This window comes from Nostoc sp. DedQUE09, from assembly GCF_034530915.1.
GTDB lineage: Bacteria > Cyanobacteriota > Cyanobacteriia > Cyanobacteriales > Nostocaceae > Nostoc.
Genome location: NZ_JAVRCE010000038.1, coordinates 1 through 57,671, shown reverse-complemented (window position 1 = coordinate 57,671; position 57,671 = coordinate 1). Strand labels below are relative to the sequence as shown.

Sequence of the window (57,671 nt, the reverse complement as noted above, 5' to 3'; positions counted from 1 at the left end):
TTGGCCCTAACTGAACCGTATTAAATTGCAAATTGCAAATTGCGTTAGCCCATTGCGTTAGCGCAGCGAAAAGCATTTTCTAGGAGAGGCTTGTCCTGCCGCTGCGCGAACGCCAACGGCATGGCTTGTCTACGATAGGCTGCGCCAACGCTTAGAGCGACGAAGGAGCGTCATTGCAAATTATAACTTTACTTTTACTGCTAAATGTAACCCTAAAACATCTAACAAAGAATTTAGACTGTAAAACTCAATCTCTCCTTTTTCGGATAGCATCTGGTCAAGTTTATTGTAGAGTTCCTTGACTTGTGCAGAAAGCTGATCAATTCCACCATGCGCTTCTATGACATTTTTTAGCGCCTTACTCAACATTTTTGGATCGCCTTCTTCTAAAACAACTTCAATATAAGCTGCTGCTTCTAGTGGATTTTTTAAGTCTTGAATCAGTTTTTCATGATAGCTTGTACTTTTAGGCATCATCTATCTCTACTTCTGTAGTCTTCCCAATATTCCTTGGCTTTAGCAATATCTTTATCTTGAGTACTTTTATCGCCACCACACAAAAGAATAATAATTGTTGACCCTTCCTGTCCAAAGTATATGCGGTAGCCAGAACCATAGTCTATTCTAAGTTCAAAAACACCATCACCAACTGATTTACAATCACCTAAATTACCCTCCTCTACTCGGTCAAGCCTTGCTCTGATTTTAGCCTTTGCTTTTCTATCTCGCAGAGAGTCAAACCACTCAGAAAAAATATCTATACCGTCAAATCTTAAATAATTCCTGATTTCTTTTGGCTGAACTTCCATGTTGAAATTTTTCCAAATGCCCGATCGCATTATCATTGGTTTGTTAGGGAGATTTGCCCAACAGCCTGCAATTATAGAACCATACCGCAATCCAGCCTCTACCGATGAAATCTGCGACTGTATTCTCAAATTATTAGAAATCAAGGCTCTCTTACGACGAGAAGCTAAAGCCAATAAAACCAAACTTCAGGACCCGAAATTACAAAATTGTGGATTCTTACACCTACTATATCTGAAACTAGATTATCTAGCTTTGGAACTATGCAAAAAGCAGGTTGGTTATCGGGAGTACATTTTCTTCCAGATGCGTTGCGAACAGCAATTGTAGCAATACACCAACTACCGCAAACACCAGAGAGATTATGGTTAAGGCTTTTAGGTAGGGGAAGTGTGCAGTCACAAGCGATTATCGAGTTGCAAGCGTTACCATTAGATCATCCATACCAGAAAGCAACTCTTGAATTAGTTTACAACTTGCGCGAAAACTTGAGAGTAAACCAAGAATTAGAAGCAGATGATAGGGAGTTAATTATGCGATTAGAACCACTTTATCAACGAGACAGAGAACAAGCCAAAGAAGAAGGAAGGCAAGAAGGAAAGCAAGATTTAATACTGCGTTTACTCAATCGCCGTATTGGTGAGATTGATACATCATTAATCGAGCGAATTCAATATTTATCGATTGAACAATTAGAGAATTTAGGAGAAGCATTGCTAGACTTTTCTAACGTCGCTGATTTAGAAACTTGGTTAAACCAACAATCAATCTAATTTATTAATACACCTGGCGACTAGAAGTCGCGGCTATACAGACTTGTGTTGAGCGGAGTCGAAATACGAAACCCACCTCCGTGGGTTAAAAATTCTTGATTTACTCTTAGTCCACGGAGGTGGACTTTCTTTGTGTAGTAGCGAATTCTATTCACCTCATACTTTTCTTTCAGTATAAAAAAACCTGCTAATAACCGATTACCAGTAAGGCTTTCATCATAAAAGTAAGCTAAACTTTTATAGCCAAGTATTGCCTAAAAATTTCATAATTGAAGATAGAACATCCCAATGGAGAACATAAAAATGCTAGAACAATATCGGAAACACGTTGCCGAAAGAGCAGCACTCGGTATTCCCCCTTTACCATTGGATGCGAAGCAAACCTCAGAATTATGTGAATTACTGAAAAATCCGCCAAAGGGTCAAGAGGATATATTATTACATTTATTGCGCGATCGCGTTTCTCCTGGTGTCGATCCAGCAGCTTATGTCAAAGCTGGATTTCTCACTGCGATCGCCAAAAAGGAAATCACCAGTCCCTTGGTTTCGCGCATAGAAGCGGTGCAATTGCTGGGCACAATGGTAGGTGGTTATAATGTGCAATCTTTAATCGATTTGCTGCAATGGCCCACTGTATCTGTCTCAGGCTCATCTGAAACACCTTTAGTAATGGGTGGACAAGGAAAGGAACCCATCGCCGCTTATGCCGCCAACGCTTTAAGCAAAATCCTCTTGGTATATGATGCCTTCCACGATGTTTTAGAGTTGTCTAAAACCAATCCTTTCGCCAAACGGGTGATTGACTCTTGGGCGGAAGCTGAATGGTTTACCCTTCGCCCCACAGTTCCAGAAGCGATTACTGTCACCGTTTTTAAAGTTCCTGGCGAAACCAATACCGACGATTTATCCCCTGCCCAAAGCGCCACAACTCGCCCAGATATTCCCTTACACGCCTTAGTGATGTTAGAGTCACGGCAACCGGGAAGCTTGGCAACCATTGCCGAACTGAAGAAAAAAGGGCATCCTGTAGCTTACGTGGGAGATGTAGTTGGTACAGGTTCCTCGCGTAAATCTGCCATCAACTCAGTATTGTGGCATATGGGAAATGACATACCTTTTGTGCCAAACAAACGCGCAGGGGGTTATGTTTTAGGTGGTGCGATCGCGCCAATTTTCTTTAACACAGCTGAAGATGCCGGTGCTTTGCCTATTCAGTGCGATGTCACCAAACTCGAAACCGGCATGGTAATTACCATCCATCCCTACAAAGGCGAAATCACCAACGAAGCAGGCGAAGTCATTTCCACCTTTACCCTCAAACCTGACACCATCCTCGATGAAGTCCGCGCAGGTGGACGCATCCCCCTACTTATTGGACGTACCCTTACCGACAAAACTCGTCTTGCACTTGGTTTAGAACACAGCACCGTTTTCACCCGTCCCCAGCAAGCCTTTGATACAGGCAAAGGCTACAGCTTGGCACAGAAAATGGTAGGTAAAGCTTGCGGATTACCTGGTGTGCGTCCCGGCACATCTTGCGAACCCATCATCACCACCGTTGGTTCTCAAGATACCACAGGCCCCATGACGCGCGACGAATTGAAAGAACTCGCTTGTCTTGGTTTCAGTGCAGACTTAGTAATACAAAGTTTCTGTCACACAGCAGCTTATCCCAAACCAGTAGACATCCAAACCCATCACGAACTCCCCGATTTCTTTGCTTCTCGTGGCGGCGTTGCCCTCCGTCCCGGTGATGGTATCATCCACTCCTGGTTAAACCGGATGCTGCTACCCGACACCGTGGGAACTGGCGGCGACTCTCACACCCGCTTCCCCTTGGGTATTTCCTTCCCCGCCGGTTCTGGATTAGTGGCCTTTGCAGCCGCCTTGGGTGTGATGCCTTTAGATATGCCAGAGTCAGTATTGGTAAGATTTAAAGGTGAATTGCAACCAGGTATTACCCTCCGCGATGTCGTGAATGCCATTCCCTACGTGGCAATTCAAAAAGGTTTGCTGACAGCAGAGAAGCAGAACAAGAAAAACGTCTTCTCCGGGCGAATTCTGGAAATAGAAGGTTTGCCAGATTTAAAAGTTGAACAAGCCTTTGAACTCACCGATGCTAGTGCCGAACGTTCTTGTGCCGGATGCACAATTAAGCTGAGTGTAGAGACAGTTTCTGAATATCTGCGTTCTAACGTAGCATTGCTGAAAAATATGATAGCACGGGGCTATCAAGATGCGCGTACCATGCTGCGCCGTGTGGCAAAGATGGAAGAATGGTTAGCAAATCCCGTATTATTAGAAGGCGATGCAGATGCCGAGTATGCCGAAATAATTGAAATTGATTTGAACGAAATTAAAGAACCAATTGTTGCTGCTCCCAATGACCCCGATAATGTTAAGTTATTATCGGAAGTTGCTAACGATCCAGTGCAAGAAGTATTCGTCGGTTCTTGTATGACTAACATTGGTCATTATCGGGCAACAGCGAAAGTTTTGGAAGGCGCAGGTGAAGTGAAAACTCGCCTGTGGATAGCACCACCAACGCGCATGGATGAACACCAATTAAAAGAAGAAGGTGTATACAGCGTTTTTGGGGCTGCGGGTGCTAGAACAGAAATGCCAGGGTGCAGTTTGTGCATGGGTAATCAGGCGCGAGTTGCTGATGGCACAACAGTATTTTCTACCTCTACCCGCAACTTCAATAATCGCATGGGTAAAGATGCGCGAGTGTATCTTGGTTCAGCAGAATTAGCCGCAGTTTGTGCCCTGCTGGGACGGCTTCCGACAGTGCAGGAATACTTGGATATTGTGGCGAGTCGAATTCATCCTTTTGCAGATGATTTGTATCGGTATTTGAACTTCGATCAAATCGTCGGTTTTGAGGATGAAGGGCGCGTGATTTCTAAAGAAGAGCAGGCGTTGTTAGTATAGTTTAATTAGGTGGGTGTTATGCCCACCTAATATTTAGCATTTCTAAGAGGAATATTAATGAATAATCTATCTTTTATCAACGAAAAAAATCTCTATGAACAAGACTTTTACTTGTGGACACAAACAATGGCCCAGCAGTTAAAAGAAAATAATTTTAATGAAATAGATATACCTAATTTAATTGAAGAAATTGAAAGCATGGGGAGAAGTGAAAAACGCGAGTTAAAAAATCGATTAATTGTGTTATTAATGCACTTGTTAAAATGGCAATATCAACCAGAGAAACGTAGTGAAAGTTGGCGCAGTACTATTTCTGAACAGCGTATTTGTATTGAAACATTATTAGAAGATAGCCCCAGTTTGCAACCTCTACTTGCAGAAGTATTTGAAGCTTGTTATCACAAGGCTCGTTTCAAAGCATCTGATGAAACAGGGATTAAATTAAATTTCTTTCCTCAAGAATCTCCTTTTACATTAGAAGAAACTTTAAAAAATAGTTATTAAGTTGAAAGAAGGAATGAATTTTTTATACCATAGTTTCAACAAAGCTTGATCTCAGCTTTTAGAGTATGCTAATATTATGTATAAACTTGAATATACTATCATGCAAAAACATTTGCATATGAAATTGCTGCAAGACTATACTAGTGTTGTTGCCCCTGATGACAACGGTACGTTCATAGCATATGTTCCTGCTATTCCCAGCTGCCATGCTTGGGGAAAAACCCCAGATGAAGCTTGGAGAGAACTTGCTTGTGTGTTTGAAATGATTCAGGAAGAATACGAAGAAGAAGGACGCTCACTTCCTTCTAATGTAGAACTTATCGTAGCTTAAGGTTAAATATCTATACTAAAAAATTGTTTACCTATAAACGTTACTGAAGCTGAAATAGTTAACAATAAGGTGTCAGCATGAGTATATGTTGACACTTAAATTAGTTGCTCTTAGAATTGACTCATAGCCTAGCTGAACCTTGACAATTGAATAGTGTGCTTGAAGAATGCGATGACTTCTAACCGTCCAGCAAAGTTAAACCCAAGGTAAAACTATGCCGCATAAGGTAAAAGTCATTGAGAAAGTTCTTAGCAATCTAGGCTTTGAAAAAGCTAAGAAGAAGTGTTCCCATGCTCGCTGGAGACATCCAGATGGACGAGCAACTACAGTTCCAAACCACGGTTGTAACGAGGTTGGGACTGGGCTATTTAAGAAAATCCTTAAGGATATTTTCATCACTGAAGATCAATTTAATGATTTAATTTAAATAAAAATATTATTTATTATACCCATTTATTAAAAACTTAAATAAATAATATATGAGGAGCAACAAAATGATGCAGTATTTGTAAATTTATCCTAGATTGTCTGGGTGAGTCTAGGAAGATTTGATAGAAGCATCATCTATCAAGCACACAAATAATCTACAAACCCCTTTCTTACCTTTAAGAGGGGTTTTTTTGTGTCTGCGCGATCGCACCTTCGTACTTCGCACACAGACCTAACCCCCCAACCCCCTTCCCTACAAGGGAAGGGGGAGAAATCCGGCTCCCCTCTCCGCTTCGGAGAGGGGCTGGGGGAGAGGTCATTCACATATAAACACCTATTTTCGTACTTTATAAATGGATAATCCAACACCCGAAGAACCCTATCCACTGACAAAAAAGGGAACTCGCAATATTGTAATCGGATACAAAGCAGACTTAGTTAAAGTGCAACGTGCCAAAGAACTTCGTCAGCAAATGACACCAGAAGAAAAAATTCTTTGGCAACATCTTCGTGCTAATCGCTTGAATGGTTTGCACTTTCGCCGTCAGCAGATTATCAATGGCTTTATTGCAGATTTCTATTGTCACGCAACTGCATTAGTGATAGAAGTAGATGGCAAAATTCATGAACAACAAGCCGAATATGATGCAGAACGGGACAAAGTTTTGTCAGCTAGGGGACTGCGTTTGTTGCGAATTAAAAATCAAGAAGTGAGACACGAACTTGATAAAGTTCTGATGCGTATTTCCACAGCTTGTTCTCAACAGACCTAACCCCCTAACCCCCTTCCCTACAAGGGAAGGGGGAAAAACCTGGCTCCCCTCTCCGCTTCGGAGAGGGGTTGGGGGAGAGGTCAATCTATGCGATCGCGATAAACTATTAAAATCTAATTATCTGACACCAAAATTTTCACAGGTGAATAGCAATTGATTTTTACACATAGGAATTACTAAAATGCTTGAAATTCACAAAAATTATCTTCTTGACGAAAATCAACAACCTATTGCCGTACAAATTCCTATCGCTGAATTTGAAAAAATTGAAGAAATTCTTGAGAATTACGGTTTAGCAAAACTCATGGAGGAAGTAGAGGAAGAAAAACCACTATCAAAAGATGAAGTCCTAAAATATTATCAATCACTAAAATAATAAAATGTGGTAAGTTGAAAACATTTATGGACTTCTACACAACAGTTTTGCGAAAGAGTGGGGGTTATTGGGTTGCTTTATGCTTAGAGAATGGACTGGTAGGACAAGGGATAAATCAAGAAGCAGCAATCAAGCAACTTAATGAAGCGATCGCCTCTTTTTTTGAAATCTATAAAGTCGAACCTAATATTTACCATGCTTCACTCACTATAGAAGAATTACATGAGTTTTTGTGAGTGGATAACACTGAATTAGGATGATACATCTTCGAGTTCAAGTAAGTTTACATAAAAGTGCATTAGGTAGCGCATCGTATACTTCGGATATTAATGGCTGTACGATCGCTATCTTACTAATTTTTTATACCAACCATAATTCATGTCTTCATCCCCGGATATACCATATAGTCTGGGACTTGCTGCAATTGATTAGACGAGATTCATACTTGTTAGTTATCCATTTTTCTCCACCCTGCCCAACGCTAGTTGGGAAGTGTTGGGGGTTAAGTCTATGAATCAACTTACTGGAGTTTAGACTAGATAGCCCTGACAATAGGGCTGAAGCAGGAAATGTAACTGTATTGTAACGGTGGCTTTAGCTGCTGTCCTTTGTTGACGTTGCAAAAGTTTACATTTAGAATGGAATCGTCAAAAACTGATAAGTATTTATTCTTATCTATCCTGATAATTCGACATTCAATGAGTATAAATTCTTATCTATACCAAAAATCTAATATTCTATAGTTAAAGAATGTTTACAAAAGTATTGATTCCTTAATATAATGAAATCAAAAGCGATAAGCCAAATTGATTGTCAGAAGTGATGAATGCTATAGAATTTCCCTGGCTAACAACCATAATCCTCTTACCCTTGGTGGCTACCCTAGCCATCCCCCTAATCCCAGACAAAGAAGGTAGAACTGTTCGCTGGTATGGTCTGGGAGTTGCGATCGCCGACTTTGCACTGATGATTTATGCCTTTTGGTATAAGTACGACTTCCAAAGCTCAACACTCCAACTTGTAGAAAACTATCCTTGGATACCGCAGTTAGGTTTGCATTGGGCGGTGGGGGTTGATGGTTTATCGATGCCCTTACTGCTTCTGACAGGCTTAATAAATACCCTCGCAATATTCGCGGCTTGGAAAGTTACCACCAAGCCGCGATTATTTTATGGTTTGATGTTAGCGATGTACAGCGCTCAACTTGGCGTATTTGTTGCCCAAGATTTGCTGTTGTTCTTCCTAATGTGGGAAATCGAGTTAGTGCCGGTTTACCTGCTGATTTCCATCTGGGGAGGACAAAACCGTCGTTATGCCGCTACTAAGTTCATTCTTTACACCGCTGCTGCATCAATATTTATCTTGATTGCTGGTTTTGCAATGGCATTCTCTGGAGATACCGTCACTTTCGATATGGCGACTCTAGGAATGAAAGAATACCCCAAAACCTTGGAATTATTGGTTTATGCAGGTTTCTTGATTGCCTTCGGTGTGAAGTTACCGATTTTCCCTTTACACACTTGGCTGCCTGATGCCCACGGTGAAGCATCAGCACCCGGTTCAATGATTTTGGCTGGTGTGTTGTTAAAAATGGGTGGTTATGCCCTCATCCGCTTCAATGTGGAAATGTTGCCTAATGCCCATGTGACTTTTGCCCCAGTGTTAGCAGTTTTGGGTGTGGTTAACATTGTCTACGGTGCTTGCTGTGCTTTTGCCCAAACCAATCTCAAACGCCGCTTGGCTTACTCTTCAATTGCCCACATGGGGTTTGTGCTGATTGGGATTGCCTCTTACACAGAGCTTGGTATCAGTGGTGCAGTGTTACAGATGGTTTCCCACGGCTTGATTGCTGCTAGCTTGTTCTTCCTCTCTGGCGTGACTTACGATCGCACCCACACCTTGATGATGGATAAAATGGGCGGTATGGCTAAGGTAATGCCCAAAACCTTTGCTCTGTTTACCATTGGTTCAATGGCTTCTCTCGCTTTACCCGGAATGAGTGGTTTTGTGGGTGAGTTGATGGTGTTTCTGGGTATCGCCAGCAGTGATGTTTACAGTTCCAGTTTCAAAGTTGTAGTCGTGCTGCTGTCGGCGGTTGGCGTGATTTTGACACCGATTTATTTACTGTCGATGCTGCGTCAAGTGTTCTACGGTGAGCAAAATCAGGAGTTGCACTTGGATGCTCTAATATCTGATGTCAAACCCCGCGAAATATTTATTACCGCTTGTTTGTTACTGCCAATCATCGGAATCGGATTTTATCCTAAGTTAGCAACGCAGACTTATGATGTGAAAGCAGTAGAATTAGCCGCCCATGCTCGTCAAGTTCTACCAGTTGTTGCTCATCAACAACCATCAAGTCTGTACTCGCGTATTTTCTCTGCACCAACATTGGCTACTTCTCAAGTTGAAAGTTCCATTAACATTTCTGAGTAAATTAACTTCCTGTTAAGGGGTCTGTAAGTAAATTCTAAATATTAGGAGAATAAAGGGGTGGTTTCATAACTACCCCTAAAATTTTGGAGCTATTGAGTTGAAACAGATTTTTAGGTAGGGCAATTCATGTAGACGCATTAGCAAAGCGTCTCATATAGAAGCGGCTTCCCGCACGGTATTGCCCTTACCTAAAAATTATTCAAATTTGAGAGTTCCGTCAATACTTAAGTTTTAATAAGCACCGTATTTCCTCACAAGTTCTTCACATTCTTTTTAATCAGATATCTTATATAATGACCAACTCTGTAGTTTTAATATTACTTTTGTTGATATTTCAGCAAACTACAGCCTGAATCCTGACAAAATTTAAGTTTTAATAAGCACCATGTTTCTTCACAAGTTCCTCACATTCTTTTTATAACTTCAAGATAGAGATACTCAACTATTGCAATTAATTAGCTTGAGAGTTTACAGCCTTCTTGCATTGGGGTATTTCGGCAAAAGCGAGACAAACTCTTTTGTTAGCAAAGGTATTGAAGCTTAATTCTACTTTTGCATCTATAGGAGAGTTCTCTCATGGATTTTACAGAGAAAATGCCATTATTTAATCTCAAGACTTTAGGCTATTACAGGTGAATCCTACGTCGTAGGTGATGCCATACCTACATTAAGTTAATTCCTGCCACAGTTAAAAACGATTTAGTTTCTAAATAAAGTAAACCTTCTAAAGATTTATCCTGCACTAGTTAAATAGTTGGGGGAGATGCATTTTGGCTGCATTTTCCATGAAAAAACAACTTTAACAACATAGGTACAATCAATATGAACTTTAAACAATTTGGTGTATTACTATCTCTATCTACAATTCTTGGCCTGAATGTGATTGCTACCAAGGTTTTGGCTGAAGAGCCTAGTATTACTTTTGGAGATGCACTCGGTTCTGGCGGATGTAGTGTTGCTGGTCAGCTTCCTGGAGATGATGGTAGAAGCTTATCGATCATCTTGGATAACATGAGTGCATTCAATGGTCAGCGTCAAAAGTGTATTTTACGTGTTCAAACTTTCATTCCAAGTGGTTTCATCGTCCAAGATGTACAAGTACTGTACCAAGGAAATACTGATATTGATAGAGGGAGTAAAGGTACCAGCTTAAGCAGAACTTATAGCTTTAGTGGTGGTGCTCTTGGTCAAGCCGTAGCTTCCCCTCAAACTACCAAGTTTACATCTAGTAAGGCATTTGCGGAGCAAGATGAGATTACTGTTCTAGCTGCTACAGGTTTATGTAGTGGTGGTGGGCAAGGACTATTAGGTATTAATATGATTGCACAATCCTCGCGAGGAAGTTCTATTTTCGTTGATACAGCCGATATCAATGCTGGGGATGTAAGGCTTTATTTTGACCTAAGACGTTGCTAGTCCTCGCTTTTAGCGATTCTGCGGATAGATGGTGATACACCGCACAAATTCCAAATTTAGTGGTCTTCAATGAGTGATGGGTCTAAATCCCCCACTCATTGAATCTACCGAATGTATTCTTCTTTAAGATTACAAATTTCTGTTGACGGAGAGTAAGTTATGTTGAAATTAAGTGATGCACGTAATTTTTTCATGTTAATATGCTTGTTTTTTTTCTATTGTTATGATGCCAATTCATCTAGCACTGCTACTGCAATAGACAACCAGCCAAAATTTTTGGTTAATAGGCGATGTAATATAAGTTTCGATCCGCAAATAAATCAGTTTACACTTAACTCTCCTATAACTGTAAATGCACAATCGCCAAGGGCTAGATGTATCGTTAGAATTAATACCTCTAATACTCAAAAGCAATTTAGGCTTGTGCCTTTAGCTTTAAAAGGTGTAGTCAAGAAAGCACCAGCACAAATAACCATCTCATCATTTTTAGTTGGCGATCAACCAACTCCATATCAAATGAACTATGGAAGTGCTATGAATTTTGATTTGACTAATCAAATACCTGCAACTAACTATACAACTACAGGAAAAAGTGTTTTAGGCGTTAATTTAGTATTAACAACAACCGGAGGAGAATTAGAGTTGACAGATATGAAGTTTGCACTTCAATAACAATAAAATGTGGTTTGAGTGCTTTTTTAATTTCCGAACTGATAAGCGATCGCTTCTTGAGGAAATGTGATGCTCCCATTATTCCTCATAAGCATTAGTTATAAAACAAGCAGTTTATGGTACTTTAGCCGACGGATTATTAGCGTAGGCACAGCTTACCGCAGGCATCGCCCTTTAGAAAAAACTTTTTGCTTTACTCTTTAACTCCAGTTGGTAGAAATGTTACTTGTTTAGCTAAGGCTTGAGTTATTTTGCCCTCTGCTTTATGTCAAATTTGACCTCTCTCAAACCTCTCCACAAAACGAGGAGAGGTTTAATCAAGGAACTGAAGTTAAACTGTCGTCGCAGCAGCACTTGGTAAACTCACTTTCAAGCGCTTAAACATCGCTTCTCGTGCTTGTACAGCGAGACTATCGTCAAAAGGTTCTAAGGTAATTTCCTGCTGATACTTTAGCCGCAGTGCTGTTTGAATTAACCAATCGGCGACGAAGGGATTTTTTGGTAACAAAGGGCCGTGGGAATAAGTAGCGATCGCATTCTGATAAAATGCTCCTTCTGTCCCATCTTCACCATTATTTCCCAAACCGTATACCACACGTCCCAAAGCTTCCACTTTTCCCAACTTGGTACGTCCGCCGTGATTTTCAAAGCCTACCAAATAAGGTGTGCTACCCGTCATCTCTTTTAAATCTCGCGCCAAACGTGAAGCTGTCACTTCAATTACCAAGTTACCAATACAGCGCTTAGTATTTTCGCCAGGATGCACGGAAACTAAATCGAGTATTCCCAAACCTTCAATCCGTTGCCCCAAACCTGGTTCATAATAATGTCCAAGTAATTGAGGGGAACCACAAGTAAATACTCCTGGTGTGCCATTTTCGATTTTATCGCGCATCGCGTCAGCTTTTGCACCTTGCAAATCACGCATGACAATTTCTTGCTGGCGGTCTTGTGCGCCACCACCAACTATAACATCTACAGTTTTAATATCTGCGGCTGTAGAATTTTGATCCAGGGGTAACACTTTAACATCGTATCCCCGCCACTCGGCGCGACGTTCTATAGTAATTACATTACCGCGATCGCCATAAGTACTCATCAGCGTCGGGTACAACCAACCAATTGTTAATTCCAAATTTTGAGAACTCATAAATTTAGGGAATGGGAAATGGGACGATTACAAATGACAAATAACCAATGACAAATGACAAATTTACAGAATTTTCCGACCAGTCAGAACTTCTCGCACTTCTAGCATGGCTGAGTAGGTAGGTAAAATATGCAGAGTTTCATTCTCTGGTGTATGCTCTAATGCAGTAGCGATCGCTTGTCGCAAATCTTCTTCGACAATTAAATTTAAGTTACTCTCAGGGTGCTTTTGGCTGTAACGTAAACGTAGTGCCATATCGTAGACGCGATCGCCACTCACTACTAAAGTCCCGCCGCGTTCGACTAATTTCTCGGTATCCACGTCCCAAATCCAGGATACATCAGTGCCATCGGGCGTGCGATCGTTCAATACCAGCAATGTGGTTTTATCTGTGCTTTGAGTAACTACGCGAATGGTTTCATTCGTTCCCACAGGATTTTTTGATAACAATATTCGCACTCGTTTCCCGTTAATTACTAAATCTTCCGCACGACCAAATGCAGCTTGGAAGGTATTAATAGTATCTCTGATTGTTACTTCATCAACTCCTAACTCAATAGCCGCAGTAGCAGCAGCTAAAGTATTGTATTTGTTGTACAAACCAACAAGAATTTGCGACCATTCACTACTTTCAAGAGTTGGTTTACTTTTACTAAAACCACACTTGGGACAAGTAAAATCTCCCAAATGAGACAAATAAACACCCTTGTAATCTAGGGAATGTCCACATTTGGGACAATAAATAGAATCAACAGCGTGAGGAATTGCTTCTAGATAATGTTCTGGTTCATTCAAGCCAAAGAATAACACCCGTTGAGGTAACTGTTGACCGAGGTTAGATAAAGTTGGATCATCAGCATTGGGAATTACCACTGTTTCTGGTGGTAGGGTAGAAATAACTTTTGTCCAACGCTTACTAATCGTGTCTACTTCACCGTACCTATCGAGTTGGTCGCGGAACAAGTTTAAACAGAGAATGATTCTCGGCTGGAGTGGTGCTAATACCCTTGGTACAATATTTTCATCAACTTCCAAAATGGCGTAATCAGTATTTAGCGTACCTAGTAAGTTGGTGCTTTCCAACAGCGCCGTCATCAAGCCATTTTCCAGATTTGCACCTGTAGAATTATGAGTGACACGAAAACCCTTGCGTTCTAATATCGTGCATAAAAGCAGCGCTGTAGTAGTTTTGCCGTTAGTACCAGCAATTAAAATCACTCCATTTTTAACTTGCTGACTCAATAATTGTAAGAGTCTGGGTTCAATGCGACGAGCAATCGAGCCTGGTAATACACTAGCAGCACCCAGACGGAGCGATCGCACTATAAAGGTCACACTCTTTGCCACTGACACCGCGAAACCCAATCGCAGTCTATCTATGAATTGTATTTTGTTTCCCACATCTGTACCCTAGTCTTCTGGCGGTTGCTAATTAAAAGTGCAAATTTAATCTTGTGAGTTTAGCGAATCCTGGCTTAAAAAGCCAGTATTGGCAATTTTAGATTTTGGATTGTTGCGCTACTTTAGCTCTGTTTTGACTTGCGCGTAGCGATACCAGCCACTTGCGAGAGATAATCTCAGTAGGCGTTATCTTAAAAAATAGTGCGTGGGCGTAATTACATATCAAGCCCAGTTGGCCGAATTAAGCACAAACTCACGACAAGTAGTACCTTGCAAGGTTCCTTTTGATGAATAGCACAAAGTTTCTTTTTTTACATAAACAAATTACTGGCTGGCGAAGGTGGTTGTCCAAATGCCTGTTGTTGCTTGTAAGTCTTTTCATTATAAGTATGCAACCTGCATCTGCTGGTCTTAATAATGATTTATATGATGGCAACATCTTTGTCGTTTATGCTGGTAATGGTTCATTGGTTCCTCCCAGGCAGACACTCGCACAAACTTTAGCAGAACATAAACCCGTATTTTTGGCTTTTTATCTGGATGATAGTAGCGATTCCAAAAGATATGCCATTTCCATTTCACGGGTACAGGAATTTTATGGCAGGGTAGCAGAGATTATGCCGATTAATGTAGATACTATCCGGCCTAAAGAGAGCTACGATCCAACAGAACCAGGATATTACTATGCTGGGAGTGTTCCTCAAGTCGTGGTGTTAAATAAATCAGGTGAAGTAGTTTTGAATAAAAAGGGTCAAGTACCTTTTGAAGAAATAGACGATCAATTTCGTAAAATCTTTGATTTATTACCACGCACTGAAACAGCACAGCTAAAGCGGCGAGCCTTTAACGAGTTTAGTAGTGAGTTAGCTAAGTAACTTATGGGGTAGACCAATTTGGTCTACCCTAATTTTTAGTTATATCTGTTACTACATTGCCGCCAATGCCAAAGCATAATGTTGAAATATCGGTCTTAACAATTGAGGAAATTACTTCATAGTCTATATTCCGTAATCAATGCCCATTGCCCAATAATTAACAGAGTGTATTCTGATGTCAAAGGTTTACACCACCCAGGAACTAATTCAAATTTTGGCAGCCGAACGCCAAGCTTGCCTCAAAGGAAAACGCTTGAAATTAGAAATAAAAGTCTCTGGCAATCCTGTAATTGACCAGTTTATCAGCACTGATGGGTTGCAACAGTTCACTGCCTATCAAGATTTCAAAACTGCAATTCACGAGTATCAGAAAGAAAATCGAGTTTCCGGTATTATTTGGCGAGAAGTGACAGTTAAAGGAAAAAACTTGCACTATCCCGAAATAGATACTGAGTTAATTGCCCTCAATGGGGACTTAGAGATATTAAAAGCCGCTAAAAATTCCATCGTAGAATTTTGGTATGAAGTCACTGAAGGGATGGATTTATACTTGAGTTTTAATAATAGTAAACAACACCAACAAATTGTCACATCAGATGTAGAAAGAATTGTTCAAAGAACAGAGTGGGCAAGTTTGTGCAAGTGGGAAAATTCTAGCTTTTTGGAAATGATTTTGCAGCTAGGATGGGGTAAACCAGAAGAAGCTTATTATAAACGAGGAAGACCGCGATCGGGTAGTGAATATATTCATGCAGTCAATCCCGGAAATCGCCCCATTGGTTGATTGATATGTAGGCTAGCAATGCTGAAACCTACGGCAAAAGGATGAAGAAAATTGCTACATAATTGTCTTTACTTTCCTTTCTCAAAGAGTATTTACTTGCATACTTAAAATCAAAACTAAAAAATTATTATCAAGGAGCGAAAAAATAGTCTATAAAGCAATACGCTTGGGTTAGCCCCAAAAATCTGAAACTGTGTAGGTTGGCTTGAGAAACGAAACCCAACATTGACTGGGCTTTGTTGGGTTGCGCTTTGCTTAACCCAACCTACAATTTTTATTAACTGAACTGTATTGGTCTATAAAGCTGTTTTTTCGCCTTATCAGATCCTCTACATGCTCACGTTTCTGATTTAATTAAACATCACCGTTATTACTCCAGCCACCAAGGAACCCTGCAATACCAAACACCGCCAAGGCGATCGCTCCCCACTTCAGCGCTGGATTCATATCCAACGAATCCAAGAAACTGGGTATTGTCAAGTTTCCAAAGTCTCCCTCAACTCGGTCATAGCTGTTTATCGGCTCAAAAACATTGTTTGGTGCATCCTCTGATTTTGGCTCATTGGTACGCTGTCCTTGAAAAGCGATCGCTAGCAACAGTGAATCTACCAAGCTAGGCGAAATACGTTGCGCCAAATCTAACACTTTACCTGCATCTCCGACGATAAAATCTCGCGTGGGGTGTTCAGCAACATAAAGAATGGCATCAGCAACTAAACTGGGATCGTAATATGGCGGTATCCCCGAAGGTTTCACCCCTAGCTTGGTGCCAACTTTATTGTAAAAAGGTGTGTTGATTGTCGAAGGCAATATTGAGGTGACGCTGATGGGCCATTTTTCGTGTTGCAACTCGACGCGCAACGCTTCTATAAACCCTTCTAAACCATGTTTGGCAGCAGAGTAGGGACTTTGTAGCGGCAGACTGCGCCTACCCTCCATTGAGGAAATATGAATTAATGCCCCGCGTCCCTCTTGTTTGAGATAGGGTAGTGCTGCCATTGCACCATACACCTGTCCCATCAAATTGACATCAATTACTCGTTGAAATTCTTCCGGTGTGATTTTCTCGAAGGGAGCAATTATCCCTGTAGCCGCAGCATTAACCCAAGTATCCAATCGTCCATATTGTGCTACGGTTTTGTCTGCGATCACTTTTACCTGTTCAAAATCGCTCACATCTGCCACAACTGCGATCGCGTCGCCACCAAAACCTTGGATTTCCTCGACTAAAGTCTTTAGCCCTAGTTCACTGCGTGCTGCAACTACCACCTTTGCACCACGCCTAGCAAACTTCATCGCTGTTTCCCGCCCAATTCCGCTGGAAGCCCCAACGATCGCTACCACTTGCTGATTAATTGACTTCAATTGCATGTTTAATCATTTATATCTTCACCTTTTAATGAATAGCTAGATCATTAATCGCTGCATCTTTCGCTGGACTTACGCACTGGGTAGAGATGCAGATTAGACCTCTTGCAAAAGTTCTTTTTGCAACAGGTGGGAAAAGGAAAAAGGTTAAAGGGGAAAGGTAAAATAACAAACCTTTCCCCCTTTCCCCTTACCCTTTTCCCGGCAAATGCCAAGAAGTCTATTGAAGAAGGCAGTCTCGATGAAACAAGTTTCAAAAGCCTTGGATAAAAGAATGACTGCGGACTAGTATTTTTACTCAGCACGGGCTAAACGCGCCGCTACCACTAACAGAATTCAGCACTTTCAAGTCAGAAGCCAGGAGGCAGAAGTTGTATTCTAACTCCTAGCTCCTGAGTTAAACTTATCGACTTTGAACTATGGACTCTTGACTAGAGTTTTCAAGTTCTGGAAGTTCTACTCTGGCGGGTTTCCAGCCTCCCGCCCAAGCAAGGCATAGATGACGGAAGCGATCGCCCCGCACCTCAAAATTCGGGTACTGGTCGAAACTCGCACAAGCCGGAGATAGCAACACCACAGGCGCTTGATACTGCTTGGCTAATTCTGCCGACTTGGGAACTGCCCTTTCCATAGTTTCCACAATATGGTAGTTATGATACCCCACCTCTCGCAGACGTTTGGCAAATGCGGGTGCAGCAGAGCCAATCAATAACACAGCAGCAGCTTTGGTTTGAATTTGTGCTAGCCAGGCAGTATCATCCCCTGCTTTGGCTTCTCCACCAGCAATTAAAATCGCTGGACTATTAACGGATGCTAAACCAACTTCAGCCGCATCATAATTAGTAGCCTTGCTGTCGTTAATGAAATCAATACCTTCCCATGTGCAAATATGCTCCAAACGATGGGCAACACCAGGAAATTCCCGAACTGCACGCGCGATCGCATCACGATTAATTCCCGCTAATCTTGCTGTTGCTACTGCCATCAGCAGATTTTGCTGGTTATGTTCTCCCACCATTCGCAAACTAGATACTTTCACAATTGGTTCTGGTGCCGAGGTTGCAGTCAATTTTTCCACAACCCAGCCGTCTTCAATGTAAAAGCCTTTTTCGCTAATCAGAAAATCTTTTCCTCTGACACTTGTCCAATAGGCATCAGGCCAAGCACTTAAACCTAGCTGGCTCAAGTAGGCATCATCGCCATTGAACACTTGCAACTCAGACTGATGTAATAACTTGGCTTTGATGTTGTAATAGTTCTCCAAAGTCTTATGGCGACTCAGGTGATCCGGTGTGAAAGTCGTCCAAACACCGATCCGGGGAGCAAGAGAACTCGAAGATTCTATTTGATAGCTGCTAACTTCCGCAATCACCCAATCAATATAATTTTGGATCGCAGTTCCTTCACCTCTGCTCCCCTGCCCCTCGGTCACTGAGCGACTTGCCCTGAGCGTAGTCGAAGGGAGCCGAAGTGCTGCCCCCCTGCCCCTCTGGGATAGGGCAACTTCACAAGCAGCGTAGCCAATATTACCGCAGGCGGGTGCATTTAATTCTGCTGCTTGGAAAATGGCAGCAATTAAAGCTGTGGTAGTAGTTTTGCCGTTAGTGCCAGTAATCCCTACCCAAGGTAGCGATTGTAAATTTCGCCAAGCGAGTTCCATTTCGCCAATGGTTTCAATACCTAACTGGCGTGCCTCAACTAATACGGGAATATCCCAAGGCACGCCAGGACTAACGACTATTAATTGGGGTAAATTAGCACCATTCAATTCTAGGGATTGTCCTAGTTTAACGGTTATTTGCTCGGCAGCGAGTTCTTGTTGTTGTTCCAGGAGGGTTTCGGAGGTGTTGCCATCACTCAGCTCTACCTCCCAACCTTCCCGTTTCAACAATCTCGCCGCAGCAACACCGGACTTTCCCAATCCAATAACAGTAGCTTTGGACATAGATTGCAGCAGAGTGTCCCTGGTTAAGCACTCCCTATAGTAGCCTTTCTTGGCAAAAATTACACAAGTTTTTGTTGATCTACGCTACAGATTTTTGACGATCGCACCGAAGTCAGCTAAAACACGGGCATGATTGCGAACTAATCCCAGTAGATGTAACCGATTACGCTTAATTTCTGGATCGGAGTCCATAACTAAAACACTATCTGGGCCATCAAAGAAGTTACTAACTGCCGGAGCAATTTTTGTTAATGCTGCTACTAACAGTTGATAATTTCGGGTCTGCTGTGCTGCTTGAGTTTGCGGCACTGATTCGATTAGTGCTTTATACAAAGCGTCTTCAGAGGGCTTTTGGAATAATTCTTGACGAACTACGCTTGTTGGTTCTAGCTGTTTTGTATCCAAATCACCTTGGGCGGCTAATCGTGTGGAACGGTTAACGGTTTCGTAGATGTTATCTAAGGTACTGTCGTTGCGGATTTGTTGTAAGTATAAGGCGCGATCGCGGACATCCAATAAATCTTTTAACGTCCGTTCTGTGTATTCTGGGTCATTTTCTCCCAAAACTGCATTTACCAAATCGTAATCAATCTGCTTTTCTTCTTGTAATAAGGTGCGGATGCGTTGCAAGAAAAACTCTTGTAATGCTGTGATTAATGATGCCCGATCTTTGTGATATTTTGCTGCAAAGTCTGTTGCTATTTGCGCCAATAAATCATCTAAATTTATCGGCAAATTATCAAACCAAGTAATTTTAACTACAGCATTAGCCGCACGGCGCAAGGCAAAGGGATCGGATGAACCGGACGGAATTAAACCTAAACCAAAGATACTCACTAAAGTATCTAATCTATCTGCCAAACCTACGATTTTACCCGTGAGTGTTTCAGGTAAAATATCACCGGCTCCCTTTGGCAAATAATGTTGATAAATTGCCTTTGCTACTTCCGCATCTTCACCACTAGCTAAGGCATATTTTTCTCCCATAATGCCTTGCAGTTCCGGGAACTCATACACCATTTGTGTCACCAAATCTGCTTTACATAATAAAGCAGCACGTTGGATTCTTTGGCTTTGATTTTCCGCTAGTTCTAATTGACTGCTAATTTGCTCGGCGATTTTAACTATTCTATCTACCTTGGCACGTACCGAACCCAATTCTTCTTGAAAAGTGACTTTTTCTAACTGGGGTAAAAAGCTTTCTATTGGCTTAGTTAAATCAGCTTCGTAGAAAAATCTACCATCAGCTAATCTGGCACGAATTACCCTTTCATTTCCAACAGCAACAATATCTGATTTCTTGGGATCGCCGTTAGAAATGGTGATGAAGTTGGGCAATAATTCTTGCTCAAAGCTCCCTGGTTTGAATACAGGAAAATAACGTTGATGAGTAACCATCACTTCAGTAATTACCTCAGTTGGTAATTCCAAAAATTCTGGTTCAAATTTACCAACAACTGCGGAAGGATATTCTACAAGGTTGGTTACTTCCGCTAACAAATCGGGGTAAATTACTGTGTATCCGCCTAAATTCTCTGCGACTGCATTTACTTGTTCTTTAATCAGATTTACCCGTTCTTCTGGATCAACGGTGACATAAGCAGACTTGAGGGCGTTAACATAATCAGTAGCTTGGGCAATTGTCACAGGTTCAGGATGTAAGACCCGATGACCTTGGGAAATGCGATCGCTCTGAATCGTTTTAGAACCATTCACTAATTCTAAAGGCAATACCCTCTCATCTAACAAAGCTATCAGCCAACGAATTGGTCGGGAAAACCTCGCATCCCCATTCCCCCAACGCATCAACCGCTTACCTTCTAAACCCCAAATCCACTGGGGAACAAGTTCTGTCAAAATTTCCGCTACAGGACGACCGGAAATTCTTTTTTGCACAAATACAAATTCCCCTTTGTCAGTAGGGCGAACAGACAGCGCATCCAGTTCCACACCTTGCTTTTTGGCAAAGCCTGCTGCTGCTGCTGTTGGCTGACCATCTTTAAAAGCGGCTTGGGCGGGGGGTCCTTTAATTTCTTCTTCTCGATCTGGTTGCTGCGATGGTAGCCCTTTAATCAATACCGCCAGCCGCCGGGGAGTACCGTATATCTGGACACTTTCGCCCTTGAGGCTGTTTGCTTCCAGGCTTTGGGGAATGCGTTCCTGCCATTGCACTAAAGCATCACTGAGAAAACTTGCAGGTAGTTCTTCTGTACCAACTTCTAATAGAAACCCAGGCATATAACACTGTTTTCAACTTTGCGTAGCTCAACTTTATCAGTTATTCTTAGGCGATCGCTCGTGATTTTTAGCTGAATTGGTCATCGAAGAGAATAAGGGGAAAACCCCATAGTTAACAATTCAAAATTCCACATTAAAGACATTTTGCCTGCGACACGCTATGCAAACAGAGAAGAATTTAAACTCCTACTGTTGTAAGATCGCTTAGAGTAACTGGGCTACGTGTATACGCAGGGATCTTAAACCCTTTAATTTACGATAAATGAGGAATGGAAGTTAAGCCAGGATAGATTGCATCTAAAGGAGCGTAGAGGCAAAGTGGCTTGTCGTAAGATATCACTATAGATTTGACATTTTATGCAAAACTTTATAAAACAAGTGCTTCTCTTCATAGATTCATTACATTACATCCTGTATTTTATGCGGTATTTACGGATATATATTTCTATCGTAAGCTTAGTCTTGATTGATGCATTGATATATGCATCATGACAATCAATTTTGGAGTTATGACCATGAAAAATATTTTCGCCAAAATTACCGCGATCGCAGCAACCAGTGTTGCGATCGCTACTAGTGCTAACAACCCAGCCCAAGCTATTGAATTAAACTTTAATTGGCAAGGTAATGCTGGTTACTCAGCAACAGGTTCATTCAGCTACGACGAAACTACAGCACCAACAATCATTTCAGAAGCTGGTAGTGGAGCCACCAACTTTTTACAATCCTTGAATGTCTCCTTCTTAGACCCATCTAAAAATCTTCTGGGAACCTATAACACCGTTAGTGGTGGAGTATCAGAATCTAGCTTTTTTGCTTTCAATTTTAATACTTCCACTCAGACATTATTTGGTCCCTTTAATGTCGCCGGAGGAACGGGTGTAATTGGAGAATATTTCTTCCAGGGAACAGTTGGCGACTCTTTGCAATTACGTCAGGATGTCGATCAACAAGGAACGTCAACAACACTAGATCAAAATTCTGGCTCTATTCAGGTATCCAAAGTGCCTGAACCTGCTTCTCTCTTGGGTTTGCTAGCATTTGCTGGTTTGGGTATAGCTTCAACTTTAAAGAAAAAGCAAGCCTCTTTCTAGAAAGTTTTACTTTCTAGTCAGAGCTTGCCAAATTTACTGAATCTCTATTCTAACCCTACTAGTTCAGTTAACTAGTGGGGTTATCATATAACCTCATTAGAAATATGCGTGAAATTAATTTTACTTTTACCTCAGCATTTATTACTCAGCACTCAACACTGTTTTGGTCAGTGCCTTTGAACTACTCAAAAAGTGGGATTTTGCTTAATGAATACTATACTGATGACTTGGTTAAAAATACTTCATGTGCCAGTTGAAAAGGCGGAATGAGGGTTATATGCATAATAGTGAATATAATGTTACAATTCACCAAGTGTAAATTTAGGCATTAGTTCGTAAATAAAAAGACCAAGTTTTGTCATAATCACCAAAAAATCAAGTTTATATTTATTAATAATCTTCTCCGTTTATACAAAGTCATATATTGATTTTTAAGTGTTTTATGCCGGACAAAAATTGCCTTTTGACAACCACAAAGAAAATTTATAAGCAATGTTTAACACATTTTTTTTAATTAAACAATTTAACCAGTCAAAATACAGCATTTATAAATAAATGAGGTAATAAAATGCAGAGATACAAATCAGATATAAACCGTTTCTACCTCTGCTTACTGCCTCTAAACCTATAGCTTTTGCTTTATGCAAAATAAAACGCTGTAAGCAATAAAAATAGCAGCCCCTACTGGCTATTAATAAGTAATTCGCTCGTCTCATGCTATCTTCACAAAATTCACAAATAATTCATGCATATTCTGATTTATTCCTACAACTATCATCCAGAGCCAATTGGAATTGCTCCGTTAATGACTGAATTGGCAGAAGGACTAGTCAAGCGAGATCATAAAGTGCGAGTGATTACGGGAATGCCCAACTATCCTCAGCGCGAAATTTATGATGGGTATCAGAATAAATGGTATCTTACTGAACAAAAAAATGGTGTGACTATTCAGCGAAGTTACGTCCGTATCAAGTCTAAACCTAAGCTCGTGGATCGGCTGTTGCTAGAGTTGAGCTTTGTTTTTACGAGCTTACCCCAAGCCTTTAAAGGTGGGCGACCAGATGTGATTATCTTAACAGTCCCGCCGCTACTAGGTACGTTGCCAGCAACAATATTGGGCTGGTTATACAATTGCCCAGTAGTTCTAAATGTGCAAGATATTTTACCAGAAGCGGCTGTGCGTATCGGGCTATTAAAAAACAAATGGATGATCCGAACTCTTGCAGCTTTAGAGAAATTTGCGTATCGGACTGCACACACTATTAGTGTGATCGCTGATGGGTTTCGTGAGAATTTAGTAAATAAGGGAGTACCTGTTAATAAAATCGTTTGTATTCCCAATTGGGTAAATGTAAATTTCATTCGCCCGTTACCGAAACAGAGTAACTCCTGGATATCTAACCATCAACTAGATGGGAAATTTGTAGTACTTTATTCAGGCAACATTGCTCTAACGCAAGGTTTAGAGACAGTAATAGAAGCAGCCGTTTGTTTACGTCATATCAAAGATATTGTTTTTGTTATTGTTGGCGAATCAAGAGCATTGCAAAGGTTGCAGGAATATTGTCTATCAAATGGAGCAGATAATGTTTTGCTACTACCGTTACAGCCGCGAGAAAAACTACCTGAAATGCTAGCAGCTTCTGATGTTGGGCTAATTGTGCAAAAGCACAATGTGATTTCGTTCAATATGCCTTCAAAAATACCACTTTTGTTGGCGAGTGGTCGCCCAATTGTGGGTTCAGTTCCCGCCACTGGTACTGCTGCTAAAGCGATCGAACTCAGCGGTGGTGGGATAGTTGTTGAACCAGAATCGCCCCAGGCAATGGCCGCTGCGGTGCATGATTTATATGCTAATCCGGCTCTAGTAAGGAAACTAGGTAACACAGGAAGACAATTTGCCGAAGAAAACTATTCTTTAGAGCAAGCGCTCGATCGCTATGAGTGGCTTTTTTCTCATATTGTTACCAACCGAAAATCAACTGTGGGAATTTTACCGAAATTCGATTCTAAGAAATCAGTTGTGGATGGTTGAAAGGGATTGAGGATTTCTCACTCGTTAGCTACCCAGACAAAACCCCGATTGGGATAAATTAACTCACCCGAATGGGTGATTTAAAGATCAACCGATCGGGTGAACTAACTGTAGGAAGTTGAGACTACTTAAAAATAGGAATCTAGAGAACACTAGCTGATTGCACGTCGTTCTTGGTGAGGATAACTTGATGAAACTTGCAACTTTGATTAAAACACCTGAATTAATCAGTGTAGGCGTACTCCTGCAAAGAATCAAAGCTACTCCTAGCGTGTCGCAGACAAGCCTCTCGTAAAGGCATTGCTCTAGACTTTTTTCTTCCTTAAGATCAGTATTCACTAATACTCAAGGGCGATAAACTCATCTGTAACTTATACCAATCTCGTTTACTATGTGGTTATAATGCAAGCAAGTGCTTGCAAACACTCATAAAAAACTTAGCATCAAGTACGGCACAAACTTATGCACCCTTGATCTAGTCAGCAACTAAGGTATTTGCAACGGCAAGTTTAACCACGGCGACAACGCGAAAAATTGCTCGTGTTGCTGCGGTCAATGAGGTAAATTTATTTTTACCGAAGCGATCGCTTTACAGGTAGAAGCTTTAGCTACAACAATACGAACCGTGCTTTAGCTCGGAAAGAAAGCACTGGGTTTATACTGACTAACAAAAAACTATAAATTACACTTTAAGAAATTGAACGGAGTTAAGTAATGTACAAATCAACCATAATGTGCTGAACAAAATTGCTTCATTTTAGGTGCTAGACATCGTGAGCGATCGCCCAAATACCAAAACATATTTTTCACCAACCTAGAGAAAAAAGGGCTAAAAAACTATTCAAAATAATGCTTTTTTAGCGAAAAGTAGATTGCCCAAGTCTAAATCCACAAGACGAGAAAACGAAGATGTCCCATTCTGAGTTCCCTGACTCTCCCTTACCCATTGAAATAGAACAGCCTGCTGTTACTGATTCTAGTCAAGAGTCGCAACAATTACCACAGCGATCGCCTCAGCCACCTCAAAAACGTCGTTGGCCCCTACTATTAGGAATCATCTTATTAATTGGAGGTGTAGGTTTTGGTTGGCGCTGGTGGCAAACTAGTAATGCTAGGAATGCACCAGGTGGTGCTGGGGCAAATGCCGGTCAACCTAGAGCAGTTCCAGTCAAGCTAGCAACAGTGAAAACTGAAACCGTTCAAGAAAGTTCGGAGTTTATTGGCTCCTTAGAGGCTCCACGTTCAGTAATCATTAAGCCACAGGTTGAAGGGCGAATTACCGAGATTTTCATCCAAGAGGGCAACCGCGTTCAACAAGGACAAGTCATTATTAGTCTGCAAAGTGATAATGTCCAAGCTCAATTATTACAAGCTAGAGGCTCACTGCAACAAGCCCAAGCACGTCTTGCTGAACTCCAAGCAGGTACACGACAAGAAGAAGTTGCCCAAGCTAGAGCGCAGTTAACCCAAGCCCAAGCTCGTTTTAGAGATGCTCAATCGGGATCGCAACCAGAAGAAATTGCTCAGGCTGAGGCGCAAATTCAGTCAGCTAAATCTGATGTGGAACTAGCACAGTCACGCGCCAAACGATACGCACAATTGAGAAAAGAGGGCGCAGTTTCCCAAGATACCTTAGAAGGATATGTCAAAGAACAGCAAAGTGCTGAAGCTGCTCTAGTCGTAGCCCAGAAACGCCTAGACCAACTCCGCCAAAGCAGAAGATCGAGTATCAATGAGTTAGCTGGTGCTTTGGAACAACAGAAACAAAACTTAAGGCAACTAGAAAATGGTTCGCGCCCAGAAGAAATTGCCCAAGCGCGATCGCAAGTAACTCAAGCAGCTGGACAACTCCAAGCTGCTCAAGTCCAATTGCAATACACAAAAGTTCTGGCACCTTTCACTGGTACTGTTGGCGATATTCCCACAAAAGTGGGAGATTTTGTTGAAAGAGCAGACCAGCTTACTACACTTACTAGAAACGACTCTTTAGAACTGAATATTTCCGTTCCCCTAGAAGAAGCCAGAAAGTTACGCTTAGGATTACCAGTGCAAATGCTGAACGCCCAAGGGCAACCCGCAGCAAGGGGTAAGATAAGTTTCATTTCCCCAGATGCCAGTTCAGATTCGCAGACAATTTTGGTGAAAGCTAACTTTGGTAATTCTAGAAGTCAACTGGTAAATCGCCAATCAGTGCAAACCAAAGTGATCTGGAACGAACGTCCAGGAATTTTAATTCCAGTTACAGCAGTATCTCGCCTGGGTGGAGAAACTTTTGTATTTGTGGCTCAAGCACCAGCAGAAAAGAAAGCTGAAGCGCCAACAGAAAAAAAAGCTGAAGCGCCAGCAGAAAAGAAAGCTGGAGCGCCATCTTTAGTTGCTCAACAAAAACCAGTGAAATTGGGAGCTATTGAGGAAAATAATTATCAAGTTATCGAAGGACTAAAAGCTGGAGACAAAATTGTTGTTTCTGGTATTCTCAACCTAACTAATGGCGCTCCCATCACTCCAGCACCGGAACAAGTGGGTAGTATTCAGAAGCCTTAGCTGAAGGGGAAGGGAGCAGGGGGCAGCACTCGGCTACGCTCAGTGACCGAGGAGCAGGGGGAGAATTCGTAACTCCTAACTCTTCACTCAGCACTCCTAACTCAGCACTCGGAACTGTTTTGCCCAATGCCCCATTTCCCATTTCCCATTCCCCAATACCTAATGCCAAATACCCGAAGCCCAATTTTTAAACTATGTTTGTTGACTTCTTTATTAAGCGACCAATTTTTGCATCGGTCTGCGCGATCATCATCCTTTTAACAGGATTAATCAGTATTCCCTCACTACCGATCGCCAGATTCCCAGAAATTAGTCCCACCCAAATCACTGTAACTTCCAACTATAGCGGAGCTAGTGCCGAAGTCGTAGAAAGCGGAGTAACAAATATCTTAGAAAGGCAAATCAACGGGGTTGAGGGACTAAGATATCTCACTTCCAGTAGCAGTAACGATGGTACTAGTACCATTACAGCCACCTTTGATTCATCGCGTGATAAAGATATTGCAGCTGTGGATGTGCAAAATCGTGTTTCTGTTGCCCAACCACAACTACCAGACTCTGTGCAACGCACGGGCGTGCGAGTATCGAAAGAATCTAGTAACATCCTCTTAGCGATTGGTTTATTTGCCGAAAATAAAGAGTACGACAATACATTTTTAAGTAACTATGCCGACCTTTACTTAGCAGATGCCTTAAAAAGAGTCAAAGGCGTGAGCAACGTTCAAATTTTTGGTGAACGCCGCTATGCAATGCGGCTGTGGTTAGATCCAAGCCGCCTAGCCAATCGGGGGCTAACAACTCAGGATGTAGCCAATGCTTTATCTGAACAAAACTTGCAAGTTGGTGCAGGGAGAATTGGACAAGAACCTGCTCCTGAAGGACAAAGGTATCAACTTGATGTGCGTGCTGCTAGCCGATTAGCAGAACCATCAGAATTTGAAGAAATTGTCCTCAAAACTGGAGATGATGGCACATTAGTCAAGCTCAAAGATGTTGGTAGAGCAGAACTGGGTGCAGAAAACTACAGTTCATTTCTACGATTTCGTGCTAACGATGCTGTCGGTTTAGGGATTTATCAGGTTCCTGGTAGTAATGCCTTGGATGTAGCTAAGGGAGTCAAAGCCGAAATTGCGCGATTGGCTCCAAGTTTTCCCCCAGGTATGAAATATCAGGTAGCTTTTGACACAACCATGTTTGTCGAAGAGTCGATGGCAGAAGTGCTTAAGAGCCTGATTGAATCGGTGGTGCTGGTTGTAATTGTAATTTTTGTGTTTTTGCAGGATTGGCGAACTACGTTAATTCCCGCAATTAGTATTCCGCTTTCCTTCATTGGGATATTTGCCTTTGTCAAAGTTTTTAACTTTTCGATTAATAGTTTGACTTTGTTTGGTCTGACTTTAGCATCAGGGATGGTGGTAGATGATGCGATCATTGTAGTAGAGCAAATCAGCCGTTTTATTCAGGATAAAGGAATTAGTCCTCGGCGAGCGGCTAGTGAATCAATGGCGGAACTGTTTGGTGCGGTTATTGCCACTTCACTGGTATTGATGGCGGTGTTCATACCAGTGGCGTTCTTTCCGGGAACCACAGGCGCACTTTATCGGCAATTTGCGCTGACGATCGCCTTTTCCATTGCGATTTCGACTTTTTTGGCTTTGACTCTGATACCTTCTTTGTGTGGAGTATTGCTGCGTCAAGGACAAAGACCTTCAGGCTGGCTGGGTTGGATTTTTGGCCAGATAAATCGCTTTCTCGACTGGGTACAGCATAGTTATAAGCGATCGCTTACCTTTCTCGCACGCATCAAAGGTATTGTGATTGGGTTGTTTATTGTTTCCTTGGGAATGACTGCTTGGCTGTACATGACAGTACCGACAGCTTTTCTACCCGATGAAGACGAAGGTTACTTCATCACAATTATCCAAGGGCCGCAAGGGGTTTCGCTGCAATATACCAGCGATGTGATTGCACAGGTAGAAAAAGAAATTCTGAAAATTCCTGAAGTCGTGGGGACTTTTGCGATCGGAGGATTTGGTTTTAGTGGTAGCACCGCCAATAGCGGCGTCATATTTACCACTTTAAAATCATGGGATGAGCGCTCAAAACCCGATCAATCAGTACAGGCGATTATTGGCAGCTTGCAAGGGAAGTTGATGGCAATCCCAGAAGCCAGAGTTTTCCCGGTGAACCCGCCCCCAATTCAGGGTTTAGGCAACTTTGGCGGCTTCGTCTTTCAACTGCAAGACCGCAGAGGTAACAGTGGCTTAGAAAATTTGGTGCAATCGATGGGTAAGTTACTAGGTAAAGCTAATCAAACACCAGGATTACAAGCTGTATTTAGTACCTTTGCCGCAGATACACCACAATTGCTTGTGGAAGTAGACCGCAATAAAGCCAAATCATTGCAAGTTTCCATAGATGATGTCTTCAGTACTTTACAAACTGCTTTGGGATCGCAATATGTAAATGATTTCAATCTCCAGCAGCGCAACTATCGTGTGTATCTCCAGGCAGATCAGCAGTTTCGTTCCAACCCAAAAGATATTGGTAAACTATACGTTCGTTCTCAAAAGAATCAAATGATTCCTTTAAGTAACTTAGTCACAGTTACTTCGACGGTGGGAGCGCAAACTATCAATCACTACAATCTCTTCCGCTCAATTGAAATTAATGGTGCCGCCGCCCCTGGCTCTAGTTCTGGAGACGCAATTAAAGCAATGGAACAAGTTGCTAAAGAAGTTTTACCAGCAGGTTATGGCTATCAATGGTCAGGGACTGCATTAGAAGAAATAGATTCTGGTGGTTTAGCACCCCTGATCTTTGGATTAGGATTGGTATTTGTATTTTTGGTACTAGCTGCTCAATACGAAAACTACATTGACCCCTTTATCATTTTGTTATCAGTTCCCTTAGCTATTTTTGGAGCGCTTGTAGCTCAATCGTTACGGGGTTTTTCTAATGATGTTTACTGTCAAATTGGTCTAGTAATGTTGATTGGTTTGGCTAGTAAGAACGCTATTTTGATTGTGGAATTTGCTAACCAATTGCGAGATCAAGGTCTTTCGATGACTAAAGCAGTAATTGAAGCTTCACAAGAACGGTTACGTCCAATTTTGATGACTGCCTTTGCTACTCTTTTAGGAATTTACCCCTTGGCTAATTCCACAGGTGCAGGAGCAGGAAGTCGCCAATCTTTAGGAACAGCAGTTTTTGGTGGAATGTTAATTGCGACTTTTTTAAGTTTGTTTGTAGTGCCAATCTTGTACATCGTCATTAAGACGACAACAGAGCGCTTTATCAAACCAAATCGGCACCAAGAAATATCAGTAGAAGCTGCGTCATTGAATGGTGGTAGCACTGCTGTATATTCAACAAAAGCTGAAGATTGATTATCTTTCGTTATCGATTGAAGCAAATCAATTTAGGGTCTTGCAAAAAAGAAAACTACAGAAGCGATCGCTAAGTAAATATCAGATGTCTGGTTTAGCACACCCTATTCTGAAGATTACTGAAACCTCCTACAAATAAAATGAATTAAACAGCAAGAGAAAAAAGTTTAATTTGTAGACCGATTGCAAAAATTCCACAACGCTCTCAAAATTTCCATGTAGGCACAATACGGTTCGGATAAGCATTTTTCACTTTCCTTATGATCTGGGGAATGGGTTTGCGGGTAAAGGGGAAAGGATGTATTCAAAACCCTTCCCCTTTCCCCTTTACCCTTTAACCGAACCGTATTGCATGTGGGCATAATGACAAACCAGAATGTACAGTACAAATGTACGCTGAAATCAAGAAAATGGTAACAATAGCAGTCAATCCCTATCTCGATGGCAATTTTGCTCCAGTCCATGAAGAAATCACCACCGACAAATTGCCAGTCATCGGTGAATTACCCCTTGATCTATCAGGGATGTTTGTGCGGAATGGCCCTAACCCTCAATGGACGCCTATCGGTCAATACCATTGGTTTGATGGGGATGGGATGTTGCATGGTGTGCAAATTAGCAACGGCATAGCCACTTATCGTAACCGCTACGTCCAGACAGCCGGATGGAAAAAAGAACGAGAAGCGGGTAAAGCTATCTGGACTGGGTTGTTAGAACCACCACAAATGGATAACCCCCACGGTCGCTACAAAAATACTGCCAATACTGCCTTAGTGTGGCACGCTGGTCAGATGTTGGCGCTGAACGAGGGAGGTAAACCTCACGCTATTAAACTGCCTGAATTAGAAACCATTGGCGAGTACACCTACAATGGCAAGCTGGTTTCTTCCTTCACAGCGCATCCCAAGGTAGACCCCGTTACAGGGGAAATGATCTTCTTTGGCTATTCTCTGTTTGCGCCACCGTATCTGAAATATAGTGTGGTCTCAACAGAAGGCGAACTGTTGCGGACAGTGCCAATTGAACTGCCAATAGGCGTGATGATGCACGATTTTGCCATCACTGAAAACTACACAATTTTCATGGATTTGCCACTGACTTTTAACCCAGAGCGATTGCAACGGGGAGAAGCTTTAATGATGTTTGAGCGCGATCGCTCTAGTCGTTTCGGGATTTTACCACGTCACGGTGACAACAGTAATATCCGCTGGTTTGAAAGTCCTGCTTGCTACGTCTTTCATACCCTCAACGCTTACGAAGAGGGAGACGAAGTAGTGCTGATTGCCTGTCGCATGAGTTCTACTACTGTTTTGAGTTCTGATGATTCGCAACCCGATCCAAACGCAAATATTCCCCGTTTGTATCGCTGGCGATTTAACCTCAACACTGGTTCAGTGCGTGAAGAGATGTTGGATGATGTCGCCTCGGAATTTCCCCGCGTCAACGAAAATCGATTGGGGCGACAAAACCGATATGGCTACACTAACAAAGCGGCAAACAGTCCCGTACCTTTATTTGACGGTATCATCAAATACGACTTCAGCAATGGAAAATCCCAAATACATGAATTTGGACAGGGACGCTATGGCGGTGAAACTGTGTTTGCGCCGCGTCCTGGTGCAACGGCTGAGGATGATGGTTGGCTGATGACTTTCGTCCACGATGAGAATTCAAACACTTCAGAATTAGTAGTAGTGAATGCTCAAGATACAACGGCTGAACCTGTAGCGCGGGTGATAATTCCCCAACGAGTGCCTTACGGCTTTCATGGTGCTTGGTTTCCCGAGGAATAGCTAAATAGGCAGTTAGAAACCGCGTTTACACAGACAAAACCCGCCTAAGCGGGTTTCAAATTCTTTAGCAGGTGAACTTGGTTTGTGTAACCGCGATTTCTAATCGCCAGGTAGAATCCTCTCTATTGCCGATCGCAAATTATTTTTCCTTATATCCGCCAGCGTAGTTAATCACGCAGATTGTTCTATATGATTTGTGAGTTCCATAAGCAACACCAGAGACTTTAAAAGCGCTGTTAAAAATGTTTTTTCGATGGCCGCGATCGCGCACACCATCATCAATAATTAATTGCATGACGATATCTTGAGCGGTGTTTGGGCCATAACTGATATTTTCACCTGCGGTTGTTTGCCATGTACCATAGCGGTTGATGCGAGTAAAAGGGTTGCTACCATCGCTACCATCATGACCTATAGCACCTTTTGGGCCTTGGTCTTTTACGTGGTCTTTTGCTCCTAAAGACATACCCTTAGATGCACTCAATACTCCTATAGGACGTGCTGATTTAAGAAATGCGATCGCTTCATCAACTGCTTTGACTCCTTCTTGAGTTCGCAGATAAGTATTATTAGAAATTTTGACTCGGTTCCCCTCAAAGCGCTTTTTATAGTTTTCCAGAATGGGGAGGTATGCTTTAGGATTTTTTCTTACCTTATTGGTTTCAACAATTACCTGTTGTTCCAACGGTGAAAGGTAACTAGCCTTTGCTAATAAAGTTGGACTAGTTTGTACTGCTGGGTTAGAGTTGGCTACAGATGGGTTAGATTGAAGCAGTTGATTTGAGCAGCCCAATACCAAGCTAATTGGCAAAAATACCCAAAAATTCATGCGACGCATCGATTACCTCACAATTTTTCTATGGATTAATTTAGTGAATTAGAAGAAATAAGAATTTTCAACGCACAGATAAGTCTGTATACGCTTCTGCCATTAGAAACGATATCAGAGCTTAAGCAAGTTTGCTAAAGAAAGCGCAGATTAACGCGCCAATAATATTGATAAAGTTGCGATTGCCTTTGTTCCTAGAGTGTTACAATCTATCACTTAACACCTGTTGTAACATTGAAAACACTAAAACGTAAATAATAACAAAAATCTTTTTTACACTTTCAGAAACCAGCGTTGCCGATACATCAGAAAACCAACAGCCCACCACAACAACACGGTGACTAAGGCAAAGAACAGGGAACCATTCAGCACACCCGCCCAAGATGCGAAAAAATTCTGGTAAATCCAATTGTAGGTACTAGGAGCGTCTTTGCCAGTGCCAATAGTAGTTTTGACTAAAATTTTAATTAACAAAACTGATGCAACGAAAAGAGCGATCGCATTTAAGCCCATAATTTCAAAAGGTTTACTCCAGCGACGCATCAGCCGTACTTCGATAAGTTCATAACAAGCTGCTAGTAATAGTAACGCCCAACCTGTTGTAAATACTACATAAGAACTTGTCCACAGCTTTTTGTTAATTGGGAATGTCCACCCCCACGCCCAACCGATAATTAAGCAACCGACTCCAAATAATCCTAAACCGATACTTATACGTGAATATACAGTTTGACTGTGTATCCATTGACCAGTAAAGTAGCCAGCGAGGACGCTTACTATTGCGGGAATAGTACTGAAAAGTCCTTCTGGATCTCCCATAAAGTTGAAACCATCACCTTTGTATAAATGTGCTTTGGGAATAATCAGGCGATCAACATAAGCGCCGAAATTACCTTCTCGCGTCAAAACTCCCGCACCATATTCTGGCACTGCTACATACATCATCGTTAGCCAGTATCCAATGAGTAGAACTGCTGCTAATATCCATTGGCTTTTACGCGGAAGGTTGAGAACAGCTAGGGAAGCTAGCAGATAGGTAAGGCTGATGCGCTGCAACACTCCCATAATGCGGATACTACTCAAATCAAAAGTCCAAATACCTTGATTCCAAAAGCCATTTAGTAGTAATCCCAAGGCAAAAAGAATAGCAGCGCGGCGCAATATCCGCCAGTAAACAGCTGAGGTTGGTTTATTGCCTTCGCTGTATTTTGACAGCGAGAAAGTCATTGCTACACCGACAATGAAGAGAAAGAAGGGAAATACCAAGTCCGTTGGTGTGCAGCCGTGCCAATCGGCGTGAGCTAAGGGAGGATATACATCATCTGCGACACCCGCCATATTAACGAGAATCATTCCAGCGATGGTAATGCCGCGAAAAACATCCAGTGAAGTCAGGCGCATAAGCGGAATTTTATGTTACATGAGTATCTAAAGTACTCCGCTTGACGCAGGTAAGCAAGGAAAATTTATAGGTCTATTTACCAAATATAGTTTTTCATCAAGGTTCCTGCCCATACTATCTTGTATGAAATTAGAAGTACGCGATCGCACCCAGACCACAGTTTTAGCTATCCAAAAAGGATTATCCCTCTTTTGTTACTTTTGGCAAAGAATAATCTGCGATCCTTGCCCAGAATTAATTTTACCCATAGAGCTTCCTTTGAAGGTTTCTGTTGAGTTTGCGATCGTTAATCTCTTGACTAAATCTGAGTTTCATCATTTAGCTGCAATTTTTATCTGCCCAGAGTAACAAAAAAGGGATTAGTAGTACCAGAACTGTTAATAAAGCTAGATATACTCAAATTTCAATCAATCTATCTATCGTTATTTAAGTGAAAATGCAGTTGTATTGTCACTAGACTTAGTATAAATTGCTATAAACAAAAGCTGTGACTAAAAAACAGCTAACTTTATTCAAGGCGTGCTTATACAACAACTAAAAATATTGCGGTTTTGTCTTATTAAATAATAGGTTTAATTACCGATTTCATTTTGGAATGAAAGCGAATGCAGAGCCATTCACTTTCTATTTTGTTATGCACGAAAAATATTACTAAGCCAAAGCTAATAAATTATATTTAAGGAATAATAATTATGATAGAAAAGCCAGACAATTCTCATCCTAAAACCAAAAACAAATCTAATATAAAATTAATAGATGCAAGCAAAAATATTGTTTTTATAGATCCAAAAGTTATAGATTACCAAAGCTTAATCGCTGGTATCATACTCGGCAGTGAAGTTGTTATTCTTGATGCCAATATAGACGGTTTAACACAAATTACCGAGTTTCTAGCAAAACGTGAATCCAATTCAGTTCAATCAATTCACATTGTTTCTCATGGAAGTCTGGGGAGTTTGCAACTAGGGTCAATCAACTTCAACCTTAGCAATCTGGATAGCTACAAAAATCAGTTACAAAAGTGGGTAAGTGCTTTAACTGATAAAGCTGACATCCTACTTTATGGCTGTGATGTAGCCAGTGGTGAAGGCACAAAATTTGTACAGCAGATTAGCCAAATTACTGGAGCAGATGTTGCCGCTTCCACTGACAAAACCGGAAGCGCAGCTTTAGGTGGCGACTGGAATTTAGAAGTGAAGACAGGGAAAATTGAGGCTTCTCTGGCATTTCAACCTGAAGTAATACAGGCTTATCAATCGATTTTGCCAGCTAGTTTTACTGGCACATACTCTCAAAACTTTAACTCATTAGCTCTTTCTGGAACACCACCTTGGGTTAATGATTCAACTATTTCGGGCTGGTATTCTACGAGAACAACTTACAGCCCTGGTACTGGCAGTAATAACACAGGTGGATTGTACAGTTTTGGTAGTGCTAATAACCCAGATCGGGCACTTGGTTCTGTAGCTTCTGGTACTACAGGAACTATTTATTATGGATTGCGCCTCCAAAACAACACAGGTTCAGCAATTACTAAGTTGCAAGTAAGTTACACAGGTGAACAATGGCGTAATAGTGGTAATACATCCCAGCAACAGTTGAAATTCAGTTATCAAACTGGGTCAACTATCACAAGTTTAACAACAGGAACATGGACGCCTGTCACCTCGCTAGATTTCACTGGACCAATTGCAACTACAACTGTGGGCGCTCTGAATGGCAATCAAATTGCCAATCGAGTTGTTATAACGCCTGTAATATTTAATCTAGCGACCCCAATCGCTAACGGTGAAGAGATTATATTGCGTTGGGAAGATATAGATGATGGAGGCAACGATCATGGTTTAGCCATTGACGATGTATCTATCAAAGTAGATAACACCACCTACATAGTAACTAACATCAATGACAGTGGTACTGGCTCGTTAAGGCAAGCTCTTATCAATGCCAATAACGATCCAGGGATTGAGACAATTATCTTTGATCAGACTGGGATATTCGGTGATGCTACCCCCGACACTATTACCCTCACTTCTGGGGAATTGAATATCACTGAAGGAGTGATCATTCAAGGAACTGGGGCGAATAAACTCACCATCAGTGGTAACAATACTTCCCGTATTTTTAATGCTAGTGCCTTCCTCTCAATTGATGGGTTGAAGATAACTGGGGGAAATGCAGGCAGTAGTAATGGTGGCGGCATCTACAGCACTAGTAGTGTCACAGTGAGCAATAGTAATCTTTCTGGCAACATAGCGGCCCTTGGAGGAGGCATCTACAGCACTATTAGTGTCACAGCTACTAATAGCACTATTTCTGGCAACACAGCGAACGCTAGCGGCGGCGGCATCTACAGCACTAGTAGTGTCACAGCTACCAATAGCACTATTTCTAGCAACACAGCGAACACTAATGGCGGTGGCATCTACAGCACCATTACCACACTTATTAATAGCACTGTTTCCAGTAACACCGTAAAAGTCAACGGCGGCGGTATCTATTCTGGCGGTGGCACAGTAAGTAATACCACTATATTTGGCAACACCGCTGATAGCGATAACAATAACGCAGGTAATGGTGGCGGTATTTATAGATCTGCTGGTACTTGGAGCATCAGCAACAGCATCATTGCTGGCAACATTGATTTAGGCAATCAAGGAGCCGATATCTCTGGTGCCAACTTCAATGGTAATGGTTACAACCTGATTGGCAAAATTACTGGTAAAATATCGGGGACTTTGGGTACGGGTACAGATATTATTAACCCCAACCCCGGACTCAAACCGTTAGGAGATTACGGTGGTTCGACGCAAACTCATGCTCTATACTTTAACAGTCCTGCCAGAAATGCTGGCGATCCCGCTTACAATGGTAGCTTAACTACCGACCAACGCGGCACAGATTTTAACCGGATTGAAAGCGGGAGAATTGACATTGGAGCATTTGAATATGTGCTTCCAAAAGTCAGCTTTGGTGCTGCTACGTACAATACAACAGAAGATAGTACCGCCACTACAGTAACTATTTCTGTTACCTTAAATGCCTCTCCTGAAACGGCTGTCACAGTTCCTATTGTTGTTAAAAACAGTAGCACCGCTACTAATGGCAACGATTACACTTTTTCCCCCACTACCATCTCCTTTAGTGCTGGCGCAACAGGTGCAAATTTAACACAGCTAATTACTTTTACTATTAATCCAGACGATTTACCTGAGAATGCAGAAACAGTTGTACTTAACTTCGGCACGCTAACAGGGGCTGATTTGGGGACAATAACTGAAACTACTCTAACTATTGCTGCTAATGATGCGATTCAATATGCAATTTCCACTCCCACCTCAACTTTAACTGAAGGTAATAGTGGTACTCAAGCTGTTAGCTTCACAGTTACTCGCAGTGGTGGTATTGGCGTGGCTAGTACCGTAGATTATGCTTTTAGCGGTGCGGCAACTTTTGGCAGTGATTATAACAATATTCAGGTTACGGGTGGAGGAACTACTGCATCTGGGACTTTAAACTTCGCTGTTGGGGAAACCATAAAGACAATTACAGCCAATGTTTTGGGTGACAACGTATTTGAACTCAATGAAGACATTACTATTATCCTGAGTAACCCCAGCCTCATAACTGGAGCGCCAAATTCCACAATTACTAACAGTTCGGCTACAGTAAATATCATCAATGATGATAGCCAACCAACTATTAGTATCTCGGATATCTCAGTTACTGAAGGCAACACAGGTACAACAACTAACGCTAACTTCACTATCAGTCTTTCTAATCCTAGTTCTCAACAGATTACTGTAAATTACAACACTAGTGATAGTACTGCTAATGCTGCTGACTCTGATTACAATTCTGCTTCTGGGACGATTACTTTCAATCCTGGCGAAACCAGTAAAACCCTTAGCATTGGTGTTGTAGGCGATAACAAATTTGAAACTGACGAGACATTTTCCGTCAATCTTTTGGGTGCGACAAATGCTGCGATTGCAGATAATTTAGCAGTTGCTACCATCATTAACGATGATAATCAACCAACTATCAGCATCTCGGATGTCTCAGTTTCTGAAGGCAATACAGGCACAACAACTAATGCCAACTTTATTGTCACTCTCTCCAATGCCAGTTATCAGCAGATTACTGTAAATTACAACACGAGTGATGGTACTGCTCAAGTTACCGATTCTGATTACAACTCGGCTTTAGGGACGATTACTTTCAATCCTGGTGAAACGAGCAAAGTTATTAGCATTGGTGTCATCGGTGATAACAAAGCTGAAACCAACGAGACATTTTCTGTTAATCTTTCGGCTGCGGCAAATGCGGCGATCGCAGATAGTTTAGGTGTTGGTAACATCATTGATGATGACAACCAACCAACTATCACTATCTCGGATGTCTCAATTATTGAAGGCGACACAGGTACAACAACGAATGCTAACTTTACGATCAGTCTCTCTAATCCTAGTTCTCAGCAGGTTACTGTAAATTACAACACGAGTGATGGCACTGCTCAAGTTGCTGACTCTGATTATAACTCTGCTTCCGGGACAATCACTTTCAATCCTGGCGAAACTAGTAAAACTCTTAGCATTGGTGTCATCGGTGATAACAAAGCTGAAACCAACGAGACATTTTCTGTCAATCTTTTGGGTGCAACAAATGCCGCGATCGCAGATAGTTTAGGAATTGCTACCATCATCAACGATGACAACCAACCAACTATTACTATCTCGGATATTTCGGTTATTGAAGGCAACATAGGTACAACAACTAATGCTAACTTCACTATCAGTCTTTCTAATCCTAGTTCTCAACAGATTACTGTAAATTACAACACGAGTGATGGTACTGCTCAAGTTGGTGACTCTGATTACAATTCGGCTTTAGGGACGATTACTTTCAATCCTGGTGAAACTAGTAAAACTCTTAGCATTGGTGTTTTAGGCGATAACAAATTTGAAACTGACGAGACATTTTCCGTTAATCTTTTGGGTGCGACAAATGCCGCGATCGCAGATAGTTTAGGAGTTGCTACCATCAGCAACGATGATAATCAACCAACTATCAGTATCTCGGATGTCTCAGTTTCTGAAGGTAACATAGGCACAACAACTAATGCTAACTTTACTATCACTCTTTCAAATCCTAGTTATCAGCAGGTTACTGTAAATTACAACACGAGTGATGGCACTGCTCAAGTTTCTGACTCTGATTACAACTCTGATTCAGGAACAATTATTTTCGCTCCTGGCGAAACTAGCAAAACTCTTAGTATTGGCGTCATCGGCGATAACCAAAGTGAAGCCAACGAGACATTTTCTGTGAATCTTTCAGGTGAGACAAATGCGACGATCGCAGATAGTTTAGGAATCGCTACCATCATTGATGATGACAACTTAACAACTGTCAGTATCTCGGATGTCTCAATTGCTGAAGGTAACACAGGCACAACAACTAATGCTAACTTTATCGTTACTCTCTCCGCAGCGAGTTTACAGCAGGTTACTGTAAATTACAACATGAGTGATGGTACTGCTAAAGTTTCTGACTCTGATTACAACCCTGCTTCCGGGACAATCGTTTTCAATCCTGGCGAAACCACCAAAACTCTTGCTATTGGTGTCATAGGTGATAACAAAGCTGAAACCAACGAAACATTTTCTGTCAATCTCTTCGGTGCTACAAACACCACAATTACTGATAGCTTGGGAGTGGCTACTATCATAAATGATGACCAACCCCCAGCCATCAGCATTGCAGATGTATTAGTCAAAGAAGGCACAATAGGAATGATAACTAATGCCAATTTTGTCGTCACTCTCTCGAATGAATTCTATCAACCGATAGCCGTAAATTATAGTACGAGTGATGGTACTGCCCAACAATCTGACTCGGATTACAATTTCGGGTTTGGGACAATTGTTTTCAACCCTGGCGAAACTAGCAAAGTTATTAGTATTGGCGTCAGAGGTGATAATAAAGTTGAACCCAATGAAAGATTTTTTGTCAATATATATGGTGCAGCAAATGCCATATTTAATAATCACCAAGCAGTTGGCACAATCAATAATGACGACTAATCGTTATTGAGCAGAACATTAGCGATCGCTGCAATTATCCCAGCCCAGAGTAGCCGTTGGCAAAATACTTATACTATAAGTTACAGCTTTTTGACTTTTTCGCCTTCCTATTTGCTATTTAAGTATTAATTGTAGCTTGTCACATACTTAGCTTTAGTTCGATTACCATTTTAAAATCCAGGATTAAGCCATTATCAAAAAAATTTATCCTAAAATCAAATATCCAGTAAATTTACGTATGCGGATTGAAGTCTTCTCAATGAATAGTAGAATTAGCCCATACAGGAGAAGACTGTGACGCTCTTAAATGAAGCTCAAGTAGAGCAACTAAAGGAAATAACCACACGCTTGCGACAAGTAAGACAAGAAAAATCTATCCGCATAGAAGAAATAGCCTCTCAGACAATGCTTCGAGTAGGCATTTTGCAAGCTTTAGAAGAAGATCGATTTGAAGAATTGCCTGAGCCGATTTTTCTGCAAGGATTCATTCGTCGTTATGGAGATGCTTTAGGGCTGGATGGAAATGCTTTATCGTACAGCCTTGTAACCAATGTTGTCTGTCAAGATTCTAAAAATGCTCACCACAATTTAGAAAACAAACAAAATACATACATACCTCTTGTTCTGACCTATATTTTATTATTGGTCGGTGCATCTGCTGGTCTTCTTCATATACTTAATCCACAACTTACAGCTGAATCCCTGACTCCAGAAGATAATAATCAACAGTCAATAGTCAGTAATCAGACTAACAAATGACCAAGAAGGCAAAGGAAGTGGAGAGACGTGATTAATCGCGTCTCTACCGAGTAAAGGAAAAGAATTAATAACCAATGACAAATGACAATTTTCAAGATATAGCCGTAGTCACACAGATTAGGACAGTGTTGATTGCTCAAAGTCTTGAAACAACTGGATTTTTACTCAGCACGGGCTAAACGCCCCGCTACCGCTAACAGCACTCAGCACTTAGCTATATTTGCGGTTTACGCAGATGCCAAGTAGTAGATTGCTCATAAGCATAAGCTATCTGAAATAATTGGTCTTCTCGCAGAACATTGCCAATTAGCTGTAATCCTATCGGTAGCCCCTGTTCGTCAAAACCACATGGCAAACTTAAACTGGGTAAACCAGCAAGATTCACAGGAATAGTCATCAAGTCAGTTAAATACATACTCAAGGGGTCAGTAGTTTTTTCCCCTGCTTTGAATGCTGTTGTGGGAGATGTGGGACAAACTAACACATCAACCGCGCCAAAAGCCTTTTCAAAGTCTTGCTTAATCAAAGTACGGACTTTTTGCGCTTTCAGGTAATAAGCGTCATAATAGCCAGCCGAAAGGGCGTAAGTGCCAATCATAATCCGGCGTTTAACTTCTGTACCAAAACCAGCGGCACGGGTACGAGTGTACATTGATAGCAGATTATCTGCATCAGGAGCGCGATATCCATATTTCACGCCATCGTAACGAGCCAGGTTTGCTGATGCTTCGGATGGGGCGATGATGTAGTAAGTGGGTAAGCCATAGCGAAATCGGGGACAGGAAATTATATGAATTTCCGCTCCTAAACTTTGTAGTTGATCTACTGCTTTAGTAACAGCTTGTTCCACTACAGGGTCTAAACCTTCACCAAAAGTTTCTTTAATGATACCAATTCTCAGCTGACCTCTGGGTTTGAAGTTTGGTTTTAAGCTAGCAGCATAGTTGGGAATGGCAACTTTTAGACTAGTAGAATCTTTGGGATCGTAACCTGCGATCGCACTTAATAATATTGCCGCATCTTCTACCGTGTTTCCAAATGGCCCAATTTGATCCAAAGACGAAGCGTAAGCTACTAAGCCATAACGAGAAACCAAACCATAAGTTGGTTTCATCCCCACAACACCGCAGAAAGACGCAGGTTGGCGAATCGAACCGCCAGTATCAGAACCGAGAGCAACTACACATTCTTGAGCCGCCACCGCCGCCGCCGAACCCCCTGAAGAACCACCTGGAACTCGTGACAAATCCCAAGGATTAGCCGTGACTTGATAGGCAGAGTTTTCTGTTGAACTACCCATTGCAAACTCATCCAAGTTGGTTTTGCCTACCATTACCGCCCCAGCATCTGCCAATTTTTGCGTCGCCGTTGATTCATAAGGCGGCACAAAATTTTCTAAAATCCGGGAGGCGCAGGTGGTAGGAATTCCCTTGGTACACATATTGTCCTTGATACCCACAGGAATGCCTGCTAGTAGCCCAATTTCCTCTCCCGCGGCAATTTTGGCATCCACAGCACCCGCCTGCTCTAATGCCCGGTCTGCCGTCACACATAAAAAGCTATGTAATTTCGGCTCTAACGCTTGAATGCGCTCTAAAGCTTCTTGGGTAATTTCGACGGCAGAACGTTCTTTTTTAACCAGCTGTTGGTGCAACTCGCGGATGGATGCCATGATTGCTCTCTTTATGACTCAAGTCATTGATTCTAGTACATATTGGTCAAAATTGGGTATTGGTTATTGGGCTTTGGGCATTGCTTATTCTCGTCTGCTCGCCATTCCCCATTCATCTGACTAAGCGGATTAATATGTATTGAAATGTGTTTAATAAGTTTTGAAAAACAGCAAATACATGGCTATCAACCGTCTATTGAATAGTTTGCCAAAGTTTTCATATATATTTGCTACTTTTGTGTAAGAGTATAGCAGTGTTTTCTAATGATATAATTTTGTATTATAAGCTTATTAATACTACAAACTTCATAATTTTATTCAATTCCACAAAAATTTTCGAGGTAAGGTAGGATGATAAAAATATCCACACGTAAATATTTAGGCAAACAAAATGTTTATGACATTGGGGTTGAGCGTGACCATAATTTTACGATAGAAAATGGCTTTCTAGCTTCCAATTGTTTCAATAAATCTCATTCAACAGCCTATGGTTATGTAACATATCAAACAGCATATTTAAAAGCTAATTACCCATTGGAATATATGGCGGCGCTGTTAACAGCTAACAGTGGTGATACCGATAAGGTACAGAGATACATTACTAACTGTACAAATATGGGGATATCCATAGATCCGCCAGATATAAATCGTTCTGGTGTTGATTTTACGCCAACGGCAGGCAAGATTCTGTTTGGATTTTCGGCAGTGCGTAACGTAGGACAAAATGCGATCGCTTGTATTTTGGAGGCGAGAAATGAGACAGGAGAATTTAAATCACTCGCTGATTTTTGCGATCGCGTGGATTTGCGTGCTGTTAACCGCCGAACTCTGGAGTCGTTGATTTACTGTGGAGCCTTTGACAAAATTGAATCCAACCGCCAACAGTTAATTAACGACTCAGAATTAGTGTATGATTGGGCACAATCTCGTGCTAAAGACAGAGCTAGTGGTCAAGGGAATCTATTTGATTTATTAGGCGACGGCTTTTCTTCGACTCAGAATAAAAGAGCAAATAATGCCTTTGAAACTGCTCCCAAATCTAAACCTGTGACAGATTTACCCCCGCAGAAAAAGTTGCAGATGGAGAAAGAATTACTAGGCTTTTATGTATCAGATCATCCCTTGAAATCCTTACGGCAAATAGCACCACTTTTGACACCAATTAACCTTTCACAACTGGGAGAACAAAGGGAAGATACAAGACTTTGTGCAGTTGTCATGTTAAATAACGTCAAAAAAGTGGTGACTAAAAAAGGCGATCAGATGGCAATCTTGCAAATAGAAGACCTAACTACACAATCAGAAGCTGTAGTTTTTCCGAAAACTTATGAACGCATTAGTTCTTTACTCCAAGTTGATACTAGATTGATTATTTGGGGAAAAGTAGACCGACGTGACGAGCAAACTCAATTTATTCTTGAAGATGCAGAGCCAGTGGAAACAGTACAAATGGTAATGGTGGAATTAAATCCCCAGCAAGCAGGTAATATGGAAGATTTACATCGCTTGAAAACGATTTTACAAGACCATTCAGTAGACAAAGAAAAGGCAAAAATGCCAGTGATTGGAATTATTCAAACTGAAACTTCTCGTAAACTTGTTCGCTTAGGTTGGCAATTTTGTGTACAAGATTCCAGAATTACCGTTCAAGCTTTGCAAAACGCCAGTTTTCCTGCTCATATAAAATCGCTGACTGGTAGCTGAGGCCAGGAGTCAAAAATCCACCAATACTGAAAAGCAACTTAAAAATTCCTTTGATTGAACTGTCAACAGTAAATTGCCTTAAGTATCCAGGATTTTAATCGTTTTTTTAGTTACTTATGCGGATGATAATTTCCTTGAGATAGTGGTATCTTTTGATGCTAAGACCCTTAAGGCTGCGACCGGGGGAAGGAGTTAGAACTTGATGATTGTCAACGAGCTACATAGATTTGTTTCATACTGTAAAAAAATTCAACCCCAAACTCACGAGGACATTCAAAAATTTTTTGAAGGAGTGATATTATTTCCTTATGATAAGGAACTTCTATTGCAAGCTTATTTATTTCTGAATATTAAAGAATTGTTTCCCTCGTGCGCTGAATTGCTGTTATTTGAAAAGTCTCCAATTTCAGATTATACAGATTTAGGAAAGTGTGATTTTGTCTTCCTAACCTTTAAAGGTAGTCTTTTTTTAATTGAAACTAAGTTTATTGATACAGAAGCAACTGGAGCAACAGAACGAAAAAGAAGAAATAAGCATAGAAACAAGGTATTTGAGCAAGTTATTACTTTAAAAGGCCGATTTAGCGAATATTGGAATATGAGGCTAGATCAATTAGAATGCGGAGTTTTCACAACAGATGCAGAAGTTGCTTGGCGAGGAAATGGTGTGAATGTCACATCTAAATCAATATCTATAGATAAGCTCGAACAATGGCGAAGAAATTATCATAGTAGTGAAAAATTTTTATCTCATCAAGATGGGTCAAAGTTTGAGGAGAGGGTTAATTTGAAAAGTTGAACTAAGACCCAAATATAGTTATTACAGTGAATGGTGTATGGGGCATAAAAGTAATTAACAATGCCACATACACCAACCCAGAGAAATTATCTGGGTTTTCCTTCCCATCAATCTTTACTGCCAAACATAGATAAGGACAAACAAAATAATCCAGATAACATCGACGAAGTGCCAAAACAATGAAGTTGCATTGACGCCGAAGTGACCTGTATCGTAATTGCCAGGTAGGAAAGAACGTACCAAAATTATCAACTGCAACAAAATACCAGTGAAAACGTGCAAACCGTGGAAGCCTGTAAGTAGATAGAAGGTTCCACCAAATACCCCGGAGGTGAAACCAAAGGCGAGGCCGTTCCATTCAATCGCTTGGCCAACTAAAAAGTAAGTTCCCATTGCCATTGTTGCCAAGAGAAATAGGCGAAATTTCACTAAGTCGTGGCGTTGAAGGGCACGTTCTGCTAAGTAAATTACAAAGCTACTAGCGACAAGAATTACTGTGTTGATTGCCGGTTCTTTTATTTCTAGTCCAGAAACACCAGCTGGTAGCCAGTTAGGGGTTGTTGTTTTGTAGATGGCATATCCAGCGAAAAAACTTAAGAAGATGACGCTTTCTGACAGGAGGAAAACGATGAAGCCAAACATTTTGTTGCCTTCTTCGTCGTGGCTGTGTTCTGCGCTTGGATGGTGCAATTCTTCGGAATTGATATAGCTGTCCATTTTGCTTTTTGAGGGATGAATTTGAAACGCAAAGTAACGCAAAGGGAAGCGCAGAGGTAAGCGGAGGATTTTTGCGTCTTCCCGATAGTTTGCGTTTATTCTGGCAGGTTGGCTGTTAGGGGTTCTGATTTGCCGTACCCGTAAGGTTCGGAGATGATGATGGGAGTTTCTTCAAAGTTTTCTACTGGGGGTGGTGAAGAAACTAACCACTCTAGTCCGATTGCTCGCCAAGGGTTGGCGGGTGCTTTCTCGCCTTGCATCCAAGAAATCACCATGTTGAATATGAAGGGCAAGGTGGACATTCCTAAGAGAAATCCGCCGAGGCTAGCGATGACATTCCAGAATTGATACTCTGGGGCGTAGGAAGCAACTCGGCGTAACATCCCTTGCAATCCTAAGGGGTGCATGGGTAAAAAGTTGAGGTTGGTGCCGATAAATGCTAACCAGAAGTGGATTTTACCCCAGCTTTCGGAGTACATCCGCCCGGTCATTTTGGGGAACCAGTGATAGATAGCAGCAAATAAGCCCATCGTCACGGTGCCGTAGAGGACGTAGTGGAAGTGCCCGACTACAAAGTAGGTATTGTTAACGTGGACATCAACCGGCACTGAAGAAAGCATGATGCCTGTGATGCCGGCGAAGACAAACATGATTAATCCACCCAAGGCAAACAGCATGGGTGTATTTAGCCGCAGTTTACCGCCCCAAATAGTTGCTACCCAGGCAAATACTTTAATTCCCGTGGGTACAGACACGCACATTGTCGTCAGCATGAAAAGCAACCGCATCCAGCCTGATGTACCACTGACGTACATGTGATGTACCCAAACAATGCCGCTTACTCCTGCAATCAAGATGGATGAAATAGCGACTACTTTGTAACCAAATAGAGGTTTACGTGAATAAACTGGGAAGATTTCTGAGAAAATCGCAAAGACAGGCAGAATGATCACGTAAACGGCGGGGTGGGAGTAGAACCAGAAGTAATGCTGGAACATGACTGGATTCCCGCCCTTGCTGGGGTCAAAAAAGCTCGTGCCAACTGTGAGGTCGAGTAGCAGCATTACCGCACCTGCTGTGAGCGCAGGTAGTCCGAATAGTTGGATAATCTGGGCGCTAAATACTCCCCAGACAAACAAGGGCATCCGAAAGAAGCCCATTCCTGGGGCCCGCATCTTCACGATTGTGGTAACAAAGTTTACTGCCCCCATAATTGAGGATACGCCGGATATTGCCACCGCTAAGAGCCAGAGAACTTGACCATTAATCAAGTTACCTGTGGGATTCTGAAGACTAACTGGCGGGTAAGACCACCAACCGGCTTGGGCTGGGCCACCAGGGACAAAGAAGCTAGCCATCATGATAATTCCGACTACTGGCACCATCCAAAAGGCGACGGCGTTCAGGCGGGGAAATGCCATATCTCGCGCCCCAATCATCAGGGGTACTAAATAGTTGGCAAAACCAACCAGTGAGGGAAATGTCCACAAAAACAGCATTATAGTGCCGTGCATAGTGAACATACCGTTGTAGACGGTGCGATCTACTAAATCTGATTCGGGTGTCATCAGTTCTCCCCGCATCACCATCGCAAAGATACCGCCGACGAGAAAGAAGAAAAATGAGGTAACGAGATACTGGATACCAATTACCTTGTGGTCGGTACTAAAGCTGAAGTATTCTTTCCAGTTACTTGAAGATTCGTGGTTAGGCTTCTCATCAGGGAGAAGAATACCTTCAATAGGAACATTAGTCATGGTTACTTTCCTTTCAACCAGGTGAATTGACTAGAGGAGGTGCAGCAGGTGGAACTGTAACCCAACCTGTTTGGACTGATTGATTAGATGTTTGAGCATACTCAGAAGCTGCCTGATTTTTTGCTACGGTTGGCTTTTGGGTTGCAGCTTGTGCTAGCCATTGCTGATAATCTTCAGGAGATTCGACGACTACATTCGCCTGCATCGTCGCAAAGTATGTACCGCTATATTGAGAATCGGTCAATCGGTATTGTCCGGGGCGGATGGGAGTAAATTCAAAGTCGATCGCATGGTTGGGAATAATATCCTGCTTGAGGCGAAATGCAGGTATATAAAAGCCGTGGAGAACGTCTTGTGATTTCAGTGCTAAACGTATCCGGCGATCGCTCGGTAAATGCAATTCAGTACTGGTAATATCTTTTTCTGGGTAATGAAAAACCCACGCCCATTGTTTAGCTAGTACGTCGATTTTTTCTACAGGTTCTGCTAAAGCGTTAGCTGGTGCATTATTTGGTTCTGCATGAGCCGATTGCATTGCTAACGGATTATGCAAATGAACTAATTCCGATGGCCCTTGAATCCCCATTTGTTCGTAAACTTGGTAGCTGTAACCCGCAATCCAAAACACCAAAAGAATTGGGATTGCTGTCCAGACAACTTCTAAAGTGACATTGCCATGAATCGGGGGGCCGTCAGTGAAGTCATCTTTGATGGCCCGATGGAAGATCACAGAATACATCAGAGTACTTGTTACTCCCAAGAAGATGAAGGCACCCAGGGTTACTAAGAAGCTAATCAAATCATCAATTAGTAGGGATTCGGCTGCTGCTTGGGGGGGAAGCCAGGAGTAAGCCTGTTTGCCGATCCAGAGACTCGTAACAGTCACTGCGATCGCGCCTGTAAGCAGCGTCAAAATATTTAAAATCTTCTGGATTTTCATGGTCAAGAGTCATTGGTCATTGGTCATTGGTCATTGGTCATTGGTCATTGGTCATTAGTCATTGGTTAGTTACTTTAAACAAATGACAAAGGACAATTGACAAATGACTTATTTGAGCGTTGTGTTGAGGTCTTGGTGCGATCGCAGCAAATTATCTGCTGTATTGTGTACGCCAAATTCGGCGGCTAGTTGCGCTCCTAGTGTGCCGTGGATGTACATAACGAACATGATTGCAATGCCTGCGAACAGATAGATCCATTGCACTTCTCTATCTGTCTGTTTATATTCTTGTTTGCCCCAAACGAAGCGCTGCCATGCTCTCCAGATGGTCATGCCAACAATCAGCGCTAATAAGAACACACCACCCACACCATGCCAAAGCATAGTTTCCATTGCCTGCAATCCCCAGGCACTCTTCAGATCCGCTGGTGGTGTTGCCAACAGCATTTCGTAAAAACCTGCTCCCACTGTGAAAAATGTGATGATGCTGGCAGCTAACATGTTGTACCAGCCAACAGCAAATAAGTTGTCACGTTCGACAGTAATTGCCAAAAATTTGAAGACCCATTTTTCAAAGGGGAACAGAACACCAGCAATATCGAAGGTCATCGCAATGATGAACAAACCTATTGTCAGATGGACTAAGTTGGGATGAATGGGAATTGCGTAAGGTAATCCGTTTGCGCCTAGAGAGTCGGTTAATTGGTTAATCAATTCTGAGTTCATCGCAACACACCATCCTTTACTGCTTCCACAACTGGTACGGTATGCAATCCATACACCCAAACAAGTTCATCTCCGAGATATACTTGTAAGCCAACTATTAAGGTTAAAATTAGTCCGGCTCCCAAATAATAAATCGGTACTTTTTTAGGATTGCGGGCACGAATTACATAGCGCCAAGCTGTAATCGCCGTGATAATTCCTGAAAGCGACCAACCAATTAGCGTATGCAAATTCAGCACCGATTTCGCTAAACTGTAAGGCTGTGCTAAACCCGCTTCAAACTGACCAAAAATAATCGCGACGAAGATGGCGATCGTGGCAACTAACATATTCCACCAACTCACCTCAAAAAGACCGGATTTACCAGTAAAATAGCCAATTACATCGCAGAAAAAGGAAAACAACACCATCGCAATTACGAAGTGGACAACGATGGGATGAATCGTATCTGGATAGGGCAAATTGTGGTCGTTCAAAGATGTCAAATACTCAAGCATCGTCTTCTCCTGGACATATCTACCGCACTTTGGTCAATAAATTTTGGATTTTGGATTGGCGATCGCGCAGTCTTAGCGAGCATCTTTTAGATTTATTCCGTCCCAGACGAGATATAAACTAGAAGACTCTAATCAAAAATCTAAAATCGCTAGTCAAGCTTCAATAATTTATGGATACTCACTAACATCACCACAAGTATCCATCCATAATTGATCGGATTCTGTTCAATATCTGCGCGGTTCAATACGCTTAATCATGTCTTAGCTTTTTGTAGCCAAATTTGGTTAAATTGCCTACATGGAATAATTTTTGTTTTGATTCATTTCCTTATGCCAATAGTCTGCAACAGCAATTCTTGATGTAGCTAAATCAAATCGCTGTCGTTTGTTGATTTGCTTAACCTATCCTTTAGCTTAAGTAAATTTTTATGAATTGTCAAAACAATAAATATTAAACTTTTAAAAGTTATTTGTTTAACAAAAAAGTATTTTCATAATGTATTTAGTTTTGCAATTTATCAAATATAAAAAAGTTGAAATATCATATTTGTCTGTAAAGTATTTCACAATAATAAAATATTTGTTTGTGATGTAAATAACAAAAATATTTGATTCACTCAATAAGCCCTTTAAAAAAACAAAAGTAAGGAATCAAGGTTAAATCAAAACTCAGAAATACAGTTTATTGCAATAAGTTCGCTTTTTGGCTCTGATATTATTTTCATAATTATTTCATTTTTATCTTACTTCTGCTAAAGTGAGACAAAAGTGAGAAGATTATGAAATTGCTATAATGAGATTTAATATCAATAACTTTCAGATGCAACTACCGCAGCACGGACAAAAATTGGCTGTAGCGTCTGGGCTGCTATTGTGGCTATGTTTGAGTGGGTGTAGCCCGTCAATCTCCAATTCTCAACCACAGTTAAGTCCAAACCCAGGCACAACTAACACCAACCTAGATAAAAAAGGTAAAAAAGTAGTTCTTACCACCTTTACAGTCATTGCAGATATGGCGCAAAACGTGGCAGGAGATAAGGCGATTGTTGAATCTTTGACCAAACCAGGGGCAGAAATTCATGGTTACGAACCAACTCCTAGTGATTTGGTGAGGGCGCAAAAAGCAGACCTAATTTTGAATAATGGTCTGAATTTAGAGCGTTGGGCACAGAAATTGTATAACAGTGTCCCTAATGTCCCTCACGTTACCTTAAGTGAGGGAATTAAGCCTGTTGAAATTGTGGAGGATACTTACAAAGGGAAACCTAATCCCCATGCTTGGATGTCACCAGAAAATGCCTTAATTTACGTAGAGAATATTCGTAAAGCATTGGTTAATTTGGACTCAGCGAATGCAGAGACTTATAACACCAATGCCAAAGCATACAGCCAAAAGATTAAGGAAGTTGATGAGAAACTGCGAAAAGCCGTGTCGGTAGTTCCAGCAGACAAGCGCTACATGGTAAGCTGTGAAGGCGCTTTCTCATACGTCACCCGCGATTATGGTTTGAAAGAAGCTTATCTTTGGGCAGTCAACTCTGAACAACAAGCTACTCCCAAACAGCTAGAAAAAGTCATTGATATAGTTAAAAAAAATAAAATACCTGTAGTTTTCTGTGAAAGTACAGTAAACGATGGAGCGCAACGTCAGGTAGCTAGAGAATCAGGAGCAAGGTTTGGTGGAGTATTTTATGTTGATTCCCTGTCTCCAGCAAACGGGCCAGCACCAACTTATCTCAAGTTGCTAGAAGGTAATATTAATACTCTAACTCAGGGATTAGAGGAAAAATGAGCAAGTATGCAAGAATAAATCTAACTATTGAAAATAAGCTTGTAGTAACGAATTTAGTCCTATTTTGTTCTCTGGAAAACGTTACGTCTTTGGAAAGATGACTAGAGCCGCTCACTACAAACTATTAATTAATTTTAGAGGTGATTTTTTGTGAAATCCATTAGTATTGATGTCGAAAATTTGACAGTTTCTTATCACGGGAAAGTTGCTTTACATGGTGCTTCTTTGCAAATTCAAACAGGTTCAATCAGTGGCTTGGTGGGGATGAATGGTAGTGGTAAATCAACCCTATTTAAGGCAATTATGGGTTTTTTGAAACCAGTTACAGGACGGGTTTTGATTAATGGATTACCGATAAGAAGTGTACAGAAAAAAAGCTTGGTTGCTTATGTACCACAGTCAGAAGAAGTGGACTGGAATTTTCCAGTAAGTGTCCATGATGTGGTGATGATGGGACGCTACGGATACATGAATATACTGCGAATTCCATCGGCGAACGATCAAAGAGTGGTGAGGGAGAGTTTGGAAAGGGTTCAAATGTGGTCGATGCGCGATCGCCAAATTGGAGAACTCTCTGGAGGACAGAAAAAACGTGCTTTTCTCGCCCGTGCTTTAGCACAACAGGGAACAGTTTTACTATTAGATGAACCTTTCACTGGGGTAGATATCAAAACAGAAAAAGCAATGATTGACTTATTACTAGAATTGCGAGAGGAAGGTCATACAATTTTGATTTCTACCCATGACTTAGCATCTATCACTACTTTCTGCGACCAAGTAGTACTCATTAATCGTACTATTCTAGCTTATGGTGATACATCCGAAGTTTTCACAGAAGAGAATCTCTCACGAACTTTTGGCGGTTCTCTTGGAGATTTGTCTCTCAACAAAAGTCAGCTAATCCGTGGAAATCAAAGTGAATCTGATTGATTGAGAATTTTTAGTTGATATTGCTTGGATTAAAGTTATAAAAATATGAATACTCTCGCATTCTTAGACTGGTTCACTACACCACTACAGCATGAATTCATGGTGAAGGCAATTTGTGTAAGTGCCTTAGTTGGGGTGGTTTGTTCTGTTTTATCTTGTTTTATGACCCTCAAAGGTTGGGCATTAATGGGAGATGCTGTTTCCCATGCGGTAATGCCTGGGGTTGTAATTGCTTATGTTTTAAATATCCCTTTTGCTGTGGGTGCTTTTGTTTTTGGAGTAGGTTCAGTTATTGCGATCGGTTATATCAAAGCGAAGACAAGAATTAAGGAAGATACGGTCATCGGGCTTGTATTTACAGGATTTTTCGCTCTAGGTTTGGTACTAGTTTCCAAAACTCCCAGTAGCGTAGACTTGACGCACATTTTGTTTGGGAATGTCTTGGGTATTTCTAATGAAGACATTATCCAAACGGTGATTATTAGCGTAATTACTTTAGTAACAATAGCTATTTTACGCAAAGACCTACTATTATTTTGTTTTGACCCCACTCATGCACGTTCCATCGGCTTGAACACAGGAGCGCTGCACTATATTTTACTATCATTACTATCGCTAACTGCTGTCGCCGGACTCCAGACAGTGGGAATTATTTTAGTTGTAGCGATGTTAGTTACTCCAGGAGCAACGGCTTATTTATTAACAGACCGTTTCGACCACATGATACTAATTGCAATGGCATCGGGCGTATTTTCAAGTGTTATGGGGACTTACATCAGCTATCATATCGATGGTGCAACTGGGGGTTGTATAGTGGTGTTACAAACCTTGTTGTTTATCATAGCAATGATTTTTGCACCTAAACATGGGTTACTGGTAAGAGCAAAGAAGCAGGAAAATACTGACTGATTCAGTATGAAATACCCTTTGCTATTTACATAACCCCCATTCCACAGGTGTGAGGGCGAAACAAGTGTCGTTTAAAATTGTTGTAATTGGTACTTCTTTAGGCGGATTATCAGCATTGAAAATTGTCCTGGGTAATTTACCAGCAGACTTCCCTGTACCGATCGCGATCGTGCAACACCGTCACAAAGAATCTAATAAGACACTCCAGGAGTTATTACAAGAATCCACCTTGTTGAAAATTCGCGAAGTGGAAGATAAGGACGAAATACTAACGGGATATATTTACATAGCCCCAGCAGATTATCACTTACTGGTTGAACCAGGTCACTTTGCTCTCTCGACTGACGAACCTGTTTCTTATGCTAGACCATCTATTGATGTGCTGTTTGAGTCGGCAGCCGATGTCTACACAGAAGAAGTTATTGGTGTAATATTGACAGGAGCAAACCAAGATGGTATGCAAGGTCTTAAGAAAATAAAAGCGCGGGGAGGAATTACCATTGTACAAGAACCTGCCACAGCAGAGAGCGACATTATGCCAGAGGCAGCAATTTCTGCTATTACAGTAGACTGGATTTTGACACTCTCAAACATTGCTTCCCAGATGGTCAAGCTTTGTCAATCATCACAGAAATAAACCGATGCAGATGGAATCGAAAGTAAACATCCTCCTAGTGGATGATAAACTAGAAAATTTGCTGGCACTAGAGGCAATCCTAGAAAAATTAGGGGAGAATCTCGTGAGAGCTACTTCTGGGGAAGAAGCTTTGAGGTGTCTGCTGCATCAAGACTTTGCGGTGATTTTGCTGGATGTGCAAATGCCGGGGATGGATGGCTTTGAAACTGCTACCTTAATTCGCAATCGGGGGCGATCGCGTCACACTCCAATTATCTTTCTTACCGCCTTTAGCACCAGCGACCAAATGCTGTTTAAAGGTTATGCCTTGGGTGCTGTTGATTATCTGCTCAAACCATTAGACCCTAATATCTTGACTTCTAAAGTCACAGTATTCGTAGAACTATTTAAGAAAACAGAAGCCATCAAGCAACAAACAGCGCAATTGGTAGCTGTGAATACTGAACTCAGGCAAAGTGAAGAACGATTCCGATCGCTAAGTACCTGCTCACCCGTTGGCATTTTTGAAACTGATACCGAAGGTGACTGTAAATATACTAATCCCCGATATCAGATAATTTGTGGCTTGAAAGCCGCAGAGAGTTTAGAGAAGAGATGGCTGGAATCTGTTCATCCAGAAGACAGAGAACGAGCGATCGCTAGTTGGTCTGCTTACATTTGCGAAGGTCGGGAATACTCAGAAGAATTTCGTTTTCAAGCTGCTCACGGTAACATTCGTTGGGTTCAAGTTCGCTCATCACCGATGCTTTCCAGTCAAGGAGACTTGTTAGGTTATGTAGGCACTCTTGAAGATATTACCGAACGCAAGCAAGCAGAAGAAGTCCGCGCTCAAGTAATCCGAGAACAAACGGCAAGACAGGAAGCAGAAGCTGCAAATCGGATGAAAGATGAGTTTCTAGCTGTTCTCTCCCATGAACTCCGCACACCTCTAACCTCAATGCTTGGCTGGTCAAAAATCCTCCGCGCCAAGAAACTTGACGAAAAAGCCACTTCCCGCGCTTTGGAGGCGATCGAACGCAACGCCATATCTCAGATGCAACTAATTGAGGATATCTTGGACGTATCTCGAATTATCCGTGGTCAGTTGCGGTTAAACGTATCGGCAGTGAATTTGCTCACAGTGATGGAGGCGGCATTAGATGCAGTTCGTCCCCTAGCAGAACCAAAAGATATTCAATTAAATACTGTGCTGGATACTTCGATAGGGTCAGTTTATGGCGATCCAGCCCGTTTACAACAAATTGTCTGGAACCTACTAACTAATGCAATAAAGTTTACCCCTAAAGGCGGTAGGGTAGAGGTTAGGCTATCAAAGCATGTTGGATTTTCGATTTCAGACTTCAGCGTGAGCGCTCAGTCGAACGGTTTTGGATTGGGAGTTGATGGTAAAAATTTAGCCTCTTCAAACATTGATGAAAGCAGTAATCTACAATCCCAAATTCAAAATTTAAAATCTCAGTACGCCCAAATTGAAGTTATCGATACGGGCGTTGGTATCAGTTCCGAGTTTTTACCCAAAGTATTTGAGCGTTTTCGCCAAGCAGACAGCACCACAACGCGATCGCACAATGGACTAGGACTAGGATTAGCGATCGTCCGTCATTTAGTCGAACTGCACAAGGGTACAATCTTTGCCCAAAGTTCAGGCACTGGGCAAGGAGCAACCTTTACTGTAAGACTACCACTTCTACAAGACAATAGGGGGAATAGAGAAGCAACAGGAAAAAATTCCTCTCCTATAGCATCTACGCCCCTTGCTGGATTAAGAGTGTTAGTTGTAGATGATGAAGCAGATACCCGTAACTTTCTCAGTTTTATGTTTGAGGAGTATGGGGCTTTTGCCACTGCCGTAGCTTCAGTTGATGAAGTGCTAGCGGTACTTGAACAAGCAAAACCAGATATCCTAATTAGCGACATCGGCATGTCAGGGCAAGATGGTTATACACTTATTCGGAAACTCCGCTCTTTAGAACCAGAAAAAGGCGGACGTATCCCCGCGATCGCTTTAACAGCATACACGCGAGAGGAAGACCGCTTAGAAGCACTTTCAGCAGGGTTTCAGCAGCATTTATCTAAGCCAATTGACCCTAATAAATTGATTTCTGCGGTTATCAATGTATTAGAACTGCCTGTTGAAGTTCCAGTGAGTTGATTTGGACTGGGAGTGGGAGCAGGAGAGCAGGGGAGCAGGGGAGGAGAGTTTTCCCCTTTGCCCCCCGCACCCTGCCCCTCTGCCTCTTTACCCATGCCCAATGCCCAATCAAGACGAACTTAGAGCATGTTTTTTGAGTTCGTCTAGAGAAACTACTTCCAAAGCTCTAGCATGGGTTGCTGAAAGTATGACGGGTGGAGCGACGCCCGCTTCTAGAGCTTCTTGCCAGCGAGAAGCACACAAACACCAGCGATCGCCAGGCTTCAATCCAGGAAAATTAAAATCAGGAACAGGTGTGCTGAGGTCGTTTCCTTGTGATTTGGTAAACTCCAGGAATTCTGATGTCACTTGGGCACATACGACATGCGAACCGAAATCTTGACCACCTGTACGACAAAAACCGTCGCGGTAAAACCCAGTCACGGGAGAAGTACAGCAAACCTCTAGGTTTCCATCGATTACATTTTTAGCGTCTGTCATCGTTAATTCGTTGTACTTGATTTTTCCACTTGATATAAGCTTATATTTATTGTCAATTCCCTGGTTAAATTAAAATCGCGATCGCTAATTAATTCCCAAAAGCAGGGAATGCTAAAATTATTTATCTCAAAATCGTTAAAAATAAATTTTTCAGCAAAATATTTAAGAGCGATCGCTCTCAGTTAAAATAAAAACCCCTGGCAAACTACCAGGGGTAATGCAAGTCAGTACTTTCGCATGGAATGTATCCTACTTAAATACCATAGCAACCTTGTAATTTAGAGATATGCCATTTTGCCAAACAAAAAAAGCCCTCAGTGGTAAGCTGAGGGTTAATTTTTTAGAATAGCGGTAATATACAAAGCTATTATTCCCAGATAAGTAAGTAAATAATACTTGTAGCCCTTTTTAATTCGTGTAATACAGGAGCCAGTCTTTACAAATCGAAGTGGCTTCCAACCATCAGAATTTATTGTTCCCTCTTCTACGAAAGCCTGCGCGAACAGAGGGTTACTCCGGTTGAGCAATAGTAGACATAAATTAGACACAGATTTTAAAGAGCCATATAACCAAGTATGTAATGTCATACAAAAGATAACTTTGGCGTATTCTTGCCTCGTTGTTTGGTTTTAAATAAGCAAACCTGATAACTCGTATCAGATTTACTGTAGTAATAAAACTTGATTAAAAATTGTAAAGCAGTGTAAAGTACATTCACAGGCAAAAACTTTACCGCCTGATTCATAAATAACTAACCGCACTTATAAAACAATGACAACAACCTTACAACAGCGCCAAAGCGCCAATGTATGGGAT

At 41.6% G+C, this 57,671-nt stretch carries 47 protein-coding genes and 1 pseudogene (1 of these 48 running past the window's edge); 32 read left to right on the top strand and 16 right to left on the bottom strand.

What is annotated here, in order from left to right; translation table 11 throughout:
* Positions 1–14: the final stretch of a hypothetical protein gene (locus RMY27_RS22215; protein WP_322666877.1), read on the top strand. It extends 202 nt beyond the left edge of the window; only the last 14 of its 216 coding nucleotides appear in the window; its start codon lies off the left edge, out of view; it ends in the stop codon at positions 12–14.
* Positions 15–180: 166 nt separating this feature from the next.
* Here RMY27_RS22215 and RMY27_RS22210 read toward each other — a convergent pair whose 3' ends face one another.
* Positions 181–474: a hypothetical protein gene (locus tag RMY27_RS22210; RefSeq protein WP_322666875.1), complete on the bottom strand. Its 294-nt coding sequence runs from the start codon at positions 472–474 to the stop codon at positions 181–183.
* Positions 474–809, bottom strand: a complete 336-nt coding sequence (locus RMY27_RS22205; protein ID WP_322666845.1) for a type II toxin-antitoxin system RelE/ParE family toxin — start codon at positions 807–809, stop codon at positions 474–476. The genes RMY27_RS22210 and RMY27_RS22205 overlap by 1 nt, the downstream gene beginning before the upstream one ends.
* A 31-nt stretch (positions 810–840) precedes the next feature.
* Between RMY27_RS22205 and RMY27_RS22200 the strand changes: the two are divergent.
* From RMY27_RS22200 to RMY27_RS22150, 11 genes and pseudogenes are all read left to right on the top strand, one after another.
* Positions 841–1,580, top strand: a pseudogene (locus RMY27_RS22200) (DUF4351 domain-containing protein); the annotation flags it as partial.
* A 303-nt stretch (positions 1,581–1,883) separates the two neighbouring features.
* Positions 1,884–4,514 (top strand): bifunctional aconitate hydratase 2/2-methylisocitrate dehydratase, encoded by a 2,631-nt coding sequence (acnB, locus tag RMY27_RS22195; RefSeq protein ID WP_322666843.1) that lies wholly within the window; start codon positions 1,884–1,886, stop codon positions 4,512–4,514.
* 57 nt (positions 4,515–4,571) lie between these two features.
* Entirely contained in the window at positions 4,572–5,018 is a 447-nt protein-coding gene (locus RMY27_RS22190; RefSeq protein ID WP_322666841.1) for a DUF29 domain-containing protein, read from the top strand.
* Between the two features lie 118 nt (positions 5,019–5,136).
* Complete coding sequence (locus tag RMY27_RS22185) at positions 5,137–5,349, top strand: type II toxin-antitoxin system HicB family antitoxin (protein WP_322666873.1); 213 nt, start codon at positions 5,137–5,139, stop codon at positions 5,347–5,349.
* Between the two features lie 214 nt (positions 5,350–5,563).
* Positions 5,564–5,776, top strand: a complete 213-nt coding sequence (locus RMY27_RS22180; protein ID WP_322666839.1) for a type II toxin-antitoxin system HicA family toxin — start codon at positions 5,564–5,566, stop codon at positions 5,774–5,776.
* 355 nt (positions 5,777–6,131) lie between these two features.
* Complete coding sequence (locus RMY27_RS22175; RefSeq protein ID WP_322666837.1) at positions 6,132–6,551, top strand: endonuclease domain-containing protein; 420 nt, start codon at positions 6,132–6,134, stop codon at positions 6,549–6,551.
* A 181-nt stretch (positions 6,552–6,732) separates the two neighbouring features.
* Positions 6,733–6,927: a hypothetical protein gene (locus RMY27_RS22170; RefSeq protein WP_322666835.1), complete on the top strand. Its 195-nt coding sequence runs from the start codon at positions 6,733–6,735 to the stop codon at positions 6,925–6,927.
* A 26-nt stretch (positions 6,928–6,953) separates the two neighbouring features.
* Positions 6,954–7,163 carry a type II toxin-antitoxin system HicB family antitoxin gene (locus RMY27_RS22165; RefSeq protein WP_322666833.1) on the top strand — a complete coding sequence of 70 codons (210 nt, stop codon included), beginning with the start codon at positions 6,954–6,956 and terminating at the stop codon, positions 7,161–7,163.
* A 586-nt stretch (positions 7,164–7,749) separates the two neighbouring features.
* On the top strand, positions 7,750–9,363 hold the full coding sequence (locus RMY27_RS22160; RefSeq protein ID WP_322666831.1) for an NAD(P)H-quinone oxidoreductase subunit 4: 1,614 nt from the start codon (positions 7,750–7,752) through the stop codon (positions 9,361–9,363).
* 822 nt (positions 9,364–10,185) lie between these two features.
* Entirely contained in the window at positions 10,186–10,779 is a 594-nt protein-coding gene (locus RMY27_RS22155) for a DUF4360 domain-containing protein (RefSeq protein ID WP_322666829.1), read from the top strand.
* Positions 10,780–10,938: 159 nt separating this feature from the next.
* Positions 10,939–11,451: a hypothetical protein gene (locus tag RMY27_RS22150; protein WP_322666827.1), complete on the top strand. Its 513-nt coding sequence runs from the start codon at positions 10,939–10,941 to the stop codon at positions 11,449–11,451.
* A 331-nt stretch (positions 11,452–11,782) separates the two neighbouring features.
* Here the strand turns inward: RMY27_RS22150 and RMY27_RS22145 are convergent, their stop codons facing one another.
* Both RMY27_RS22145 and RMY27_RS22140 read right to left on the bottom strand, forming a co-directional pair.
* Positions 11,783–12,601: a type 1 glutamine amidotransferase gene (locus tag RMY27_RS22145; RefSeq protein WP_322666825.1), complete on the bottom strand. Its 819-nt coding sequence runs from the start codon at positions 12,599–12,601 to the stop codon at positions 11,783–11,785.
* 63 nt (positions 12,602–12,664) lie between these two features.
* Positions 12,665–14,002: a Mur ligase family protein gene (locus RMY27_RS22140; protein WP_322666823.1), complete on the bottom strand. Its 1,338-nt coding sequence runs from the start codon at positions 14,000–14,002 to the stop codon at positions 12,665–12,667.
* 287 nt (positions 14,003–14,289) lie between these two features.
* Between RMY27_RS22140 and RMY27_RS22135 the strand changes: the two genes are divergently transcribed.
* Positions 14,290–14,877 carry a thylakoid membrane photosystem I accumulation factor gene (locus tag RMY27_RS22135; protein ID WP_322666821.1) on the top strand — a complete coding sequence of 196 codons (588 nt, stop codon included), beginning with the start codon at positions 14,290–14,292 and terminating at the stop codon, positions 14,875–14,877.
* A gap of 175 nt (positions 14,878–15,052) precedes the next feature.
* Positions 15,053–15,661, top strand: coding sequence for a hypothetical protein (locus RMY27_RS22130; RefSeq protein ID WP_322666819.1), 609 nt, complete (start codon positions 15,053–15,055; stop codon positions 15,659–15,661).
* 354 nt (positions 15,662–16,015) lie between these two features.
* On the opposite strand, the gene RMY27_RS22125 is transcribed toward RMY27_RS22130, so the two are convergent.
* The 3 genes from RMY27_RS22125 to glyS all read right to left on the bottom strand — a co-directional run bounded on the left by RMY27_RS22125 (position 16,016) and on the right by glyS (position 21,212).
* Positions 16,016–17,032: an SDR family oxidoreductase gene (locus RMY27_RS22125; protein ID WP_322666817.1), complete on the bottom strand. Its 1,017-nt coding sequence runs from the start codon at positions 17,030–17,032 to the stop codon at positions 16,016–16,018.
* A gap of 400 nt (positions 17,033–17,432) precedes the next feature.
* Entirely contained in the window at positions 17,433–18,974 is a 1,542-nt protein-coding gene (murD, locus tag RMY27_RS22120) for a UDP-N-acetylmuramoyl-L-alanine--D-glutamate ligase (RefSeq protein ID WP_322666815.1), read from the bottom strand.
* Between the two features lie 84 nt (positions 18,975–19,058).
* Positions 19,059–21,212: a glycine--tRNA ligase subunit beta gene (gene glyS / locus RMY27_RS22115; protein ID WP_322666813.1), complete on the bottom strand. Its 2,154-nt coding sequence runs from the start codon at positions 21,210–21,212 to the stop codon at positions 19,059–19,061.
* 515 nt (positions 21,213–21,727) lie between these two features.
* Here glyS and RMY27_RS22110 point away from each other — a divergent pair.
* The 5 genes from RMY27_RS22110 to RMY27_RS22090 all read left to right on the top strand — a co-directional run bounded on the left by RMY27_RS22110 (position 21,728) and on the right by RMY27_RS22090 (position 32,067).
* Entirely contained in the window at positions 21,728–22,306 is a 579-nt protein-coding gene (locus tag RMY27_RS22110) for a PEP-CTERM sorting domain-containing protein (protein ID WP_322666811.1), read from the top strand.
* A 745-nt stretch (positions 22,307–23,051) separates the two neighbouring features.
* Positions 23,052–24,341 carry a glycosyltransferase family 4 protein gene (locus RMY27_RS22105; protein ID WP_322666809.1) on the top strand — a complete coding sequence of 430 codons (1,290 nt, stop codon included), beginning with the start codon at positions 23,052–23,054 and terminating at the stop codon, positions 24,339–24,341.
* 909 nt (positions 24,342–25,250) lie between these two features.
* A complete protein-coding gene (locus RMY27_RS22100) occupies positions 25,251–26,885 on the top strand; it encodes an efflux RND transporter periplasmic adaptor subunit (protein ID WP_322666807.1) in 1,635 nt (544 codons plus the stop codon).
* Between the two features lie 194 nt (positions 26,886–27,079).
* The gene (locus RMY27_RS22095; protein ID WP_322666805.1) at positions 27,080–30,274 is read left to right on the top strand and encodes an efflux RND transporter permease subunit; all 3,195 of its coding nucleotides are present in this window, start codon (positions 27,080–27,082) and stop codon (positions 30,272–30,274) included.
* Between the two features lie 410 nt (positions 30,275–30,684).
* Positions 30,685–32,067 (top strand): carotenoid oxygenase family protein, encoded by a 1,383-nt coding sequence (locus RMY27_RS22090; protein WP_322666803.1) that lies wholly within the window; start codon positions 30,685–30,687, stop codon positions 32,065–32,067.
* A 139-nt stretch (positions 32,068–32,206) separates the two neighbouring features.
* Here the strand turns inward: RMY27_RS22090 and RMY27_RS22085 are convergent, their stop codons facing one another.
* Positions 32,207–32,905: a CAP domain-containing protein gene (locus RMY27_RS22085; RefSeq protein WP_322666801.1), complete on the bottom strand. Its 699-nt coding sequence runs from the start codon at positions 32,903–32,905 to the stop codon at positions 32,207–32,209.
* A gap of 264 nt (positions 32,906–33,169) precedes the next feature.
* Positions 33,170–34,297, bottom strand: coding sequence for an acyltransferase family protein (locus RMY27_RS22080; protein WP_322666799.1), 1,128 nt, complete (start codon positions 34,295–34,297; stop codon positions 33,170–33,172).
* Between the two features lie 124 nt (positions 34,298–34,421).
* Here RMY27_RS22080 and RMY27_RS22075 point away from each other — a divergent pair, with 124 nt between their 5' ends.
* From RMY27_RS22075 to RMY27_RS22060, 4 genes are all read left to right on the top strand, one after another.
* Positions 34,422–34,646: a hypothetical protein gene (locus RMY27_RS22075; RefSeq protein WP_322666797.1), complete on the top strand. Its 225-nt coding sequence runs from the start codon at positions 34,422–34,424 to the stop codon at positions 34,644–34,646.
* Positions 34,647–34,990: 344 nt separating this feature from the next.
* Positions 34,991–40,384, top strand: a complete 5,394-nt coding sequence (locus RMY27_RS22070; RefSeq protein WP_322666796.1) for a Calx-beta domain-containing protein — start codon at positions 34,991–34,993, stop codon at positions 40,382–40,384.
* A 6-nt stretch (positions 40,385–40,390) separates the two neighbouring features.
* Positions 40,391–40,513: a hypothetical protein gene (locus RMY27_RS22065; protein ID WP_322666795.1), complete on the top strand. Its 123-nt coding sequence runs from the start codon at positions 40,391–40,393 to the stop codon at positions 40,511–40,513.
* Positions 40,514–40,678: 165 nt separating this feature from the next.
* Positions 40,679–41,143, top strand: a complete 465-nt coding sequence (locus tag RMY27_RS22060; protein WP_322666794.1) for a helix-turn-helix domain-containing protein — start codon at positions 40,679–40,681, stop codon at positions 41,141–41,143.
* A 214-nt stretch (positions 41,144–41,357) separates the two neighbouring features.
* Here RMY27_RS22060 and gatA read toward each other — a convergent pair whose 3' ends face one another.
* On the bottom strand, positions 41,358–42,815 hold the full coding sequence (gene gatA / locus RMY27_RS22055; protein WP_322666793.1) for an Asp-tRNA(Asn)/Glu-tRNA(Gln) amidotransferase subunit GatA: 1,458 nt from the start codon (positions 42,813–42,815) through the stop codon (positions 41,358–41,360).
* Between gatA and RMY27_RS22050 the strand changes: the two genes are divergently transcribed.
* From RMY27_RS22050 to RMY27_RS22040, 3 genes are all read left to right on the top strand, one after another.
* Positions 42,814–42,939: a hypothetical protein gene (locus RMY27_RS22050; RefSeq protein ID WP_322666792.1), complete on the top strand. Its 126-nt coding sequence runs from the start codon at positions 42,814–42,816 to the stop codon at positions 42,937–42,939. The genes gatA and RMY27_RS22050 overlap by 2 nt on opposite strands.
* Before the next feature lie 227 nt (positions 42,940–43,166).
* Positions 43,167–44,519 carry an OB-fold nucleic acid binding domain-containing protein gene (locus RMY27_RS22045; RefSeq protein WP_322666791.1) on the top strand — a complete coding sequence of 451 codons (1,353 nt, stop codon included), beginning with the start codon at positions 43,167–43,169 and terminating at the stop codon, positions 44,517–44,519.
* Between the two features lie 202 nt (positions 44,520–44,721).
* Positions 44,722–45,318, top strand: coding sequence for a hypothetical protein (locus tag RMY27_RS22040; protein WP_322666871.1), 597 nt, complete (start codon positions 44,722–44,724; stop codon positions 45,316–45,318).
* A gap of 114 nt (positions 45,319–45,432) precedes the next feature.
* Here the strand turns inward: RMY27_RS22040 and RMY27_RS22035 are convergent, their stop codons facing one another.
* From RMY27_RS22035 to RMY27_RS22015, 5 genes are all read right to left on the bottom strand, one after another.
* On the bottom strand, positions 45,433–46,035 hold the full coding sequence (locus tag RMY27_RS22035) for a heme-copper oxidase subunit III (protein ID WP_322666790.1): 603 nt from the start codon (positions 46,033–46,035) through the stop codon (positions 45,433–45,435).
* A gap of 95 nt (positions 46,036–46,130) precedes the next feature.
* On the bottom strand, positions 46,131–47,792 hold the full coding sequence (gene ctaD, locus RMY27_RS22030) for a cytochrome c oxidase subunit I (protein WP_322666789.1): 1,662 nt from the start codon (positions 47,790–47,792) through the stop codon (positions 46,131–46,133).
* Between the two features lie 13 nt (positions 47,793–47,805).
* Complete coding sequence (locus RMY27_RS22025; protein ID WP_322666869.1) at positions 47,806–48,732, bottom strand: cytochrome c oxidase subunit II; 927 nt, start codon at positions 48,730–48,732, stop codon at positions 47,806–47,808.
* Between the two features lie 108 nt (positions 48,733–48,840).
* Positions 48,841–49,458, bottom strand: a complete 618-nt coding sequence (locus tag RMY27_RS22020; RefSeq protein ID WP_322666787.1) for a DUF2231 domain-containing protein — start codon at positions 49,456–49,458, stop codon at positions 48,841–48,843.
* The gene (locus tag RMY27_RS22015) at positions 49,455–49,955 is read right to left on the bottom strand and encodes a DUF2231 domain-containing protein (RefSeq protein ID WP_322666785.1); all 501 of its coding nucleotides are present in this window, start codon (positions 49,953–49,955) and stop codon (positions 49,455–49,457) included. Before RMY27_RS22015 ends, RMY27_RS22020 begins: the two co-directional genes overlap by 4 nt.
* On the opposite strand from RMY27_RS22015, the gene RMY27_RS22010 reads away from it, so the two are divergent.
* The 6 genes from RMY27_RS22010 to RMY27_RS21985 all read left to right on the top strand — a co-directional run bounded on the left by RMY27_RS22010 (position 49,937) and on the right by RMY27_RS21985 (position 56,375).
* Entirely contained in the window at positions 49,937–50,077 is a 141-nt protein-coding gene (locus RMY27_RS22010; RefSeq protein ID WP_322666783.1) for a hypothetical protein, read from the top strand. The two genes, RMY27_RS22015 and RMY27_RS22010, sit on opposite strands and share 19 nt — an antisense overlap.
* Positions 50,078–50,748: 671 nt before the next feature.
* Positions 50,749–51,747, top strand: coding sequence for a metal ABC transporter substrate-binding protein (locus RMY27_RS22005; protein WP_322666781.1), 999 nt, complete (start codon positions 50,749–50,751; stop codon positions 51,745–51,747).
* A 150-nt stretch (positions 51,748–51,897) separates the two neighbouring features.
* Positions 51,898–52,677: a metal ABC transporter ATP-binding protein gene (locus RMY27_RS22000; protein WP_322666779.1), complete on the top strand. Its 780-nt coding sequence runs from the start codon at positions 51,898–51,900 to the stop codon at positions 52,675–52,677.
* 45 nt (positions 52,678–52,722) lie between these two features.
* A complete protein-coding gene (locus tag RMY27_RS21995; protein WP_322666777.1) occupies positions 52,723–53,586 on the top strand; it encodes a metal ABC transporter permease in 864 nt (287 codons plus the stop codon).
* Between the two features lie 64 nt (positions 53,587–53,650).
* The gene (locus tag RMY27_RS21990) at positions 53,651–54,223 is read left to right on the top strand and encodes a chemotaxis protein CheB (protein ID WP_322666775.1); all 573 of its coding nucleotides are present in this window, start codon (positions 53,651–53,653) and stop codon (positions 54,221–54,223) included.
* A gap of 4 nt (positions 54,224–54,227) precedes the next feature.
* A complete protein-coding gene (locus RMY27_RS21985) occupies positions 54,228–56,375 on the top strand; it encodes a response regulator (RefSeq protein ID WP_322666774.1) in 2,148 nt (715 codons plus the stop codon).
* Positions 56,376–56,483: 108 nt separating this feature from the next.
* Here the strand turns inward: RMY27_RS21985 and RMY27_RS21980 are convergent, their stop codons facing one another.
* Positions 56,484–56,855 carry a DUF2237 domain-containing protein gene (locus RMY27_RS21980; RefSeq protein WP_322666773.1) on the bottom strand — a complete coding sequence of 124 codons (372 nt, stop codon included), beginning with the start codon at positions 56,853–56,855 and terminating at the stop codon, positions 56,484–56,486.
* Positions 56,856–57,671: the final 816 nt, after the last annotated feature.

What these genes read in the sequence shown, in the direction of transcription:
- RMY27_RS22210 (WP_322666875.1), bottom strand. Translation starts at nt 474, where the DNA reads ATGCCTAAAAGTACAAGCTATCATGAAAAACTGATTCAAGACTTAAAA.
- RMY27_RS22205 (WP_322666845.1), bottom strand. Translation starts at nt 809, where the DNA reads ATGGAAGTTCAGCCAAAAGAAATCAGGAATTATTTAAGATTTGACGGT.
- acnB (WP_322666843.1), top strand. Translation starts at nt 1,884, where the DNA reads ATGCTAGAACAATATCGGAAACACGTTGCCGAAAGAGCAGCACTCGGT.
- RMY27_RS22190 (WP_322666841.1), top strand. Translation starts at nt 4,572, where the DNA reads ATGAATAATCTATCTTTTATCAACGAAAAAAATCTCTATGAACAAGAC.
- RMY27_RS22185 (WP_322666873.1), top strand. Translation starts at nt 5,137, where the DNA reads ATGAAATTGCTGCAAGACTATACTAGTGTTGTTGCCCCTGATGACAAC.
- RMY27_RS22180 (WP_322666839.1), top strand. Translation starts at nt 5,564, where the DNA reads ATGCCGCATAAGGTAAAAGTCATTGAGAAAGTTCTTAGCAATCTAGGC.
- RMY27_RS22175 (WP_322666837.1), top strand. Translation starts at nt 6,132, where the DNA reads ATGGATAATCCAACACCCGAAGAACCCTATCCACTGACAAAAAAGGGA.
- RMY27_RS22170 (WP_322666835.1), top strand. Translation starts at nt 6,733, where the DNA reads ATGCTTGAAATTCACAAAAATTATCTTCTTGACGAAAATCAACAACCT.
- RMY27_RS22165 (WP_322666833.1), top strand. Translation starts at nt 6,954, where the DNA reads ATGGACTTCTACACAACAGTTTTGCGAAAGAGTGGGGGTTATTGGGTT.
- RMY27_RS22160 (WP_322666831.1), top strand. Translation starts at nt 7,750, where the DNA reads ATGAATGCTATAGAATTTCCCTGGCTAACAACCATAATCCTCTTACCC.
- RMY27_RS22155 (WP_322666829.1), top strand. Translation starts at nt 10,186, where the DNA reads ATGAACTTTAAACAATTTGGTGTATTACTATCTCTATCTACAATTCTT.
- RMY27_RS22150 (WP_322666827.1), top strand. Translation starts at nt 10,939, where the DNA reads ATGTTGAAATTAAGTGATGCACGTAATTTTTTCATGTTAATATGCTTG.
- RMY27_RS22145 (WP_322666825.1), bottom strand. Translation starts at nt 12,601, where the DNA reads ATGAGTTCTCAAAATTTGGAATTAACAATTGGTTGGTTGTACCCGACG.
- RMY27_RS22135 (WP_322666821.1), top strand. Translation starts at nt 14,290, where the DNA reads ATGAATAGCACAAAGTTTCTTTTTTTACATAAACAAATTACTGGCTGG.
- RMY27_RS22130 (WP_322666819.1), top strand. Translation starts at nt 15,053, where the DNA reads ATGTCAAAGGTTTACACCACCCAGGAACTAATTCAAATTTTGGCAGCC.
- RMY27_RS22125 (WP_322666817.1), bottom strand. Translation starts at nt 17,032, where the DNA reads ATGCAATTGAAGTCAATTAATCAGCAAGTGGTAGCGATCGTTGGGGCT.
- murD (WP_322666815.1), bottom strand. Translation starts at nt 18,974, where the DNA reads ATGTCCAAAGCTACTGTTATTGGATTGGGAAAGTCCGGTGTTGCTGCG.
- glyS (WP_322666813.1), bottom strand. Translation starts at nt 21,212, where the DNA reads ATGCCTGGGTTTCTATTAGAAGTTGGTACAGAAGAACTACCTGCAAGT.
- RMY27_RS22110 (WP_322666811.1), top strand. Translation starts at nt 21,728, where the DNA reads ATGAAAAATATTTTCGCCAAAATTACCGCGATCGCAGCAACCAGTGTT.
- RMY27_RS22105 (WP_322666809.1), top strand. Translation starts at nt 23,052, where the DNA reads ATGCATATTCTGATTTATTCCTACAACTATCATCCAGAGCCAATTGGA.
- RMY27_RS22100 (WP_322666807.1), top strand. Translation starts at nt 25,251, where the DNA reads ATGTCCCATTCTGAGTTCCCTGACTCTCCCTTACCCATTGAAATAGAA.
- RMY27_RS22095 (WP_322666805.1), top strand. Translation starts at nt 27,080, where the DNA reads ATGTTTGTTGACTTCTTTATTAAGCGACCAATTTTTGCATCGGTCTGC.
- RMY27_RS22090 (WP_322666803.1), top strand. Translation starts at nt 30,685, where the DNA reads ATGGTAACAATAGCAGTCAATCCCTATCTCGATGGCAATTTTGCTCCA.
- RMY27_RS22085 (WP_322666801.1), bottom strand. Translation starts at nt 32,905, where the DNA reads ATGCGTCGCATGAATTTTTGGGTATTTTTGCCAATTAGCTTGGTATTG.
- RMY27_RS22080 (WP_322666799.1), bottom strand. Translation starts at nt 34,297, where the DNA reads ATGCGCCTGACTTCACTGGATGTTTTTCGCGGCATTACCATCGCTGGA.
- RMY27_RS22075 (WP_322666797.1), top strand. Translation starts at nt 34,422, where the DNA reads ATGAAATTAGAAGTACGCGATCGCACCCAGACCACAGTTTTAGCTATC.
- RMY27_RS22070 (WP_322666796.1), top strand. Translation starts at nt 34,991, where the DNA reads ATGATAGAAAAGCCAGACAATTCTCATCCTAAAACCAAAAACAAATCT.
- RMY27_RS22050 (WP_322666792.1), top strand. Translation starts at nt 42,814, where the DNA reads ATGATTGCTCTCTTTATGACTCAAGTCATTGATTCTAGTACATATTGG.
- gatA (WP_322666793.1), bottom strand. Translation starts at nt 42,815, where the DNA reads ATGGCATCCATCCGCGAGTTGCACCAACAGCTGGTTAAAAAAGAACGT.
- RMY27_RS22045 (WP_322666791.1), top strand. Translation starts at nt 43,167, where the DNA reads ATGATAAAAATATCCACACGTAAATATTTAGGCAAACAAAATGTTTAT.
- RMY27_RS22040 (WP_322666871.1), top strand. Translation starts at nt 44,722, where the DNA reads ATGATTGTCAACGAGCTACATAGATTTGTTTCATACTGTAAAAAAATT.
- RMY27_RS22035 (WP_322666790.1), bottom strand. Translation starts at nt 46,035, where the DNA reads ATGGACAGCTATATCAATTCCGAAGAATTGCACCATCCAAGCGCAGAA.
- ctaD (WP_322666789.1), bottom strand. Translation starts at nt 47,792, where the DNA reads ATGACTAATGTTCCTATTGAAGGTATTCTTCTCCCTGATGAGAAGCCT.
- RMY27_RS22025 (WP_322666869.1), bottom strand. Translation starts at nt 48,732, where the DNA reads ATGAAAATCCAGAAGATTTTAAATATTTTGACGCTGCTTACAGGCGCG.
- RMY27_RS22020 (WP_322666787.1), bottom strand. Translation starts at nt 49,458, where the DNA reads ATGAACTCAGAATTGATTAACCAATTAACCGACTCTCTAGGCGCAAAC.
- RMY27_RS22010 (WP_322666783.1), top strand. Translation starts at nt 49,937, where the DNA reads ATGTCAAATACTCAAGCATCGTCTTCTCCTGGACATATCTACCGCACT.
- RMY27_RS22015 (WP_322666785.1), bottom strand. Translation starts at nt 49,955, where the DNA reads ATGCTTGAGTATTTGACATCTTTGAACGACCACAATTTGCCCTATCCA.
- RMY27_RS22005 (WP_322666781.1), top strand. Translation starts at nt 50,749, where the DNA reads ATGAGATTTAATATCAATAACTTTCAGATGCAACTACCGCAGCACGGA.
- RMY27_RS21995 (WP_322666777.1), top strand. Translation starts at nt 52,723, where the DNA reads ATGAATACTCTCGCATTCTTAGACTGGTTCACTACACCACTACAGCAT.
- RMY27_RS21985 (WP_322666774.1), top strand. Translation starts at nt 54,228, where the DNA reads ATGCAGATGGAATCGAAAGTAAACATCCTCCTAGTGGATGATAAACTA.
- RMY27_RS21980 (WP_322666773.1), bottom strand. Translation starts at nt 56,855, where the DNA reads ATGACAGACGCTAAAAATGTAATCGATGGAAACCTAGAGGTTTGCTGT.